Below are 55,132 nucleotides of genomic sequence, written 5' to 3'. Positions count from 1 at the left end.
CCATGCCACCGGGCCGGGCCGCCCAGATCCAGGAGGTCATGACACTGCTGCAGCGCGATGTTCTGATCGGGGAAACCGTTGCCTGATCTCACCCCGGCCGTCGGCGACGCCTCAGCAGCCCCGTTCTGCAACCTGCTGCTGCCCACCGGCGCCCAGGCGCGGGGGCGCACCCTGCCCGGCCGCAAGGTGGTGATCGTGGGCTGCGGCGCCGTGGGGATGGCCTGCGCCGTGGCGATCCTGCATCGGGGCTGCCAGGAGGACCTGGTGCTGGTGGATGTGGCCCATGACCGGCTGGAGGGGGAGGTGATGGACCTCTGCCATGGCCTGCCTTTCCTGCCCCGCACCGATCTGCGGGCCGGGACCGTGGAGGAGGAGGGCCGGGACGCCGATCTGGTGGTGATCACCGCCGGTGTGGCCCAGCAGCCCGGACAGTCAAGGCGGGAGCTGATCGAGCGCAATGCGGCCCTGTTCCGCAGGCTCGTGCCACCGATCGCCAGCCACTGCCCCCGGGCGGTGCTGCTGGTGGTGAGCAACCCGGTGGATGTGCTCACCCACATCGCCGGCCAGCTGAGCGGCTTCCCTGCGCACCGGGTGATCGGCTCGGGCACCGTGCTCGATTCCGCCCGCTTCCGCATGGCCATCAGTCGCCGTCTTGGGATCGATCCCCACGACGTCCAGGCCTGCGTGATCGGCGAACACGGAGATTCGGAGGTGCCGGTCTGGAGCCGGGTGATGGTGGCCGGCTCGGGGCTGATCGATGGCGGCTGGGAGGGCAGCCGCACCCTGGCGGATCCTGAGCTTCAGGAGCTGTTCCACGGCGAGGTGCGCCAGGCGGCCTACGAGATCATCCGGCTCAAGGGCAGCACCTCCTGGGCGATCGGGCTAGCCACCGCCGAGATCGTCGAGGCGGTGCTGCGCAGCAAGGACCAGATGCTCACCGTGAGCAGCCGCAGCCACGGCCACTACGGCCTGCCCGATGTCTGCCTCAGCCTGCCCACGATCGTCAACGACAGCGGCGCTGCCGCCCTGGTGCAGATGGCCCTCACCGAGAAGGAAATGGGGCAACTGCGTCACAGCGCTGAAGTACTGCGGGGGATGCTCGACGAGGCGGGTTTCTGAGGCGTGGACGCTGGGGAACGACTGGCGTGTCGAGCCCGCGCCCTCAGGCCGTTTCCACCCGCAGCATCGGCTGGAAGAACTGGCGCCACAGCAACCCACCGAAGCGCAGCTTCAGGCCGAGCTGGTGCAGCGGAGAGTCCCCCTGGCGGCGGGCGGTGCCCATCTCCTGGAAGCAGGCGACGAGGCGATCGCGCAGGGCGATGAACTGGCCGTTGTCCAGGTCGAAGACCCAGGGGAAGGCACGGCGGGCCGTGCGGTTGGTCTGGCGCATCACCTCCGCATCAAACCGCTGCGGATCCATGCCCAGAATTTGGTAGAAGTCACCGCGCTCGCACACCGTGAGGCTGTGGGTGAGAAACACCGACCAGAGAAAGAAACGACTCAGCAACTTGCCGCGAAACCCCTGGCGCAGGCCAGGCCAGCAGCGGATCAGCATGTTGAAGATGTCGCCATGGCGGTTCTCGTCCTGGCACCAGGGTTCGAAGAAATCGAACAGGGGCGCGACGTTGCTGTCGGGATGGTCCTTGAGATGGCGGTCGATCAGGATGTAGCGCCAGTAGCCGATCTTTTCCGACAGGAAGACGCTGTAGAGCACCCAGCTCAGGGGGAACCAGGTGATCGGTCGCTTGGTGCTCAGGCTGGGCAGGTCGATCTCGATGCCTTCGGCCACCAGCGCCCGGTTGAGGAAGCCGGCATGGCGGGCCTCATCGCGGGCCATCAGCTGGAACAGCCGCCCCAGTTCGGGGCGCTGCGCCTGGAACAGCCGGCGCGAGAGCTCCTTGAACAGCAGGAATCCGGAGAACTCCGACACGCAGGAACGCACCAGGTAGCTCTCGTAGGCCTGCTTCTCCTCGGGGCTGAGATCCCGGAGCCGATCCAGCGGTGCCTTGCGATCGAAATGCTCCCGGTTGTAGTCCGCCTCCATCTCGGCCAGCATCGCGTCGAAGGCCGGCCGTTGCTGCTCCAGGTCGGTGCGGGCCGCCTTGGCGATCTGGGTCGTGTAGAAGCGCGGCGTCAGCAGGTCCTCGTGCAGGTGCGGGGCCGCGGCGCCGGAGGAGAGGGTGGCTGTCATCAGGGTGGCGACGTAGTATCACGTCATAACGACAACGTGATACTACGTGTTCCAGTTGATGCAGAAGGCTGTTTTCACGATTCTGCATGACTGGTCTGAGACGACAGCGTGGTATCATTTGCTCCATCCCAGGCACTGGAGCGGTCGATGGAATCCCTGGCCGACTACTTCAAGGTGTTCTCCGAACCCAACCGCCTCACCGTGCTGGAGACCCTGCGTCCGGGACCGCTGAATGTGACCGCCGTCGTCGAGAAGACCGGCCTCAGCCAGGCGTTGGTGTCCAAGCATCTCAAGCTGCTCACGATCGCCGGTGTGGTGCGCCGCCGTCCCGAAGGCAGCCTGGTGTTCTATGAAGTCATCGACAAGGGCGTCTTCCAGCTCCTGGTTCAGGCCAGAAAGCTGATGCTCGCCTCCCGCCGTCAGCAACTCGATGCCCTTGCGGCCATCCTCTGACCTCCCCGCCGACCTGGACGCCCTCAAACGCGCCCTGGCCGAGGGCCGACGCGATTTTGCCGGCCTGCGGCTGGGTGATCTCGATGGGGTCGCCCTCGATCTCGGCGATTGCAACCTGAGCGGTGCCTGCTTCAAAGAAGGGCGGTTCGGCCATGCCCGCCTGGCGGGAGCCAACCTGGAGGGCGCCTGCCTCCAGCAGGCGCTGCTCTGGGGGGCCGACCTCTCGGCCGTGGCGGCCAGCGGCTCCTTCTGGCACGACGCCGACCTGTCGGCGGCCCGGCTGCAGGGGGCCGATTTCGGCGGCGCCCTGATGCACCGCTGTTGCCTGCGGGGCGTCCTGGGGGCCCACAGCCGCTGGCGGACCGCCCGGCTTGTGGAGGCCGACTTCCGGGGGGGGCTCGACCAGCGCACCGACCTGGGCGGGGCCGATTTCCAGGCGGCCGATCTCAGCTTCGCCCTGCTGCAGGGGGCCCTGCTGCAGGGCAGTGACCTTCGCGGCGCCTGCCTCTACGGCGCCAACATGGAGAGGGCCGATCTGCGCGACGCCGACCTGAGCGGCTGCGACCTGCGGGACACCGATCTACGGGACGCCATGCTGGATGGCACCCTGCTCCACGACGCCCTGCTGCCATGACCGACTGCTTCGATCTGATCGTCCTGGGGGCGGGCTCTGGTGGCCTCGCCGCCGCCAAACGGGCGGCCTCCTACGGGGCCTCGGTGGCGATCGTGGAGGGCGATCGGGTGGGCGGCACCTGCGTGATCCGCGGTTGTGTGCCCAAGAAGTTGTTGGTCTATGGCTCGGCCTACCGGCACCTGCTGGCCGATGCGGCCAGCTACGGCTGGCAGCTGGATGGCTTCCGGCCTGATGCCGCGGTGCTGCTCGCCAACGTGCGCCGCGAGGTGGACCGGCTCAATGAGCTCCATATCGGCCTGCTGGAAAAGGCCGGCGTCGAGCTGGTGCGGGGCTGGGGCCGCTTCGCCGATCCCCACCACATCGATGTCGTCCAAGGATCCACCGTCAGCCGACGGCTCAAGGGGGAACGGATCCTGATCGCCGCCGGCGGCCGCCCACACCGGCCCGTGTTCCCCGGGGCCGAACTGGGCTGGGTGAGCGACGACATGTTCCTGCAGGAGAGCCTCCCGGAGCGCGTGGTGGTGGTGGGAGCGGGCTTCATCGCCTGCGAGTTCGCCTGCATCCTGCATGGCCTGGGCGTGGCGGTGACCCTGCTGGTGCGGGGCGATCACCTGCTGCGGGGCTTCGATCGGGAGGCCTCCTCGGCCGTGCAGGAGGCCATGGAGGCCGAAGGCATCGAGATCCGCTTCGCCCACAGCCCCGCCGCCATCACCGGCGTGCCCGGAGCCCTGGAGCTCGTCACCCAGAGCGGCGAGGTGCTCCCCTGCGGCGGCGTGCTGCTGGCCACCGGCCGCCGGCCTTTCCTCGACGGGCTGCAGCTGGAGTCCGCGGGGGTGGCAGTGGAAGGCCATCGCATCCCGGTGGATGCCGACCAGACCACCAACGTGCCCCACATCCATGCGGTGGGTGACGTGACCGACCGGATCAACCTGACGCCGGTGGCGGTGGATGAAGGTCGCGCCTTCGCCGACACGGTGTATGGGAACAAACCCCGCCAGGTGAACCACGACCTGGTGGCCAGTGCCGTGTTCAGCCAGCCGGAACTGGCCGGGGTGGGACTGAGCGAGGAAGCGGCGATCGAACGCTTCAGCACCGACGGCATCCGCGTCCACCGGGCCCGCTTCCGGCCCATGGCCCAGGCCCTGCCGGCCCGCGGCCCCCGGGTGCTGCTGAAACTGATCGTGGAAACCGCCACCAACAAGGTGGTGGGCTGCCACATGGTGGGCGAGCACAGCGCCGAGATCATTCAGATGGCGGCGATCGCCATCGGCATGGGGGCCACCAAGGCCGACTTCGACCGCACCATGGCCCTGCACCCCTCGGTGGCCGAGGAGTTCGTCACCATGCCCGGCTGATCGGGCTCAAGCCGATCAGAGATCCTCTTCGACGCCCGGCTTGATGGTGCAGTCGGAGAGCGGGTAGCTGACGCAGAGAAGGGCAAAGCCTTCGCCGATCTGTTCATCGTCGAGGAAGCTCTGGTCGGACTGGTCGACGCTTCCGGAGAGGATCTTGCCGGCACAGGTGCTGCAGGCCCCGGCGCGGCAGGAATAGGGCAGATCGATGCCCTGCTCCTCAGCCGCATCAAGGATGTAGGTGTCGTCAGGACAAGTGAAGGACTTGCCTCCTTCCAGGCTGATCGTGAAGCTGGCCATGGCGCCGCTGAAGAGATCGCAAGGAATCCTTGGGGAGCCCTGGCCCGGGGGGTGTATCGAGGCGTACAGCGTGCGCGACCGTGCACACGCTCGCCTCAGGCGGCAAGGCCCGTGGGCGGGTCGGTGGGGAAGCCCCAGGCCCGCCGCAGGGCGGGATCGGAGAGCTCCCAGGCATGCTCACTGGCCACGACGGCGGCCCGCACGCCATCTCCCTCCAACCCCCGCTGCCCCCGGCAGAGCTCAAGCCGCTCACGGAAGCGGAGGCTTTCCTGCAGCAGCGCTTGGACCCGTTCGGCACCACCGGCACTGGCCAGCATGGTGGGCTGGCTCCCACAGAGTTCTAGGGTTTCGATGTGCTGCTCCAGCCAGGCGGCCTCGTACTGGAGCATGGCGTCGCTGCAGGACTCGAGGCGTGCGCCGTAGAGGGCCAGATGCTCATCAAGGCGGCCCTGGGCCTCACCCCGCTCAGCCATCGGCAACGGGGTGGAGCGGTCGTGGAGCCGCTGCATGATCTGGCGCAGATAACTCATCGTCGGTGGCCTCGAAAGGGATCAGACGGCGGCCAGGCCCCGTTCGTTGAACATGCCCTCGAACAGCACCGAACTGAGGTAGCGCTCGCCGGAATCGGGCAGCACCACCACGATCGTGCGGCCCGCGAAAGCCTCTTCCCTGGCCAGTCGCAGGGCGGCCACGGTGGCGGCGCCGCAGGAGATGCCGGCCAGGATCCCCTCCTCCTTCATCAGGCGGCGGGCCATGGTCACCGCCTCCTCGTCGCTGACGGCCTCGACCCGATCGACCAGGCTGAGATCCAGGTTGGCGGGCACGAATCCGGCGCCGATGCCCTGGATCTTGTGGGGGCCAGGCTTGAGGTCCTCGCCGGCGATGGTCTGACGGATGACGGGGCTGTTGAGCGGCTCCACCGCCACCGACACCAGGGGCTTACCCAGGGTGGTCTTGATGTAGCGGCTGACGCCGGTGATGGTGCCGCCCGTGCCGACGCCCGCCACCAACGCATCCACAACACCGTCGGTGTCCTTCCAGATTTCTGGCCCTGTGGTGTCGTGGTGGATGCGGGGATTGGCCGGATTCATGAACTGCTGCAGCATCACCCAGCGGTCCGGATCGGATTCGGCCAGCTCCCGGGCCGCGCCGATCGCCCCGCCCATGCCGAGCCGACCTTCGGTGAGAACCAAGTTGGCGCCGTAGGCCGTGAGCAGTTTGCGCCGCTCCAGGCTCATCGTCTCCGGCATCGTGAGCGTGAGGGGGATGCCCCGGGAGGCGGCCACGAAGGCCAGGGCGATGCCGGTGTTGCCGCTGGTGGGCTCGATCAGTTCCTTGCCGGGCCCCAGCAGACCGTCCTTTTCCGCCTGCCAGATCATCGCGGCGCCGATGCGGCACTTCACCGAATAGGCCGGGTTGCGGCCCTCGATCTTGGCGAGCACCCGAGCTCCGCAACCCTCCGTGACGCGATGCAACTCCACCAGCGGGGTCTGCCCGATGCTGAGGCTGTTATCGGCGTGGATGGGGCTCATGGCGCTCCCTCAAGATCCGGTCCATGGGCACCTTAGACAGCGTTCGCGCGCAGAAGACTGTCAAGCAGCTGCGGCACGTCGTGCCGGCGACACCGGCCCATACGATCAGCCTTAGCCATGGAACGTCGCCAGGGGTGAAGACAACGATCCCCGGGATCAATGGGCCCGTCGCCCTGCTCCTTCTGCTGCTCTCCATCGCCGTGGTGACGGTGGCCCTCGACCGGGGCCGCTACTGGTGGAACTGGTGGCGAACTCGAGTCTCCCGCCGGCAGCAGTGGGAGCGGCTGCTGGCGGAGCAGGGGGGCCCTGCCGCCGGACGGAGGCTGGAGGACTGGGACCTGGAGATGCGCTTCGGTGAACCGCTGCTTCAGGCCGCCGTGGTGCTGGCACCCCTGCTGGGGCTGGTGGGCACCGTGCTCGGTCTGATGCAGGTGCTTTCCAGCCTTGGCCCCCAGTTGCTGCTGCCGGCGGGCGCCAACCTGGCCGGTTTCGGCCAGGTGCTGCTGAGCACAGCCCTGGGGCTGATCATCAGCCTGATCGCCAGCACGAGCCTGGTCGCCAACCAATGGCTGCGGCGCAGCCAGTGCCTGCGGCTGCAGCGCCTCGGGCGGCCCTGGGCCCCCCAGACATGACCTACGCCCTTGCCTCTCTCGTTGGGCTGACCCTGCTGCTGTGCGGATCGGTCGCGGCCCTGGCCGACCTGGCCCGGGAACGCCAGCCGCGGCTGCGCCCCCAGGGCGGGCAGGCCCTCACCGGCGCCCTGTGGATCGTGCAGGCGGCTGAGGATCGCTGGTTCGTCAACGGGGAGCCGGTGTCCCGCGGCCGGCTGCCGGGCCTGCTGGCCTCCCAGCCGGCCAGCACCGAAATCCGTTTCCTACCAACCGCCACGCTGCCGCTGGGGCAGGTGAGCGGCTCCCTGGCCCATCTGCGTTCAATCAGCCCCCGGCCGGTGGTGCTGGCCCTGCCGGGCAAGGGGCCATGAACGCCGAAACCGACCCCAACGGGCCCTGGTTGCCATCGCTGGACGCCCTCGCCCTGGGGGCGATGGCAACGGGACTGGCACTGCTGACCCTGGCACTGGTCCTGGTTCCCCAGCGGCTGGCCCAACGGCCGGCGAGCCAGGGCATCGTCAGACTGCACCTGGCCGCTGATGGGCAGCTGCGGCTGTGGAACCAGCCAATCCCCAGCGTGCAGCTGATCGGCGTGCTCCAGAGACTCGAAGCCGGCAAGGGACAGCCCACCGTGCGGCTGGTCCCTGATCGCGACGTGCCCTGGGGGGTGGTGCAGCGGCTGATGGGGCAGCTGGGCCGCTCGGACCTGCCCCTGGAACTGCAGCTGCCATGAAAGCCATCCTGTCCTTTCCCGGTTGGCGGCGTCTCCAACTGCCCCTGCTGGTGGCCCTGGCCTTGAACGGGCTGCTGCTGCTGCCGACCCTGCGGACCTCCCAGCGCCCGGCACCCAACAGGGCGGCAGCGACGGCGGACGACACCCCAGAGCTGCTGCGCTTCAGCCGCCAGCAGGCCCGGGAGCCGTCCTTACCCCTGCTGGCCCTGCCTTCCCTGAGCTCCCTGCCACCGCCACCGCCGACCGATCTGCCGGCCGAACCGCGCGCCGGGACCGCCGGCCGCCGGCGTGGCAACGACGCCCGCGCCACCAGGTCCCAGGACCGGTTGGCGACGACCGCCACGGCGGCGGAGCGGGGGGCCGCCCAGGACCGTTCACTCTCCAGGGCCGGCGCGGAACCAACCGCGGCCAGCAAGTTGCTCGCCCTCGCCCTGCAGGCCCGGCCCGTCGAGCCGTCCGAAGCCACGGCCCTGGCGGGTCTGTGGGAGCAGGCAACGGCCACAGGGGAGTCTCCCGACGGGATGGTCGTGCCGGCGGACGGCCTGGAATGGCGGCGGTTGCCCCTGGCCAAGGCACGCGCCGCCGGGCTGCCCTTCAGTGATCCCCTCGCCGTCCTCTCCGGAGGCAAGCTGCTGCTGCTGTGGCCGGAGGGGACAGGGCTCTGGATGCTGGCCGCCGCGGGCCACAGCAAAACGGTCAGCGCCAACCCCTGAGGGGCGACAGGAATCAGCGGCCGGGACCATCCAGGGCCGCCAGGGCCGCCCTCTGGCTCACCTGGGGCGGGCAGATCAGCACCGTGTCCTGGACCTTGGCGAGGGCGCCCATCAGCTGGCGGGGGACCGCCGCATAGCCCACCCGCCAGCCGGCCATGCCGTAGGCCTTGGACAGGGAGAACAGGGACACCGTGTGGCCACCGCTGCCGGGCAGCCGGCCAGGACCCCGATGGGGCACCGTGCCATGGACAAAGTCGGCATAGGCCTCATCGCTGACATGCACCAACCCATGGCGGTGGCAGAGGCCGTTGATGGCCGCCAGCACCTCCGGCGGCGTCACCAGGCCGCTGGGATTGTTGGGGGAGATGGTGACGATGGCGCGACTGCGGGAGGTGATGGCCGCCTCCAGTCGGTCAGGATCGGGCACCAGCCCCGCCGCCACCGGCACGGGCACGCCGCCGGCCAGGCGTATCGCCATGGCGTGGTTGAAATAGAACGGCAGCGGCAGCAGCACCTCGTCGCCGGGGTCGCAGAGCACCTGGGCGATGGCGTTGAAGGCCATGTTGCTGCCGGCGGTCACCAGCAGGTCGCTGCCCTCCAGATCCAGGCCCCGCTCCTCGCTGAGCTCGCGCCGCACGGCCTCCAGCAAGGCCGGCTCCCCCTGCACCGGCCCATAGCGATCGAGTCGCCGATCCGGCTCCGCCAGCGCCAGGGCCACGGCCCGGCGCACCCCTGGCGGTGGCGCCCAGGCCACCATGCCCTGGGCCAGGGAGAGGGCCTCGGGGCCCTGGCGCAGCAGGCCACCCACCTGGGCGATCACCGGATCGGCCACCGCCGCCATCCGCCCCGCCGCCCTCGGGAAAACCGGCCCCATCTCAGGCCACCAACGGCAAGAGAAGCTCCATCACGGCCCCACCGTCGGGATGGTTGGAGGCCTGGATGCGACCGCCGTGGGTGACGGCGATCTGCTGGACGATGGCCAGCCCCAGACCGCTGCCACCCCGGTCGCTGCGCACCCTGGAGGGATCACCGCGGTAGAAACGCTCAAACATGTGCTCCAGGTCGTCCACGCTCAAGCCAGGGCCTTCGTCGCGGATGGTCAGCGTGCACCACCCCGACGTCGCGTCGATCTCCACCTGCACCGTGCCCCCGTCCGGGCTGTAGCGCAGGGCATTGTCGAGCAGGTTGAGCACGGCCCTGTGCAACCGCGAGCCATCGCCCAACACCGTGAGGGGGGCCTCGGCCGTCAGCTGCAGACGGATCGAACGGCGCTCGGCCAAGGGGCGCAGACCCTGCCAGACCTGTTGCACCAGTTGGGGTAGATCGACGCGGCTGCGCTGGCGCATCCCCTCGGGCAGGGTGTTCTCCAGCCGGGAGAGTTCCATCAGATCGCCGACGAGCCGCTGCAGCCGCAGCAACTCCCGCTGCAGCCGTTCCACCAGCACCGCATTGGCGTCATTGACGTGGGCAGACAGGCTGTCGCCCACCAGCAGCAGGGCCGTGAGGGGCGTCTTGAGTTCGTGGGCCACATCGCTCACCCAGCGCTCTTGCTGCTCCAGCTGCGCTTCGAGCGAACGACGGTTCTGGAGCAGCACCGCCACCCAGCCGCCCTCGCCAGGCAGGACGAACACGGCCAGTTGCTGGTTGCCGGGCTCCCAATCCAAGCGCTGGGGACGCTCCCGACGGCGGGCGTTGCGGATCCCTTCGAGCAGCTGAGGAGAAGGGCAGACTCGCTTGAGCGGTTCCTGACGGCGCAGCCCCGCCCCGGGAACGTCCAGCAGCCGTTCGGCCCGCAGGTTGATCAGCTGGATCCGATCGGCCCCATCGAGAATCAACCAGCCATCGGGAGCCTCGGCGATCCAGCGCATCAGCTGACGAGGTGAAAGTCCGGTCAGGCTCTGCCCGGGCCGGCTGCGGCGGCGGGCCAGCAGCCAACCGAGGGCAAGCCCGACCAGCCCCGCCAGCCACAACCCCATTCAGCCGAAGCGGTAGCCGAAGCCCCGGAAGGTGATCAGATGCTCGGGGGCGGAGGGATTGGCCTCCAGCTTTTCGCGCAGCCAGCGGATGTGGACGTCGACGGTCTTGCTGTCACCGAAGTAGTCGTAGCCCCAGACCCGCTCCAGCAACTTGTCGCGGCTCCAGACGCGGCGGGGGTTCTGCATGAACAGCTCCAGCAGCCGGTATTCCTTGGGCGAAAGATTGATCTCGAGGCCATCGCGGGTGACCCGGCATTCCTCGGGGAAGAGGCTGAGGTTGGCGTGGTGGAACACCTTGGCGCTGACCTCCACGGAGCGGCTGCGGCGCAGCAGGGCCCGGCAGCGGGCCACCAGCTCGCGCAGGCCGAAGGGCTTGATCAGGTAGTCGTCGGCACCCACCTCCAGCCCCAAGACCCGGTCGGTCTCGCTGTCGCGGGCACTGACCACCAGGATCGGGGTCTGGTTGCCGGCGGAGCGCAGCTGGCGGCAGAGATCCAGCCCGCCCAGGCCCGGCAGCATCAGATCCAGCACCACCAGGGAGAACTCCTCGCCCGGCGGGCACTCCTGCAGGGTGCGCAGGGCTTCACGGCCATTGCCACAGGCCGTGACGGAGAACCCCTCCAGAACGAGGACGTCACGGATTGTTTCGCGGATCGTGTCGTCGTCCTCGACAACCAGGAGGGGGGGATGCATCCCGGCATTATCAGGGTCTACGGGGGGCAGATCCCAGAATTGTCTCAACGGCGTGGGAGATAGCTGACCACCAGGCGGCGCTGGCCGTCCAGCTGCAACCAGCCCTCATCACGCAGGGCGCCGATCACGCGGGTGACGGTGACGCGGGTGGTGGCCAGGGCGCTGGCCACCTCCTGGTGGGTGAGGCGCAGGTTGAGGCGCAGACCTGATTCGCAGGGCTGGCCATACTCGCTTGCCAGAAGTTCAAGGAACCCGCGCACCCGTTCATCGACGCGCTTGAGACCCATCAAGGCCAGCAGGGCCTGGCTCTGCTGGATGCGCAGGCCGAGGGCTTCGAGCATGGCCACGGCCAGGGCGCCGTCCTGGCGGATCTCGCTGCAGCTCAGGCAGAGCAGGTCGGTATCGACCAGGGTGGTGGCGGCATAGGCCTCGACGCCGTTGAGGGGATCGCCGAAGGGTTCGTTGGGTCCGGCCAGCCCCAGCAGCATGTCGTCGCCGTTAATCGTGATGGCACTGAGTTTCACCATGCCCCGAACCACAAGCCAGACGTTGTTCTTCAGCAACGGCACATTGCTGCCAGCGCTGACATGGACCAGACTTCGTTTCTGGTAATTGGCTTCGAGAAGTTCGCGGAATCCATCCTTGCTGCCGGATTCACGGGAGGGCGTGAATACCATCGGGAAAAGCGCGTCGGATGCAGCGAACTGTATGCAGCAACACCCGTCAATCGAGCAAAGAGCTGGTAGTGCTTTGGTTAAGAGCTTGGTAAGGGTTGGGCCAACAGGGCAGGTTCGGTGGGGCTGTCGAAGCGTCGTTCGAGCCAGAGGTCCATCCACAGGCTGCGGCGCCGCTCGGGCAGGATCAGCCCATCAGCCCGCTGCCGCCACTGGTCCCAGCAGCCCTGGGCCTTGCGGCGCAACAGGGCGTCAAGCGCAGGCACGCTCTTCGCCAACCCGGACGGCAACTGATCATCGATCGCCTTCTCCAGGACATGGAGATCGTTGAGTTCCCCCAACAGCTCCTGGAGATCCCTCAGTTCGGCCACCCACTGACGGCTGCGGGAGCCGGTGACGGCCCCGAGATTCTCGAGTCCGTAGCGGGCGGTCTTGAGTCGCTTGCGCAGGTCGTGGACGCGTTCCATGTCCCCCTCCCACTCCAGGACGAACCAGCCTGGGTGCTGGAACAGCTCGGCGATCATCGGGGCCTGCCACTCCAGGGTCCACCCCAGCAGCGGCAGCTCCCCCAGGGGTGTGAGCTCGGGATGGCGCAGCCAGGCCTGCAGCTGGGACAGCAGCTTCAGGTACCCGCCGCTCTGCAGGGTGCTCACCACCTGCTCGTAGGCCAGGGCCCGCTCACGCCGCAGCTGCTTCAACACAGGCTTGAGAGCCTTCTGCTCCGCCTCCGGCAACTCCGGCATCAGATCCCTCTCGAGCCGTTCCCTGAGTACATCCAGGTCCCGCGCCATGCCGAGCCGCCGCACTGTCTTGGCCAGTCGGGGGTCAGCGACGGCCTTGGGCAACTGCAGGGCGGGGGCGAACTGGTACAGGCAGGTGCGCAGCCGCCGCAACGCCACCCGCATCTGATGCAGGGGTTCGGGGTCGCTGTCGGCCAGCACGGGCCCCTGCAGCGATGCCAGCTTGTGGGTGAAGCGACCGATCAGATCGACGGCGAACGCTCCGTTACTGAACGGGGGGTCATCGTGCGGGCTGGCCATGGGAGGGGCCCGAAGGCCTCAGCGGGGTGATTTCGAACGGATCTGCTCGAAGCTGCGCCGGATCGCTTCATTGATCGAGAGCCCGATGGGCAGATCGCCCCCGAAGGAGGTGCCGATCAGGTGGCGGTAAAGCTTGGACTCAACCACACGATAGGTGTCCGGAGGCAGGGGGATCACCCCAGCCTTCTCGCTGAACCGCAACCCGCCTTGGACCGTAAAGGTGATGAAGCGACGCACCTCGGGCCGGTCCCTGAGATCCTTGTCGTTGATGTAGACGAACAAAGGGCGCGACAGGGGCACGTAGCGCTCCTGCTGCACGTTGTCGATGGTCGGTGGCCAGGTTCCCTTGGGACCTGTGATGGCGAGCGCCTTCAGCTTGCCGGCCTGGGCGCGATAGTAGGAAAAGCCGAAATAGCCCAGCGCCAGAGGGTTTTTCTCAACACAACGTACAAGAACGTTATCGTCTTCACTGGCGGTGTAATCGGTGCGGGAATTTCGGGAATCCCCATTGATCGCCTTATTGAAGTAATCAAACGTTCCTGAATCGGCCCCCGGGCCGCACAGATTGATCGGCCGATCCGGCCAGGAGGCATTCACCTGCTTCCATCGCTTGATGCGTCCCTGCGCCTTGCGGTTCCACAGGGTGGAGAGCTCGGCCGTGCTGATGCGGCTGGCCCAGCTGTTGCTGGGATGGACCACCACCGAAATGGCATCGAAGGCCAGCGGCAGTTCAATGAAGGTGACCCCCTTGGCAGCGCACGCCTTGAGTTCCTTGGAGCTGATCGGTCGGGAGGAGTTGCTGATCGGAATCTCGCCGCGGCAGAAGCTGCGCATCCCGGCCGAGCTGCCCGTCTCCTTCAGGGCGATGCTGACCGGCCGATCACCCTGGCGCTTCATGAAGGCCTTGGCGGCCTCTTCCATGATCGGGAACACCGTGCTGGAACCTTCGATCCGCACTACCGGAGCCGTCCCCGTCTGGGCCTGGACCGGCAGGGGAGCCAGGGACGGCGCCAGCCAGCCCCCAAGCAGGACGCCGAGGCCGCTGCAGGCCATCACGCCCCTCGACAGAACTGTCGCAGGCAGCTTCAGGACCATGGTTCAAGACCAGCGAAGGACGGACGCTGCGCCGATCCTGCACCAGCAAGCCGAGGGGTTGGGTTAAGGAAAGATTGTGGCTGTATCAGGGAGGGCGCTTTCCACCAGGTGCCACCTCAGCCCTGCCCAGTCCAGTCCTGGAACCAGCCCCGCCGCCAGAGCCACCAGGCCTGGAGCATGGCGATCAGGAGCATCAACAACATGACGAAAGCGTAACCGTAATGCCACTTCAGCTCGGGCATGTTTTCGAAGTTCATGCCGTAGACGCCAACGATGAACGTGAGCGGCGCGAAGATGCTGGTGAGGATGGTGAGGGTCTTCATCACCTGGTTCATCCTGTTGCCCACGCTGGCCGCATAGGACTGGGTGATGGCATCGCACTGATTCCGCAGCGATCCACAGGCCTCGAACAGCTGGTCGACGAGCTCGGCCATGTCCCTGAAGCCTTCCAGCGCCTCGGTGCCCAGCAGTCGTTGCCGCTGGCGAAGCAGCAGACCGATCTGGTGGCGCAGGGGCCAGATCAAGGTGCGAATGATGCGCAGGTTGCTCCTGAATTCGTAGGAGCGGCGCAGGATCAAGGGACGCGGATTGCGCAGGGAGGATTCCTCCAGCGCATCGAGCCTCTGGGACATCGCCTCCAGCATCGGGAACAGATCATCGAGAAGGTCATCGATGACGAAATGCAGGATGTCGTCCAGGTCCCTGTCGGCCACGGACCCCGACTTGGACAGCAGCCAGTCGGTGAGATCCGGGAAGGGATCACCGCCGCAGCCTTCCTCCATGGTGATCAGCAAGCCGGGCAACAGCACCAGGCCCACCTGCTCGCTGACCAGATGGGCCGGGTCCTTGGCGAAGCTGAGCCGGTGCAGCACCACCAGCAGCACATCCTCCAGGCCATTCACCTGGGGCCGCTGGGGCACCTCGAGCAGGGGCGCCAGCAGAACTGCCGGCACCTCCAGGCGATCCAGGAGTTGTTCGATGTAGCGGCGATCTCCGAGCCCCTGGAGACGCAGCCACAGGGGGGTGCCCGCCTGGCGCAGGCTGGCCAGCTGCTCGATGGCGGGTGCGGGGGTCCGCACCGGTCCGGAATCAAGGAACAACACCGCATCGGCCCGGGTGGGCCCGAGTCCGCCATGGACGTAAAGATGGGTGGGAAAGCCCGCCGGACGCTGCTCCAGGCGCTGGGAGTTCAGCGCCCCAGGGGTGAGTCGCACCACGGGGATCCCGGTTGTTGCCATGATTCAACCGCAGCTGCCAGGCGGTGGGAATGGCGCCAGGCGTGGGGCCGAGGCGGTGCCCCCAGGCCTTTACAAGGTCTTAAAACAGTCTGGCTACGCTCAACGACTGCCAGCGACCGTGCGTTGACCAACCAGCCCTCCACGGGACCATCCAACCCCGAACTCGGCCGGCATGAGAGCGATGTGATCTCCCCCATGGAGGCCCATGGCAGCTACCGCGGCAGCGACTGGAGCCCGGAGCGGCTGATGTTTCACCAGAATCTGGAGTCCTTCGCCGACCAGGTGGGGTTGATCGTCGGCCTGCAGGCCAACGGCAAGATGAGCCAGGACGAGGCCTACGCGAAAATCAAGAAGATCTGGAAAGGGCTCAAATTCACCCGGGATTCCCTCTTCGACACCTCCAACGGCTGATCCGTGCCGCCGATCCCGTTCCGCCGATCACCCTGGTGCGGTGATCAAGGCATCGGGTCGTCAGGTTCACAGTTGCTCCGGAACTCCAGGCAGGTGATCAGGGGCTTGCTGCGATCACTCCGGTCGCTGGCGCTGCGGGCCACGATCGCCTCCAGCACCTTCACGGTGGCCGTGATGTTGGGTCCCTTGTTGAGCATCACCGCATCGGCCCGGCCCCCCATGGCCGCATCGGTGATCTCGGCGCGGGTGGGATGGCCGTGCTGGGCCAGCGTGTCGAGCACCTCGGTGGCCCAGATGCAGGGCACATGCGCCGCGGCGCAGATCCGCAGGATCTCCTCCTGAATCGGCGCCAGGGCCTCCCAGCCGCACTCGATCGCCAGATCGCCCCGGGCGATCATCACGCCCACCGGGGCGCCATGGCCCATGGCCGCGAGCAGCAGCCGGGGCAGGTTGAGAAAGGCCTGGCGGGTTTCGATCTTGAGCACCACCGCCAGTTCGCCCCGGCCCCGGTCCTCCAGGCACTGGCGCAGGGTCTGGATATCGGAATCCCTGTGCACGAAGGAATAGCTGATCATGTCGGCGTGCTGCGTCACGAACGCCAGGTCCTCGATGTCCTTGGCGGTGAGGGCCGGCGTGCGCAGGTCGCTGTCGGGGAAATTGATCCCCTTGTCGGAGCGGAGCCGGCTGCCCCTGGCCTGCGCCACGGTGATCGCGAGTCGCACCTCCCGGTCTGACAACCCCCGGATCACGCCGCCAATGCGGCCATCGTCAAAGAGCACCCGCTCACCGAGGCGCAGATCGCCGAACACCTCCGGCAGGGTGCAGGGGAGCGTGCCGCCGCCCTGGTCCGGCTCCGGTGTGAGGCGGATGGCGTCGCCCGGGCGCAGCAGCCGTTCGCCGCTCACGGGCGCCAGCGGCCCCACGACCAGCCGGGCCTTGCCGTGCCGCTGGCGGAACACCAGGCCGGAAGTGAAGTGGCAGGTCTTGTCGGCCTGCAGCAGCAGAACCCCATCGGGGCCGCGTCGAACCACGCTGAGGGTCCGGCGGCGGCCGGAGGCATCCCGCCCCTGCAGGCGATCCCCCTGCTTCAGCCGCTTCACCTTCGACAGACGCGCCGGCAACAGCACGGCTTCCGAGTCCTGCGGCCGGGGCGCGGCTCCAGGCTGCACCGCCAGGATCCTCACCGGTTGGGTGGGTCGCCCCATCCGGTCCCGGGGGGGACGGGCGCGGATCACCGCGGGCTGGAGGGCCAGCTGGCCGGTGCGCAGCTTCGGGCCCGCCAGGTCCATGGCGATCGCGCAGGGGCGGCCCGTGGTCAGCCGGGCCTGGCTGAGGGCCTCCACCATCCGGCCCCAGACCACGGGGTCGTCATGGGCGCAGTTGATGCGGGCGATGGTCATCCCCGCCTCCAGCAGATCGGCGACCAGGGCGGGGCGCTCGGCCGCCTCCGCCGGCAGGGTGACCATGATTCCGGCGACCCCCGCGGCGGCCAGGGCTCCGAATAACCGGTCGCAGTGCTGCTGAAGGACGTCCGGGCCGCCAAGGCCAGAAGGGCCGCCAAGGCCAGAAGGGCCGCGGGGATGGTCCTGCTGCCCAGATGCCGGCGATGGCCCCAGACCCTCGAGCGCTTTGAGGGCGGTGATCACAGCCTCCAGGTTGGAGAGCAGGTGGGCGTCACAATCCGTGAGAGCACAGAGTCCCCGTTGGCGCAGCGCCTTCGGCAGGTCCGGATGGGCATGGCGATGGAAGGCGATGAAATGCAGCAGGTTGCGGGCACTGGCCCGGTAGTCGGGGTGAATGGCCTCCAGGCAGGCGGCCTCCTCCACCTCGATGCGCTCCAGGGTGCTCCTCAGGGACTGCAGCGTGTCAAGCAGCCAATGGGACGGTGCGGGCGTGGGGGCGTTCATGGCAGGAGGACCTCGGTGGCGCTGGCGTCACGCACGGCCACGGCTTCCACACCACAGTGCACGCCCTGCCGACGCAACTCCTCTGCCAGCTGTTCGGCAAGATCGCGGTCGAGGGCCGGGGTGACATGCTCCGCCCCATCAAGCAGAGGGGCCATCGTCCCCGGCGCGCCCCCCAGATGCCTGGCCAGGGACTGCAAGGCCTCGAAGCGACCTTCTTCCCTGGGGGCACCCTGCAGACGCAGGCGCCATCCAGGCGGATCCGGACGGCCCAGCTCGACCCGCCGCAGCTGAGCCAGGGTGGCCAGCACCACCAGCTGGTCGCCCGCCGCCAGCACCAGATCGAGGGAGGGCAACACCAGGGGGGAACCGCGGCCGGGACGCAGCAGATGGATGGTGGTGATTCCGTAGCCCTGCTCGACCCTGGAGAGGTTCAGACCCCACAGAGCATCGCCCTGCTGAATCCGGTAGCGCACCAGCAGATGGTTGGCCCCATCGATCCGGCAGATCTCCTCCACCCGTTCGCCGAACGCCGTGGCCACGACCGCATCGGCCACCAGATCCATGCTGGAGATCACCGCCATGCCGCCGAGCAGGTCGCCGAGCCGTTCGGCCGCCTCGACCGCATGGGAGAGGATCACGTAACGGGCCTCAGGCCAGGACTTCTGCAGCTGGAATGTCTCCTGAAGATTGGCGAGCAGATCGACGGAGAGCAGGCCGATCCCCTCCAGCCGGCAGTGCTGCAGCGCGGCGAGGGCCGCTTCCCAGCGATGGAAGACCACCATCCCCGACCGGTGCAGTGGCGTCACGGGTCGCGTATCGATCCGCAGCACCTGCAGGCCATCCCTGACCAGGTTGTCGGCCACCCGCGCGGCGAGTTCCTCCCCTTCGGCCAGCAGGATCCAGCGGCTGCCACGACGGAAACGGCCGGGATGGCCCAAGCCGAAACGCTCCCGCAGCAACCGTTCCAGGATCACCGCCACCAAGGCGGAGGTGAGCAGGGTGCCCACCAGGGAATACAGCAGGGTGACGCCGATCAGCCAAGGGGCCGCGGCGGCGATGCCGTCCTCCGGGTGCAGCATCACGTTCACCGGATCGACGTACTCCCCCTTCAGCAGGGACAACGTGACGAACATCCCCTGGCGCCAGCCTCCGCCGGCGGAAAACAGGGCCAGGCCGAGGGCCATGATCGCCACGAGTCCCAGCAATCCGCCCTGCTGGAGCCGGCTGCACTGCCGCCACAGCCGCAGCGGTGCCCCCAGGCCGCGGCCAAGGGCCATCCACCGGCCCCTGGCCGTCGTGGCGGGGACGGCATCCGACGAACGGTGGTGGTGTGACCCCATCGGAATCACCTGCAGGGGTCGGGCCTGGTCCGCCGAGGCCTGGCGCAGGCAGCGCTGCTGCCGTCGATCCAGGTCTTTTCCCTCCACCACCAGGTACGACTGACCATCGACGCGGAAGCAGGCTTCCTGGTGGCCAGGCCGCAGGGCCTCGGTGACGGCCCCGGCCGTGAGCAGCAGGGGATCCACCACGGCCACCCCGGGCAAGCGCTCCTCGAGCAGGGCCCCGAGGCTGGCCAGCTGGCCGGAGGAGCGCACCACCAGGTCCGCTGAGGGATTGAGCAACCTCACCTGCAGGGCCGCCTCCATGTTCACCGTGCTCTCGGTGCTCAGCAGCAGCACGGCCCGGGCGGTCTCGACCCCGGCCTGGGAGAGCACATGGGGCAGACGCATATCCCCCAGCACCAGCGTGGAACCGAAGCGTTCCTCCAGGCGGGGATCGCGCCAATCCGGTCGCGCACGATCCAGGCAGCGCAGCGGCACATCAAAGGGAAGCAGGCGCAGCAGGCAGGCCTGGCCGAGGGATCCGAGGCCACAGATCAGCACCGACCCTTCCCTTGGGCAGGACGCCCCGGGAACGGAGGACGGAGTGCTTGCCACCCCGGGATGGGCTGAAGGGTCGGGAATGGAACACTGGCATGCACACCCATCTTCCCAAGCCATCGTTGATGCCGCTTCCCCCGGGTCTTAACCATCCCTGGTGAGGGTGAGGCTGTGCCCATGACCGTGCAGCCATGACCAGCACCCTCGCCCCCGTGATGGGTCTCCCCGAGCCCGGCACCTACGCCGATCCCCAGCGCAACGGCCTGGCGGCGCAGGATCTGCTCGACGGCCTCATCGAGCACCTCTTCTATTCCCTCGGCCGGCGTGTGCAGGAAGCCGACCGCCACGACCTCTACATGGCCCTCAGCTACGCCGTGCGCGACCGGCTGATGACCCGCTACCTGGCGGGTCTCGACGCCATCCTGGCCAGCCCGACCCGGGTGGTGGCCTACCTCTCGGCCGAGTTCCTGATCGGACCCCAGCTCGGCAACAACCTGCTGATGCTCGGCATCCAGAAGGAGGCTGCCGAGGCCCTGCGGCCGTTCGGCATCAACGACATCGAGGAGATCCTCGATGTGGAAGAGGAGCCGGGCCTGGGCAATGGCGGACTGGGTCGTCTGGCCGCCTGTTTCCTCGAATCCCTCGCCTCCCTCGAGATCCCTGCCACCGGCTACGGCATCCGCTACGAGTTCGGCATCTTCGACCAGCTCATCCGCGACGGCTGGCAGGTGGAGATCACCGACAAATGGCTCAAGGGCGGCTGGCCCTGGGAAATCGTCCAGCCCGAGAAGGCGTGCGTCGTGGGCTTCGGCGGCCACACCGAGAGCCACCGCGACGACCACGGCACCTACCGGGTGCGCTGGATCCCGGCCGAGCACGCTCTCGGCATTCCCCACGACGTGCCGGTGCTGGGCTACCGGGTGAACACCTGTAACCGGCTGCGCCTCTGGCGAGCGGAAGCCTGCGAATCCTTCGACTTCCAGACCTTCAACAGCGGCGATTTCTATGGCGCCGTCGAAAGGAAGGTGGGCTCGGAGACCCTCTCCAAGGTGCTCTATCCCAACGACGGCACCGATGCCGGACGGCGCCTGCGCCTGATGCAGCAGCACTTCTTCGTCAGCTGCTCCCTTCAGGACATGATCCGCAGCCTCGATGCCCGTGGCATTCCCATCGAGGACTTCCCCGCCCACTGGGCCGTCCAGCTCAACGACACCCACCCCTCCATCGCCGTCGCCGAGCTGATGCGGCTGCTGCTCGATGACAAGCACCTCGACTGGGAGGCCGCCTGGGCCATCACCACCGCCTGCCTCTCCTATACCAACCACACCCTGCTGCCCGAGGCGCTCGAGAAGTGGGGCCTCGATCTGTTCGGGTCCCTGTTGCCCCGCCACCTCGAGCTGATCTTCGAGATCAACCACCGCTTCCTCCAGCAGGTGCGCCTCAAACACCCCGCCAACGACGCCGTGCTGGGGCGCCTGTCGATCATCGATGAATCGGGCCACAAGGCCATCCGCATGGCCCACCTGGCCACCGTCGGCTCCCACCACGTCAACGGCGTCGCCGCCCTTCACAGCGCCCTGGTCAAACAGGAGCTGTTCCCCGAATTCGCCGCCCTGTGGCCCGGGAAGTTCACCAACGTCACCAACGGCGTGACGCCGCGCCGCTGGCTGGCCCTGGCCAATCCGGCCCTGCATGCCCTGCTCTGCGACAGCATCGGTGACGACTGGCCCGCCCGGCCCCAGGCGCTCCGGCGCCTGGAGGACTTCCAGCGGGATGGGTCCTTCATGGAACGCTGGGCCCAGTGCAAGCTGGCCGCCAAGCAACGCCTGGCTGGCTACATCCACCGGCAGCTGGCCTTGAGCGTCGACCCCGAAAGTCTTTTCGACGTGCAGGTGAAGCGCATCCACGAGTACAAGCGCCAGCACCTCAATGCCCTCCAGGTGATCGCCCAGTACCTGCGCATCAAGAACGGCCTCGCCGATGGCATGGCCCCCCGCACCGTGATCTTCGGCGGCAAGGCCGCACCGGGCTATGCCATGGCCAAGTTGATCATCCGCTTCATCAACGGCATCGCCGATGTCGTCAACGCCGACCCCGACATGGACGGCCGCCTGCGCGTCATCTTCCTGGCCGATTACAACGTCAAGCTCGGCGAGCGTGTCTACCCCGCCGCTGACCTCTCCGAGCAGATCTCCACCGCCGGCCTGGAAGCCTCCGGCACCGGCAACATGAAATTCATGATGAACGGCGCCCTCACCATCGGCACCCTCGATGGCGCCAACGTCGAGATCCGCGAGCAGGTGGGTGATGACAACTTCTTCCTCTTCGGGCGCACCACCGAGGAGATCGCCCAACTGCGTGGCCACTACAGGCCCTGGGAATGGATCGCCGCCGATCCCCTGCTGGCGGAAGTGTTCGACCTGATCGGGCGGGGGCACTTCAGCCAGGGGGACACCGAGCGGTTCCGGCCCCTGACGGACCAGCTGCAGGGGAGCGATCCGTTCTTCGTTCTGGCCGACTTCGCCTCCTACCTGCAGGCCCAGGCCAGCGTCAGCGCCACCTGGGCCGACCGCAGCCGCTGGAATCTGATGGCCCTGCTGAACACGGCCCGCAGCGGCTTCTTCTCCTCCGATCGGGCCATCGGGGAGTACGCCGAGAGGATCTGGGATGTGAAGCCCTCTCCGGTGGCCATGGCGGGCAGACCCTTTCCCAACTGATCCTTAACCGTGCGTCAGCATGGTGGTCCCATCCAGGAGTCCCCCATGACCTCCCCAACCCCAGGCGCCCTGACCACCATGCGGCTCCTGGCCCAGGACCGGGGCCTGCGGACCCTCGCGGCGGGTGAGGTGATCTTCCGGGCCGGCGATATGGGTGCATCGGTGTTCGGCATCGTCGATGGCGAGGTCAGGATCGACTGGGCCGAAGCACGCAACAGTGAGATCCTCGGTCCCGGCAGCAGCTTCGGGGTGGGAGCGCTGCTGGACTACCAGCATCGACGCGTCGGCACCGCCACGGCGTTGCGGGACACGCAGCTGCTGGAAATGGACCGGGAACAGTTCCTGTTCGCCCTTCAGGAACTGCCGATGTTCGCCCTGGAGATGCTCCACAACCTAGAGAGGCGCCTGGGCCACCTTCCGCCTACCGCTGGGGACACCCTCAGCCAGCCACCCCAGGCATGAAGCGCCGCTCGTGGGGGGCTCCCTTGAGCATGCGGTTCCAGTAGATCCAGGGCAGCACGTCCTTCTTCACCACCCACATGCTCCAGCGCTCCTGGGTGGGGTCGAGGGGGAAGGAGGGAACGGGCTGCCCCTCGTAGTTGAACTCGGCCATGATCACGCGCCCGTAGCCGGTGATCAGCGGACAGCAGGCGTAGCCGTCGTAGCGGGCGGCCAAGGGCTGGCCATCGAGGTGGGCCAGCAGGTTGGCCACCAGCACCGGGGCCTGGCCCCGAACCGCGGCGGCGGTCTTGGAGTTGGGCAGCGAGGAGACGTCGCCCAGGGAGAAGACGTTGGGATGGCGCACGTGCTGGGTGGTGAACTTGTCCACCTCCACCCAGCCGCCCGGTCCGGCCACCGCCAGGGGGCTGGAGGCCACCACCTCCGGGGCCGCCATCGGCGGGGTGACATGCAGCATCCCGAAGGGGAGCACCTCTTCGCGCACCGTGTCCCCGTCCTTGACGGCGAAGACCGCCTCCTTGCTGGCGGCGCGGACCTCCTTGAGGGTGTGCTGGTAGCGGGGCTCGATGCCGCGGCGGGCCACCACCTGGCGCAGGGGCTCGGCGAAGGTGGGAATGGCGAAGATCCCCGGTGTGGCCGTGGCGTAGATCACCTTGGTCGCCGCGGCCACCGCTGGCGAACGCTTGAAGACGTCGTCGGCCAGGTACATGATCTTCTGGGGCGCCCCGGCGCACTTGATCGGCGTGTCAGGGAAGGTGAAGATCGCGTTGCCGCCTGAAAAGGACTGGATCGTCTTCCAGGTGTAATCGACCAGATCCTTGGAATAGTTGCTGGTGATGCCATGGCTGCCGAGGGCCTCCGGCAGACCCTTGATCCGGTCCCAGCAGAGTTGGATGCCGGTGGCCACCACGAGCACGTCGTAGTGGAGCGTTTCGCCATCGGAGCAGGCCACGGTGCCGGCCACCGGATCGAAACCGGCGGCGGCGGCGCGGATCCAGCGCACCCCCTCGGGAATCAGATCAGCCTCAGAGCGGCGCGTCTGCTCCAGGGTGAAGACACCAGCGCCCACCAGGGTCCAGCCCGGTTGGTAGTAGTGGTCGGGCGAGGGCTCGAGGATGGCGATCTCCAGGCCCGGCCGCGCCCGCTTGAGCTGGCTGGCCACGGTGAGGCCCGCTGCCCCTCCGCCGACGATCAGGATCTGGTGATGAGCCATGGAACGGAGATCAGACGCGAAGGGCCCGGCAGCGGCGAGGGGAATCGTTTCGGTCCTGTTCCTTCGAGGCACCGAAGCACCAACAGACTGAAGGGAACCACAACCGGTGCTGGGAGATGTTTCTGAAGGTACGCCACGACCATGACGCCAGCCTTGTGGAGGTCCTGAACATCAAGCAATTGTTCAATCCTTTCGAGGAGCGGGTGCAGGCCCGGCTGCACGGCGGCGAAGAGCTCCAGGACCCCGGGAACTTCACCAAGGCCGATCTGATCTTCCCCTCTGGCGAGGCCCTGCCCCGCTGCTGGGTTGATTCCCACTACAAAAGCTGAGGGCCCCCGGGCGCCGGCGTTGCTAAGACGCCTGCATGGCGACCCATTCCCACTCCCCGCACGATCACCAGCGGGGCGCACCCAGGGCCTTCTTCTGGGGGGTGTTGCTCAACAGCGGCCTCTCGGGTCTGCAGCTGGCGATCGGCATCGGCTTCGGCTCCCTGGCCCTGATCGGCGATGCCATTCACAACCTTGGTGACGTGGCCGGGCTGCTGTTCGGCTGGGGGGCCGAACGGCTCAGCGCCCGGCCGGCCACGGCCCGCTTCACCTACGGCTTCGGACGCAGCACCCAGCTGGCCTCGTTGATGAACGCGGCCCTGATCCTGATGGCGGCCGGAGTAGTGATCGTGGAGGGGGTGCAGCGTCTGTTCGATCCGGTGCCGGTGGTGAGCGGCCCGGTGGCCTGGGCGGCGGCGGCCGGGATCGTGGTGAACCTGCTGTCGGCCCGCCTGTTCGGCAGCGGTCACCACCACGATCTGAACCGGCGGGCGGCGGTGGTGCACCTGCTCACCGATGCCGCCGTCTCGGCCGCGGTCCTGGTCAGCGCCGTGCTGGTGGGGCTGGTGGGCTGGATGTGGCTGGATGCCGCCACCGCCATCGGCGTGGGGCTGGCCGTGGCCTGGAGCGGCTGGGAGCTGCTGGGTGAGGCCCTCAGTGCCTCCCTCGACGCCGTGCCACGGGACATCAACCTGGCCGAGGTGGAGGCGGCCCTGCGCAGCCTGCCCGGCGTGGAGAACGTGCACCATCTGCATGTCTGGGGCATGAGCACCTCCCGGACCGCCCTGACGGCCCACCTGGGCCGCGCTCCCGCTGGCGGAGAGGATGGGGAACTGCTGCAGCTGGCCCAGCAACGGCTGGCCGACCTGGGCATCACCCACAGCACGATCCAGATCGAACCGCCCGGGGGCTGCTCGGAGAGCCGGACAACCCGAGAACCGGAGAACCGAACCTCGATAAACTGAACAACCTGTGGTTTGAGCAGAAGCCTTGAGCCAATCGCCTCCACTGCTGCCGACGCACCTGCTGCCCAAGCTGAAAGGGCAGGTCAGGCGGGGCCTTGAGAAGGGCCTCTCCGTTGTCGGTCTTGGGCTGACGAAGCTCGATGCCCCCGGATCACCCGAGCACCGTGCAGCACAGGAGCAACGGGCCCTTCAGCGGCAGATCCTGGAGTCCCACGACCAGCAGTCGATTGCCGATGTGGAGGCGTTGAACGACAGATACCAGACGCCCGTTTTCGGCAGCGTCCGCCCGATGGATCTGTTTCAGATGCTGGGGGAATGCCTCGATCCCACAGACAATCTGCTGGGCTGTGCCAGCCAGTTGACCCACAGCCTGCAGGTCATCGAGGCCATGCGCCGCGATGGCGTTCTGGACGATGATCTGCTGCTGCTGGCCCTGCTGCATGACCTCGGCAAGCTGCTGCTGCTCACCGACGAGGATCCCGCCAATGTGGTCGGAACGAATCGAATCCTGACGCCAAAAGGCAGAACCGGCCTCGACAAGCACATCACCCAGTGGAATCATTGCGAGTTCGGCTACATGCGATTCCAGTCCTTCCTGCCGAGTCATCTCTGCTGGACAATCCGTTATCACGGCCTCAAGGATGAAAATCCCATCGACTACATGGATTCCACCGACAACCAGTATTTCCATGGCACTTTGAAGCGCTTCCGCCATTACGACAAGGCCTCCAAGTCGCTTGAGATCCGACCTGTCACCACGCTGTCGGAGTACAGAAATTTCGTGGAAACCAGATTGCCGGAGTGGATCGTTTTCTGATGGAATTAGATTCGCTCACCCATCAAACGGGAATCAAAGCAACCATTCAGCCTGAACATCGTCACTCACCGCTTTCCTTCTGATCCTGATCATGCGCTTTCTTGTGGTTGGATCCGGTTTTGCAGGCGCTGTGCTGGCAAGGGAAATCGCTGATCACAGCGAGCACCATGTTGACGTGGTCGAAGCAAGAGACCACATCGGCGGCAACTGCTACACGGAAAAAGAATCAGAAACGGGTGTCACTGTTCATCGGTACGGAGCCCATATCTTTCACACCAGCAATCTTGATGTCTGGAAGTACATACATCGGTTCACTGAAATGATGCCTTTCATCAACAGGCCCAAGGCCAGCATCGAAAAGGGAATCTTCAGTCTGCCCGTGAACCTGCACACCATCAACCAATTCTATGCCAAGAAGTTTTCGCCGTTAGAAGCCAGACAATTCATCGACGCGATCCGCCGTCAGGACATCACTGAGCCTCAGAACTTCGAAGAGCAGGCCCTGCACTTCATGGGGGAAGACCTCTACCGTGCCTTTTTCCATGGCTACACCAAAAAGCACTGGGGGTGCGAACCAAGGGAGATTCCAGCCTCCGTGTTAAAACGACTGCCACTGCGCTTCAACTACAACGACAACTACTATTCATCCCTCTATCAAGGCATTCCCAAAGGCGGCTACACAGCCATCTTCGAACGCCTCCTCGATCACCCACGCCTCTCACTGACCCTCAACCATCGCTGGCAACCGGACGATGGCCGCTCCTATGACCACGTCTTCTATTCAGGCCCCCTCGATGGCTTCCATGGTCACCGTAGGGGCCGGCTTGGCTATCGCACAGTGTTCTGGGAAGAACACATCGAAACCGGAGATGTCCTGGGCCATCCAGGCATCAATTTTCCTTCGATGGATGTCAGCTTCACCCGCCGAAGAGAGCACAAGCATTACGAGTACTGGAAGCAATTCGACAAGAGCATCGTGTTCACCGAATACAGCAAGGAAACGGGGCTTGAGGATGAGCCCTACTACCCAAAACGACTCACTGCAGACAAGGCCTTGATGAACGATTATCTGAGCGATTGCATGCAGACTGAACGCACCAGTTTCATGGGCCGGCTGGGTCTGTACACCTACATGGACATGCACCAGGTGATCGCCGAATCCCTTTCCCTGGCTCGAGACTTCATCACCGCGATCGCCGCAGGCCAGCCCAGACCCATCTTCCCCGAGGGCTTTCGCCGCCAACTTGTCGCCTCCGGCAGCCGCCTGAGGCCCTAGAGCTTGTCTCCCCCCCAGAGGGGCCCATCCTCCTCCAACTGAAAGACCAGGCCCCGGTTGCGCTGGGTGATGGCTGGATCCACACCTCTGGAGGGTTCATCGGGGAACAACCTCAGGCTGTTCCAGGCGTACCACTTCAGCGGCAAAGGGCTGACACGGGAGGAGTTCCTCATGCCATCGCAGATCATGTAGTCATACCCGTAGACCACAGGTTGGCTGGTGAGCCAGCCATACAACAGGCGGCAGCCTGCCTGGGTCAGGGTGTAAGCATGGGTGCAGAACAGGGGGCAGCGCACGATGTCCTGAAGCAGCTGCGTTGGCCGAGAAATCACTCGGCTGGAGGCTGACTTCAGGCGAGGATGTCGCTGGAGAAAGCGAAAAAGACTTGGGGTGGGCAGATGCTTGTAAAGGAGCTGGGAGCCGAGAAAGAGGACATCCCAATCCATTGGGGTGGCGCGATAAAACGCCTCTGCATGGCTTGTCCAGATGGGAGGAAAGACAACATCATCCTCAAAGATATGGACCAATGGCAGCTCGTGCTGGATGGCATGGGCCAGCAGACCAAGATGGGAGAGCAACGCCCCCTGGGAACCACGGCGGGCCGGAAATCGATCCACATCGATCAGTGTTCCCAGCCCGTGGGTCTCGAAGAGCGCTTCGAGATTCTCCGATTGGGCATCCACCGCAGGCCAGATCGAAACTTGCTCAAAGCCGGCGCCCCGGAGCCGATCGAGCAACCCCTCACGGCGATCGTCACGGCGCTCCAGATTGATGCAGAAGGCGGGAGCTCGCTGAAGCTCTTCCCATTCCAAGATGGAAACCTCTTCCCTTTTCAAAGCTTAAGGGATTGTGATCGTATTGGCAACGACTCTTGGACCTGGACGAGACTTCGGAGATGAATGCCTGCCAAAGAGCCCGCTTCTATTCATCCGAAGGGCAAATCGAAATATTGTTTGGAGAATCGGCCCATGCCAAGGCTAAGCAGGTCATCCAAGCGTTGATTATCGGCGACGACATCCCGATCACGCAATTGCCTGGCAACATACTCGCGGCCCATTGCACTTCGATCAGGCATGAACCCTGTCAGAAACTGCATCAGTCGGTCCAATCTCCTTCCCTGGCGCAAGGGCAGACCCAACTGGACCAGACGATGGTAGAGAAGAAGCGCGTTGAGTCGCCGAGATGATACTCCTTCATTGACAAGCTCTCGATACATGACGGGAGCAAGAAGCGATTCCGGGAGAGGAGCCGAAAGGATGGATGCAAGCTTGCCCATGAAGATCATCGGGGCTGCCTGGAGCTCCTCGAAAAGAAGGACATGCACCTTCGGGAAGAGACTTGCATAGAAAGAATAGATGGCCGAGTATCGGAAATGATCAGGTATCATGAAAGACTGATGATTGATAAACCTACCGCTGATGTGTGGATTTTTACCATCAAACCATTCAGCCAAGGTCATCCCTTCGTGGGAAGAATGGAGGAAATTCCGATCCAGATGTCCTGTGAAACGCCCCACTTTCACGAACTGATTGTACAAAGAGCAGATCATATCCAGCTGGCCACGTAGGACGAGTAGAATTTCTGCGTTTGGAAAAATCTCGGCCAGTCTTCGTGCCACCGTACCCCGGTTCATATAATTGTACTCGGGATGCCCGGAGAACTCCTCCTCAGAAAGGATCAAACCCGATGCGCCAGTAGACACCATGCGATCGCAAATCAACCTCAACTCTTGGCGAATCTCTGAACTCTGATACAGGGTGTCGTCCCCATAGATTAGGCGATTGAACGCGGAGTTGTAGCCCAGGTACGACTTGCCAAGAAATTCATACTGAGTGAATGAGGGAAATACTTTCTGCTGCAGAAATGTTGAAGCCGTTTTATGGAGGCCCACATGGATCAGAATTCTCCTTCCCTTCATCAGGTCAATGATGTCATCCTTGGCCACACCAGCCTCATATCAAGAGGATGACCAGCCTATCATTATGGCGACCGTTCTTCGAGATGACGGAGAAAGCAAATTGGTGACTGGTTGAAAGTAAAGGAGTGGCAGGCAGGATCTATTTCATGCCATGTTCATCGCATACCATCCGTCGACCGGTCGCGATTGGAATTTCGTGCTGCCAGGCGAAAGGAACACGCCTCAGCCCTCCTGCTCCATCCGGCTCGCCTTCTTGTCCTGCTCCAGGACCTGCTCCACCAGGATCTTGAGCAGCAACGACACGATCGCCACACCCCCCAGCACCATCGCCGCGCCGAAGGCCAGTTCGGTCTGGTAGTTCTTGTAGGCGTCCTCCACGAACAGTGGCAGGGTCTGGGTCTGGCCCTCGATGTTGCCGCTGACTACCGCCACGGCCCCGAATTCCCCCAGGGCCCTGGCGGTGGTGAGGATCAGGCCATAGAGGGCGGCCCAGCGCACCGAGGGGAGCGTCACCTTCCAGAACACCTGCCAGTCCGTGGCGCCGAGGGTGCGGGCGGCCTCCTCCTGGTCCCAGCCCTCCTCCTCCAGCAACGGGATCACCTCCCGGGCCATGAACGGGAAAGTGACGATGATCGTGGCCAGCACGATTCCCGGCCAGGAGAAGATGATGCGCCAGCCCAGACTGTCCACCACACCCCCCAGCAACCCGTGGTTGGGGCTGTAGAGCAGCACCAGCATCAGGCCCACCACCACCGGCGAGATCGAGAAGGGCAGGTCGATGACGCTGAGCAGCAACGCCTTGCCGCGAAACTCACGGCGGGCGATGGCGGTGGCTGCAGCCAGCCCGAAGATGACGTTGCAGGGCACGGCCACGGCGGTGGCGAACAGGGTGAGCCTCAGGGCCGAGAGCAGTTCTGGGGAACGGAAGTTCTCCAGGAAGGGGCCCACCCCCTTGGCGAAGGCCGAGACCACCACACTCAGGGCCGGCAGCAGGATCACCACCCCCACATAGAGGCAGGCGATCAGCGGTATCAGGATCCCCGGCAGGTCGAGGCCTCGGCGGCGTGACCTTTTCCCTGGTTCGGGAGTGGGCCTGGGGGTCTCCAGGGTGGGGACGACGATGGTCATGGCGGTCGAAACAGCAGAAAAGGAGCTGGAGGGAAATCAGGCCTGATTGCCCTGGTAGCGCTGGCCCCAGACCTGCAGCAGATTGATCACCAGCAGGCTGAACAGGGAGAAGATCAACATCACCGAACCGATCACGGTGGCGGCCTCAAAGTCGTACTCCTCGAGTTTCTGGATGATCAGGGTGGGGGTGATCAGGTCCTTGAAGGGCACGTTGCTGGAGATCATCACCACCGAGCCGTATTCCCCCACGGCCCGGCTGTAGCCCTGGGCCACCCCGCCGAGGATCGCCGGCAGCAGCTGGGGCAGCACCACCCGCACGGTGGTCTGCAATGGCGAGGCCCCCAGGCACCAGGAGGCTTCCTCCTGCTCCTTCTCCAGGGAACGCAGCACAGGCTCCACCGTCCGCACCACGAAGGGCAGCGAGATGAACACCATCGCCACCGTCACCCCGGGGGCGGCAAAGGCCACCTTGAGGCCGAAGGCCTCATTCAGCGGTTGCCCCAGCCAGCCGTTGGTGCTGTACACGGCCGTGAGCGCCAACCCGGCCACGGCGGTGGGCAGGGCGAAGGGCAGATCGATCAGGGCATCCAGCAGCCGCTGGCCGGGAAAGCGGCTGCGCACCAGGGCCGAGGCCACCACCAGACCGAACACACCATTGATCAGGCTGGCCACCAGGGCGAGGCCGAAGCTGACCCGGTAGGTGGCGAGGGCCTCCGGGGTTGTGGCCATCTCCCAGAACCCGACGGGCCCCACGCGGGCGGCCTTGAGCAGCATGGCCCCCAGGGGCAGGAAGAGGATCAGGCCCAGGTAGGTCCAGGTGATGCGCCAGGGCCAGCTGGGCAGGCTCAGGGCAGGCGGGCGCCAGCGGCGCAGCGGGGCGGGGGTCATCGGGGCGCCGGATCGGCGGGGTGGCGCTGACCGTATCACCGTAGCCGGCTTAAAGCGCGGTTCAGCGGTGTGTTTACCGGTATAGTCGGCACTCCACCGCCACCCAGGCCGCTCCGATGGGCATTCGCGTCGCCAACGTCAGCAAGAGCTTCGGCGATTTCCGCGCCGTGGACGACGTCAGCGTCGACGTGGAAAGCGGCTCCCTGGTGGCCCTGCTGGGGCCGTCCGGATCGGGCAAGAGCACCCTGCTGCGCCTGATCGCTGGCCTGGAGGAGGCCGATGTCGGTCGCATCTGGATCACCGGCGAGGAGGCCACCGAGCGCTCGGTGCAGGAGCGCCAGGTGGGCTTCGTGTTCCAGCACTTCGCCCTGTTCAAGCACCGCAATGTGCGCCGCAACGTGGCCTTCGGCCTCGAGCTGCGCCGCTGGAAGCCCGAGGCGATCCGCCGCCGGGTGGACGAGCTGCTCGACCTGGTGCACCTGCGGGGCTATGGCAGCCGCTTCCCCTCCCAGCTCTCCGGCGGCCAGCGCCAGCGGGTGGCCCTGGCCCGGGCCCTGGCGGTGCAGCCCCAGGTGCTGCTGCTCGATGAACCCTTCAGCGCCCTCGATGCCAAGGTGCGCAAGGAGCTGCGCGCCTGGTTGCGCAATCTCCACGACGAGATGCACGTCACCACCGTGATCGTGACCCACGACCAGGAGGAAGCCATGGAGGTGGCCGATCGGATCGTGGTGATGAACGAAGGGCGGGTGGAGCAGATCGGCTCTCCTGCAGAGATCTACGACCATCCAGCCTCCCCCTTCGTGATGAGCTTCGTGGGCGCCGTCAACGAGCTACCCAGCGGCGCCCTGCCCGTGCGGCGCGATGCCGTGCCGCCGCTGCCGTCGGACGGGCGGATCTTCGTTCGCCCCCACCACGTGCAGGTGCATGCCACTCCCCAGCCGGGCACCGTTCCGGCACGCCTGCGGCGCCTCACCCACATGGGCCGCGACCTGCAGGCGGAACTGGTGCTTGACACGGAAGAAGTGGTGGTGGCCCAGTTCCCCCGTGAGGAGGTCGACTACGACAACCTGAAGCCCGGCGACCGACTGCATGTGATCAGCCGCCAGGCCCACGCCTTCCAGCCGGATTATTCGATCTGAGCCGCAAGCCGGGCATCGGCGAGGTACTGGGCGACGGCCAGGGGGTCCTGGTGGCGCAGCAGCTCACCGTTGCGGAAGACGAGGGTGAAGCGCTGGGGCTGGGGCTCGCTGAGCCTGGAGCGGAAGTACTGGGCGGCCATGGGTATCGGGGTGCTGGGATGGATGGGTGTTGGAAAGGATGGGTGGGGGTTGAGAAGGGGTGCGAAATCTCTCTGGCGCCTCAGGGGATGCTGACCATCAGGTCGGTGTCACTCACCTGATGCAGCAGGCCGAGGCGCTTGAAATGGTTGAGGGTCTTGGTGACCGTCACCCGGGTGAGGCCGCAGATCTCCGCCAGGGCCTGATGGGTGAGGTTCATGTCCCGCAGGGACAGCCGGTAGCCGCGGCTGCTCACCTGCCCGAAGCGGATGCCGATCCAGCGCAGCAGCCTCAGCAGCCGCGAGTCGGCGCCCCGGACCCGGTTGATCTCGAACAGTTCTTCGGTGTTGCGGATCTGGTGGTGCAGAAAAGCGAGGATCTCGGCCTCGCTGGGATGGCCCTGCTCCACCACGACGGTGGACAGGCACTGGATCTCCACCGGCCGCAGGGCTGAGTAGGCATTGGTCACCCAGTCGCCCGGGCCCCAGAGACCCAGGGTGAAGGACTCGCCTTCCTCGTCGTGGGACGCGGTGCGGATGTAGCCGTCCTGGATTCTCCAGTGCAGCCCATCGGGCAGGACGTCATGGGGCAGGAGCGTGAGGCGGAGAGCCTGGGGTGGGCGTGAGGTGGTCATGGCCGCAGGAAAGAAGGGATGGGGTCGGGGTCATCTGGGCAGGGCAAACGGCCAGCGATCCGCTGGCAACAGGCATTCGCCGACAACAGCACATGGGGAGCCTGCGGGGACCCCAACACCATACCTCACATTCCCCATCGACAATGTGGTCTATTTAACGATCCGAGCTTGGTCCTCAGATGAAATACATGGCCTGGGCCTGGGCCAGGTGATCCCGCTGGTCGAGCAGATCCTGCAGGGTGGTGCCCGAGAGAATCCCCAGTCGGGCCTCCTCCAGCCGCTGCTCCAATCGGCCCAGCACCTCGAATTCGGGAGTGGCGCTTTCGCCACTGGCGCGGGGGGCCACGTCCCCCTCCAGGCAGCTCACCACGTCATCGACACGGATCTCCGCCGGCGGCCGGGCCAACTGGTAGCCCCCCTTCGGGCCCCGGATGCTGCGCAGGATCTGGCCCCGGCGCAGGCTGGCGAGCATCTGCTCCAGATAACGGTCGGGAATGTCCTGGCGCTGGGCGATCTCCGCCACCTGCAGCACGCCGCCGCGGGAATGGATGGCGGCCAGCTCGATGAGCGAGACGAGGCCGTAACCGGTTTTCGCGCTGAAGGGCAAGGGAATCCACGGTTGTCTTACGGGGATTGTGGCAGCCCCTGTCCGTGCCCAAGCCGCCTGCCACGCCCATGCCGTTGTAATCCGCCCTACATCGACCTGTCGGAACGCCGGATAGTTTTCAACAGTTTACCCATCGGATAACCGTGCTTCGTTCGTTCTCCTCGCCGACCACCCCAGCCGCTCGCCGCCGGTGGCTTCCCGGCCTGGTGGCCGCCCCCCTGGCCGTCGCCGTCGCCCTGGGGGGTTCCGGCACCCTGCTGCCCCTGCAGGCCCAGGCCCAGCAACCGGCGAAAAATCAGGAACTGCTGCTGGTCTCCTACGCCGTCACCAAGGCGGCCTACGACAAGATCATTCCCCGATTCACGGCCGACTGGAAGAAGCGGACCGGTCAGAGCGTCGTCATCCGCACCAGCTACGGCGGCTCCGGCTCCCAGACCCGGGCGGTGATCGACGGCCTGGCGGCGGATGTGGTGGGCCTGGCCCTGACGGCCGACACCCTCAAGCTCCAGGAGGCGGGCCTGATCCGTCCCGGCTGGGAGAAGGAGAACCCCAACAACAGCATCATCACCAACTCGGTGGTGGCGTTCTTCGTGCGGCCGGGCAACCCTAAGAAGATCCGCACCTGGAACGATCTCGACAACAAGAATGTGGAGGTGATCACCGCCAATCCCAAGACCTCCGGCGGCGCCCGCTGGAACTTCCTGGGCCTCTGGGGCTCGGTGAACGAGACCGGCGGCAATGAAGCCAAGGCACGGGCTTTCGTGACGAACGTCTATCGCAATGTGGAAACCCTGCCCAAGGATGCCCGGGAGGCGACCGACGTCTTCGTGAAACGCAACCAGGGTGATGTGCTGCTCAACTATGAGAACGAAGCGATCCTGGCCAGGAAGAGCGGCACCTGGAAAACCCCCTACATCGTGCCCACCACGAACATCCTGATCGAGGGACCGATTGCCGTGGTCGACAAGAACGTGGACCGCAAGGGAACCCGCAAGGTGGCGGAAGCCTTCGCCAGTTACCTTTACAGCGAACCAGCCCAGCGGACCTTTGCCGAGGAAGGATTCCGCCCCATCAACGCCAAGGTGAGGGCCGAGACCAAGGGGAGGTTTGCTCCGGTCTCGAAGCTGTTCACCGCCAAGGACTTCGGCGGCTGGGACACCATCAACAAGCGGTTCTTCGGCAAAGGAGGGCTCTGGGATTCGATCTTCTCCAAATCCCGCTGAGGCCGGCCTGCTCACCCCGAGCCCGCACGCGACGGGGTGAGTGATGAAGCCGATCAGGCGACCGATGTAGGCTCTGGCGGATTGTCGATCAGAGAACCGTGGTTCATCCCTTCGGCCGCGCAACTCCCCCCCCTCGCCCTGACCGCTGTCCTGGTGGGGGGACTGGCCCTGACGGGCTGCAGCCCCCGGCCCGAGGGCGCTGCCGGTGCAGGCGGTGCTCCCCAGGAGCTGCTGCTGGTGAGCTACGCCGTGACCAAGGGGGCCTACGCTCGGATCCTGCCCACGTTCGAAGCCGACTGGAAGGCCCGAACCGGCCAGGCGATCTCGGTGAAGACCAGCTACGGCGGCTCCGGTTCCCAGACCCGGGCGATCATTGACGGCCTCGATGCCGATGTGGCCACCCTGGCCCTGGCCGGTGATGTTCTCAAGCTCCAGGAGGCGGGCCTGGTGCAGCCAGGCTGGGAGAAGGACGTGCCCGGCGGCTCGATCATCACCCACTCGGTGGTGGCCTTCGTCACCCGCGATGGCAATCCCCGCAGGGTTCGCTCCTGGGCGGATCTGGCCAAGCCCGGCATCACCGTGGTGACGGCCAATCCCAAGACCTCCGGCGGCGCCCGCTGGAACTTCCTGGGCCTCTGGGGCTCGATCAGCCAGACCGGGGGCAGTGAAACCCAGGCCAAGGCCTACGTGGGCTCCGTCTACCGCAACGTGGACAACCTGCCCAAGGACGCCCGCGAGGCCAGCGATGTGTTCCTCAAGCGCGGCCAGGGCGACGTGCTGCTCAACTACGAGAACGAGGCGATCCTGGCGAAACGGACCGGTGATCTCAAAGCGCCCTTCATCGTGCCTGAGGTGAACATCCGCATCGAGGGCCCGGTGACCGTCGTCGACCGCAACGTGGACCGCAAAGGCACCCGCAAGGCCGCCGAAGCCCTGGCCGCCTATCTGCAGAGCGAACCGGCCCAGGAGATCTTCGCTGAGGAGGGCTTCCGCCCGGTCAGTCCCGGCGTCTGGAGCCGGGTGAAGGGCCGCTTCGCCCCCGTGAAGCAACTGTTCTCGGCCAGCGACTTCGGCGGCTGGGACAAGATCAACGCCACCTTCTTCGGCAAGAACGGGGTCTGGGACCAGCTGTTCAGCAGCTCGCGCTGATCCGGGCGCCCCTGCGAAGACAATGGTGGCGACGGTGGCTGCCAGACGATGTGCGAACTGCTGGCCCTCAGCGCCAACACCCCCACCGACATGCGCTTCTCCTTCCATGGCCTCACCCGCCGGGGCGGAGCCACCGGTTGCCATGGGGATGGTTGGGGGGTGGCCAGCTTCGACCCCGACGGCCGCGGCGTGTATCTGTACCGGGAGGACGCCCCGGCGGCCTTCTCAAAGATCGCCGCCCAGGTGGCGGCCCTCGACCTCAAGGCCCACTGTTCGATCGCCCACATCCGCAAGGCTACCCAGGGTGTGGTGGCCCTTCAGAACTGCCACCCCTTCCATCGCCGCTGGCACGGCCAGGAGTGGGTGTTCGCCCATAACGGCCACCTCGAAGGGCCACTGCCGGAAACGCCCGTGTTCCGTCCGGAAGGTTCCACCGACAGCGAGGCCGCCTTCTGCTGGATCCTCGGGGAGCTTGAGCGGGCTGGCCTTGATGCGGAGGATGAAGCCGGACTGTTCGAGGCCCTGGCGGTCGCCTCCAGCCGACTGGCCGCCACCGGCATCTTCAACGGCCTGATCAGCAACGGCCGCTGGCTCTTTGCCTACGCCAGCACCAAGCTGCACCGCATCACCCGCAGGGCTCCCTTCGCCAGGGCCACCCTCGCCGACGACGACCTCAGCGTCGACTTCGCCAAGCTTGCCGGCCCCAACGACGTGGTGACGATCGTGAGCACCGAACCCCTGACCACCGATGAGCGCTGGATCCCCCTGGATCCCGGGGAGGCCTTGTTGCTGCGAGGCGGTGAGGTGGTCCGCCACACCGATCCGATGGGTCGAGCAACGGAGATCGAATGACCCCGGCCACCTCCCTACCGGCGTCATCGCCAGCGGTCCCCCTCGCCACCGCCGCCCGCTTCTGGCTGCAGCTGGGACTGGTCAGCTTCGGCGGGCCGGCCGGCCAGATCGCCCTGCTACATACCGAGCTGGTGGAGCGGAGGCGCTGGCTGTCGGAGCGGCGCTTCCTGCACGCGCTCAACTACTGCATGCTGCTGCCGGGGCCGGAGGCCACCCAGCTGGCCACCTATCTCGGCTGGCTGATGCACGGCCTGGGCGGCGCCCTGATCGCCGGGGGCCTGTTCCTGCTGCCCTCGGTGCTGGTGCTGCTGGGCCTCTCGGCGATCTATGCCCTCTGGGGCCAGCTGCCGGTTCTGGTGGCGGTGTTCTGGGCACTAAAACCGGCAGTGCTCGGAATCGTGCTCCAGGCCGCCTGGCGGCTGGGGCGGCGCACGCTCCACAACCCGGCGCTATTGCTGATCGCGGCGGCGGCCTGCCTGGCCCTGGCGGTGGGGCGGGTGCCCTACCCGGCTCTGATCATCGCCACGGCCCTGGTGGGCTGGATTGGTGGCCGGCTGCGACCGGCCCTGTTCCAGGCCCCGTCGCGACACGTCGCCAGCGCCACTGCCGATGCGACGGCCGACGCCACACCCTGCATCGCCCTGCACGGCGACGACACGCCGACCCCCGCCCACGCCCGCTTCCACTGGCGCCGCCTCGCCCTCACCCTGCTGGGGGGCGGTGTGGCCCTCGGCCTGCCCCTGACCCTGCTGAGCCTGGCGGGCGGCTGGAATGGCCAGCTGGCCACCATGGCCCGCTTCTTCACCAAGGTGGCCCTGGTCAGTTTCGGGGGCGCCTATGCCGTGCTGCCCTACGTGGCCCAGGGGGCGGTGGAGACCTACGGCTGGCTGGAGGCCGGCCAGATGGTGGACGGCCTGGCCCTGGGGGAGACCACGCCGGGGCCGCTGATCATGGTGGTGGCCTTCGTGGGCTTCATGGGGGGCTGGAACGCCAGCGGCACCCTTTCGGCCGGGGTGGTGGCAGGCCTGGTGGTGGTCTGGTTCACCTTCCTGCCCTCCTTCCTGTTCATCCTGGCCGGAGGTCCCCTGGTGGAAGCGAGCCGCGAGGACCTGCGCGTCGGCGCCCCCCTCACCTCCATCACCGCCGCGGTGGTGGGGGTGATCCTGAGCCTGGCGCTCTACCTGGCCGGACCGGCCCTGGCTCCTGCAGGCCGCCTCGATGGCGGCGCAGTGCTGATGCTGCTGGCGGCTGTGGTGCTGCTGGGCCGGGGCCTCGGCGCGTTGCCCGTGATCGGCGCCGCCACCGTGGTGGGCCTGGGACGCTGGTGGCTCACCGCGGGTGGCTGAGTGGGTGGCTCAGGGGATCATCCCGCAGACGAACAGCTTGTTCATCACCGGACCGGAGATCTGATCGAGAAAGGCCTGGCGCATCTGGGGCTCGTCATTGAGCATGTCGAGCACCCGCTGTTCCTGCGACCCACGCCGCTCGCTGCGGGCCGCCCACAGCTGCTCGCAGCTGGACTTCTGAAAACGCTCGACCACCCTTTTGGCCACCAGGTTGACGACCGGTGCCTGCGCCTGGGCCCGGGCGGGGGTCGAGGCAACCAGCACAGCCGCCACACCCAGGATGGCCACCAGACGGATGTTCATGGAGCGCGGAGCGTGGAAGGCCCTTCAACGTAGATCCGACGCCTCAGCCAGGATCAGAAGACGTCCAGGGGCTCCAGGCTCGGCGTCAGAACGCCATCGCTGACTGGCCCGTCAAGCCGCACACTGAGCGACGAGGCCTGGCGCCGCGCCGATTCGCCGCAGCTGCGCGGGGTGGGGAAGATCTTGCCGGGGTTGGCCAGGCCAGCCGGGTCGAAGGCTTCTCGCACCAGCCGCATCGTGGCCAGGTCGTCGGGGGCGAACATCCAGTCGAGGTAGCAGCGCTTGTCGCTACCCACCCCATGCTCACCGGTGATGCTGCCGCCGGCCTCGATGCAGAGACGCAGGATGTCGGCCCCCAGCGCCTGCACCCGCTCGATCACGCCGGGCTCGTCGGCCCGATACAGGATCAGGGGGTGGAGATTGCCGTCACCGGCATGGAACACGTTCGCCACCGGCAGCTCGTAGCGGCGGCTCAGCGCCTCGATCGCCGCCAGCACGGCGGGCAGGGCACTGCGGGGCACCACGCCGTCCTGCACGTAATAGGTGGGGGTGATACGGCCGACGGCGGCAAAGGCGGACTTGCGGCCCTTCCACAACAGGGCCCGGTCGACCTCACTCGAGGCCCGCCGGATCGTGCGGGCGCCGGCCCGGCGGCAGAGCTCACCGGCGATCTCCACGGCGGCCGTCACCTCCCGCTCCTGCCCGTCGAGTTCGATCAGCAGCACCGCCGCCGCATCGCGGGGGTACTCGTCATGGCCGAACAGATCGTCGACGGCGTTGATCGTGAAGTTGTCCATGATCTCCATCCCCGCCGGCAGCACGCCGGCCGCCGTCACCAGACGCACCGCCTCGCCGGCGGCCTCCATGGCGGTGAAATCGGCCAGCAGCACCGCCACGCTCTGGGGCGCCCGCAGCAGCCGCAGGGTGATGGCGGTGGCGATGCCAAGGGTGCCTTCGCTGCCGATGAACACCCCGCGCAGATCGAGCTCGGGGGACTCGGCCAGGCCGCTGCCCAGGGTGGTGATGGTGCCGTCGGGGAGCACCACCTCCATCTCCAGCACGTGGTTGCTGGTGACGCCGTACTTGAGGCAGTGCACCCCACCGGAGTTTTCGGCCACATTGCCGCCGATCGAGCACACCACCTGGCTGGAGGGATCCGGGGCGTAGTAGAAGCCGTCGCCGCTCACCGCCCGGGTGACCCAGCCGTTGATCACCCCCGGCTGCACGGTGATGCGCCGGTTGGCCAGATCCACCTTCAGGATCGAGCGCATCCGCGTGGTGGCGATCACCAGGGCGCCGTTCTCCGCCAGGGCGCCACCGGAGAGGCCGGTGCCGCTGCCTCTAGCCACGAAGGGCACGCCTTTGGCGTGGCAGAGGCGCAGCACGGCGGCCACCTGCGCGGTGGTTTCCGGCAGCACCACCAGCGAGGGCTGTTCCCGATGCAGGGTGAGGCCGTCGCAGTCGTAGGCCAGCAGCTCCTGGGGCGCCGCCACCACCGCCCGCGCCGGCAGCAGGGCGCGGCAGTGGCGCTCCATCGCGGCCCAGTCGATCGTCACGCAGGGGCTCCTGTGGGCCGGGGGAGGAGGGGCATTGCTTCCGAACTTACTGAGGCCAGGCACCCCGGCACCCTTCTGGGTCAGGATGGGAAACGAATGCCTCCACCTTCTGCGGATCCCGCCTTGAGTTCGGCCACCCCATCAGCGCCCACCTCGGCCCCTGCTCTCCTCACCACCCGATCCGAGGAGATCTTCGCCGCCGCCCAGACACTCATGCCCGGCGGCGTCAGCTCGCCGGTGCGGGCGTTCAAATCGGTGGGCGGCCAGCCGATCGTCTTCGACCGGGTCAAGGGCGCCTACGCCTGGGACGTGGACGGCAACCGTTACATCGATTACGTGGGCAGCTGGGGCCCCGCCATCTGCGGCCACAGCCACCCGGAGGTGATCGCCGCCCTGCACCAGGCCCTGGAGAAGGGCACCAGCTTCGGGGCGCCCTGCGTGCTGGAGAACGAGCTGGCCGAGTTGGTCATCGCCGCCGTGCCGTCGGTGGAGATGGTGCGCTTCGTCAATTCCGGCACCGAGGCCTGCATGGCGGTGCTGCGGCTGATGCGCGCCTTCACCGGCCGGGAGAAGGTGATCAAGTTTGAGGGCTGCTACCACGGCCACGCCGACATGTTCCTGGTCAAGGCGGGCTCCGGCGTGGCCACCCTCGGCCTGCCCGATTCCCCCGGGGTGCCGCGGGCGGTCACGGCCAGCACCCTCACCGCTCCCTACAACTGTCTCGAGTCCGTCAAGGAGCTGTTCGCCAACAACCCCGGTGAGATCGCCGGGGTGATCCTCGAGCCGGTGGTGGGCAATGCGGGCTTCATCACCCCCGAGCCCGGCTTCCTTGAGGGTCTGCGCGAGCTCACCAAGGAGAACGGCGCCCTGCTGGTGTTCGACGAAGTCATGACCGGCTTCCGCATCGCCTACGGCGGCGCCCAGGCCCGCTTCGGCGTCACCCCGGACCTCACCACCATGGGCAAGGTGATCGGCGGCGGTCTGCCGGTGGGGGCCTACGGCGGCCGGGCCGACATCATGGCGATGGTGGCGCCCGCCGGGCCGATGTATCAGGCCGGCACCCTGAGCGGCAATCCCCTGGCCATGACCGCCGGCATCAAGACCCTGCAGCTGCTGAAACAACCCGGCAGTTACGAGCGGCTGGAGACGATCACCCGCCGGCTCAGCGACGGCATCCGCGCCGCCGCCGCCGAGGCGGGGGTTCCCTGCTGCGGCGGCAACATCAGCGCCATGTTCGGTTTCTTCCTCTGCGAGGGGCCGGTGCACAACTTCGAGCAGGCCAAGGCCGCCGACACGGCCCGCTTCGGCCGGCTGCATCGCGGCATGCTTGAGCGCGGCGTTTACCTGGCACCAAGCGCCTTCGAGGCCGGCTTCACCTCCCTGGCCCACAGCGACGCCGACATCGACGCGACCATCGCCGCCTTCCGCGACGTCTTCCGCTCGCTGGCGTGAGCGTCGGTCGTCTCCTGCGGGTCGGCACGGGGCTGCTGACCCTGACCCTGCTGCTCGCAGGCTGTGCCTCCGATCCCGGCAACCAGCCCCTCGACGTGGCCGGCGGCGTGCCGGTGGGTGCGGTGCTGGCCCTCACCGGCAACGCCAACGTCTACGGCCAGGACCAGAAGATCGGCCTGGAGCTGGCCCTGCAGCAGCGCAACGGCGGCGGCGGCATCAACGGCAAGCCCCTGAAGCTGGCCCTGGAGGACAGCGGCAGCGACGAACCGGGGGCCAACGCGGCCTTCACCCTGCAGATCAACCGGGGGGTGCTGGCCCTGATCGGCCCCACCCTCTCCCAGCAGGCCTTCTCCGCCGACCCCATCGCCCAGCGCCGCGGTGTTCCAGTGGTGGCCCCCTCCAACACGGCCACCGGCATCCCGGAGATCGGCTTTTTCATCAGCCGGGTGTCGGCCCAGAGCTCGGTGATCGCGCCCCTGGCCATCGAACAGGCCCTGAAGATCCAGCCGGGGCTGAAGCGGGCGGCGGTGTTCTACGCCCAGGACGACGCCTACAGCACCGCCGAAACCACCATCTTCCAGAAGGCCCTCAAGGAGCGGGGGCTCGATCCGGTGACGGTGCAGCGCACCCAGCTCAACGACCAGGACTTCCAGAACCAGATCAGCGCGGCCCTGCGGGAGAAGCCTGATCTGATCGTGCTATCGCTGCAGGCGGTGGATGGGGGCAACCTGATCCGCCAGCTGCGGGAACTGGGCTACCGGGGCCTGATCGTGGCCGGCAACGGCATGAACACCCCCAACATCTACCCGATCTGCCAGAAATACTGCGACGGGCTGCTGATCGCCCAGGCCTACAGCCCCGAACTTGACACCCCCGCCAATGCGGCCTTCCTGAAGGCCTTCCAGGCGGCCAAGGGGGGCGCCATCCCGCCCCAGCTCACCGCCCAGGCCTACACGGCCCTGCAGGTGATCGGCGAGGCCCTGGTGCGCCTCGACAAACGCCAGCCCCTGGCCGGCGCCACCCTGGCGGCGGCCCGCAAGCAGCTGATGCAGGAGATCCTGGCCGGCACCTATGCCACCCCCCTGGGCGAGATCCGTTTCACCCCGGAGGGTGAGGTGATCCAGAGCCAGTTCTTCGTGGCCCAGGTGCGCATGGATCCTGGCGGGCGCAGCGGACGCTTCGCCTTGCTGAAGTGATCACCGGGTGGACCTGATCCAGATCCTGGTCAACGGTCTTTCGGTGGGGGCGGTCTATGGGTTGTTCGCCCTGGGCTACACCCTGGTGTTCTCGGTGCTGGGGGTGATCAACTTCGCCCATGGGGCCGTGTTCACCCTCGGGGCCTACTTCACCTACCTGCTGATCGGCGGCGCCGTGGGGGCCAACGGTCTGCTGGCCGGCTTCCAGCTTCCCGTCGCCCTGCCCTTCTGGGGCGCCCTGCCCCTGGCGGGTCTGGGGGCGGCCCTGGTGGCCCTGCTGGTGGAGCGGGTGGCGTTCCGCCCCCTGCGCCGCCGCCGGGCCGACCCGCTGCTGGCCCTGATCACCAGCCTCGGGGCCGGCGTGATCCTGGTGAACCTGATCCAGCTGCTGGTGGGAGCCGAAAGCTATGCCATCCCCACGGGTGCCCTCGGCGGCCTACCGGCCTCGTTCCCCCTGCTGGGCGCGAGGGTACGCACGGTGCAGGCGCTGTTGCTGGGGATCGCGGTGCTGCTGCTGGCCCTGCTCACCCTCTGGCTGGAGGGCAGCCGCAACGGCAAGGGTCTGCAGGCGGTGGCCGAAGACCCTGAAACCGCCCAGCTGCTGGGCATCGACAGCACGGCGATGGTGCGTCTGGCCTTCGGGCTCAGCGGCTTCCTGGCCGGGGTGGCCGGCGGGCTGGTGGGGCTGAGCGTCAGCATCGCCGGGCCCTACTTCGGCATCGGCTACGGCCTCAAGGGCCTGGCGGTGCTGGTGCTGGGCGGGCTGGGCAGCGTGCCGGGGGCGGTGCTGGGGGGGCTGATCGTCGGCCTGGCGGAAGCCTTCGTGCCGGCCGACTGGTCGGGTTACAAAGATGCGGTGAGCTACGGCTTTCTGTTCCTGGTGCTGCTGCTGCGGCCCCGGGGGCTGCTGGGCCGGCCCCTGCCCACCAAGGTGTGAGGACCATGGACGCCGCCCTGCTCGAACAGATGCTGCTCGGCGCCCTCCTGGCGCTCTCGGTCTACCTGCCCCTGCGCTGCGGCCAGCTGTCGCTGGCCACCCCGGGCTTCTATGCGGTGGGGGGCTACGTGGCCGCCCTGCTCTCCACCGGCGTTCCCGCCTTCGCCGGCAGCGGCGCCACCTCGCCGTTGCCGGCCCTGCTGGCGGAGATGGCACTCGGCGGGGCCCTGGCGGGCCTGATCGCCCTGGCGATCGGCCGGCCGGTGCTGCGGCTGCGGGGCATCTACCTGGCCATCGCCACGATCGCCCTGGTGGAGATCCTGCGGGTGCTCAACCTCAACCTGCCCTTCACCGGCGGGGCCATGGGCATCTTCGGCATCCCCCAGCCCTTCGAGCACGCCGGCGGCTACGTGCTGTTCACCCTGGCTCTGCTGGCCGTGGCCAGCTGGCTGTGCCAGCGGCTGGAGGCCCTGCGGCTGGGGCGGGCGATGGCCGCCATCCGCGACGACGAACTGGCGGCCGCCAGCGTGGGCATCGACACGCCGCGCACCAAGCTGATCGCCTTCGTGGCCAGCGCCGTGCTCGCCGGCATCACCGGGGCGCTGGCGGCCCATTTCTTCAATTCCTGGAACGCCCGGGCCGGCAGCTTCGATGCCAGCATCACCACCCTGGCCTTCGTGGTGTTCGGCGGTTCCCGGTTCTGGCTGGGGCCGGTGCTGGGGGGCCTGGCGCTCACCGCCCTGCCGGAGCTGCTGCGACCGGTGGGGGACCTGCGCCTGATCCTGTTCGGCGCGGTGATCCTGCTCGGACCACTGTTCTTTCCCCAGGGACTGGTCACGGCGGAGCGGCTGCGGGGACTGGCCGCCGTGCTGGGCCGTAGCCGCGGCCGGGGCCACCAGGCGCCGCAGACCCCATGAGCGCCAGCCCCGATGGCTCCACCGCGGCCACCACACCCCTGCTGCAGGTGGAGGCCATCAGCTGCCGCTTCGGCGGCCTGCTGGCCCTCGATCAGGTGAGTCTGGAGCTGGCGGAAGGCGAGATCTTCGGCCTGATCGGACCCAACGGCGCCGGCAAAACAACCCTGTTCAACGTGATCTCCGGCCTCACCACCCCCAGCGGCGGCCGTTGCCTGTGGCGGGGTGTGCCCACCGCAGGACTGGGGCCGTGCGGCCTCAACCGGCTCGGCATCGCCCGCACCTTCCAGAACCTGCGCCTGTTCGAGAGCCTGTCGGTGCGGGAGAACGTGCTGGTGGGCCTGCACCACGCCGCCCGCGCCCCCCTGCTGGGGGCCCTGCTGGGCAATGGCGCCTTTCGCCGCCACCAGGAGCGGCTGGAGGCCCGGGCCATGGAGCTGCTGACGCTGCTGGAGCTGGCAGCCCTGGCCGAGCAGCGGGCCGGGGATCTGCCCTACGGCGACCGCCGCCGGCTGGAGATCGCCCGGGCCCTGGCGACGGCGCCACGGCTGCTGCTGCTGGATGAACCCGCCGCCGGCATGAACCCGGCCGAGAAGGACGACCTGCGGCAGCTGATCAGCCGGATCCGCGACCACTTCGCCCTGACGGTGCTGATCATCGAGCACCACGTGCCGCTGATGATGCGCCTCTGCGACCGGCTGGCGGTGCTCAACTTCGGCGAACGGATCGCCCTGGGCAGCCCCGCCGAGGTGCGCACGGATCCGCGAGTGATTGAGGCCTACCTGGGGGGTTCGGGTGGGGGTTCGGGCGGCGGCCAGGGAAGCGCCGCTGGAGAGGGGCGATGACGCCGCTGCTGGAGCTGCGCAAGCTCACGGTGCGCTACGGCGCCCTCACTGCCCTGCGGGGCCTCGATCTGCAGGTGCACCAGGGCGAGCTGGTGACCCTGCTGGGGGCCAACGGCGCCGGCAAGAGCACCACCCTGCGGGCCATCTCCGCTCTGGTCGGCGCCGCCGCCGGCCAGGTGCTGTGGCGCGGCGCCGACCTGGCGGGGATGCGCACCCACCGCACGGTGCGGCTCGGCATCGGCCACTGCCCGGAGGGGCGGCGGGTGCTGGCGCGGCAGACCGTGGCCACCAACCTGGAGCTGGGCGCCTGGCTGCGGCGCGATCGGGCCGGCATCTCCGCCGACCTGGAGCGCTGCTACGGCCTCTTCCCCCGCCTGGCGGAACGGCGCCGCCAGCTGGCCGGCAACCTGTCCGGGGGCGAGCAGCAGATGCTGGCGATTGCCCGGGCCCTGATGGGCCGGCCCAGCCTGCTGCTGCTGGATGAGCCCAGCCTGGGTCTGGCGCCGAAGCTGGTGGCCGAGGTGATGGCCGCCCTGGCCGCGCTGCACAGGGAGGGGCTGTCGATGCTGCTGGTGGAGCAGAACGCCACCGCCGCCCTGGAGATCGCCGACCGCGGCGTGGTGCTTGAGGGCGGCAGCATCAGCCTGGAGGGCAGCGCCGACGCCCTGCTCGCCGACGAGGCTCTGCGGGCAACTTACCTGGGGAGCGGATAAGGGGAGTGGATCAAGGGATGCTGCTGCTGCCTCTGCTGCTGGCCGGCCTGGTCGTCCTGGCCCTGGGGCTGGTGCGACTCGTCGGCCGTCCGTGGCTGGGCCGCACAATCCTCGAAACGGAAACAACCTCCGGCAAGGTCTTCGACGCCCTGCTGATGCTGGCGATTGCCCTGAGTGTGCTGGCGGTGGTGCTGGAGAGCGATCCGCTGTTGCGGCAGCGCTGGTCCGCCACCTTCCTGCGGCTGGAATGGGGCTTCACCTTGCTGTTCAGCCTCGAATACCTGCTGCGGCTTCTGGTCGTCGCCGAGCCGCGGCGCTACGCGACCAGCTTCTTCGGGGTGGTGGATCTGCTGGCAATTCTGCCCACCTACCTGGGGCTGCTGATCGGCGGGGGGCAACTGTTCCTGGTGGTGCGGGTGTTGCGGCTGCTGCGGGTATTCCGGGTGCTGAAGCTGGGGGCCTACCTGCAGGAGGCGGAGCTGCTCTGGAGCGCCCTGATCGCCGCCCGGCGCAAGATCACGGTGTTCCTGCTGGCGATGGTGACGCTGGTGATCGTGATCGGCGCCCTGATGTACGTGATCGAGGCCGGCAATGACGGCTTCCGCAGCATCCCGGTGGGCATCTACTGGGCCTGCGTCACCATCACCACGGTGGGCTACGGCGACGTGGCCCCGGTGACGCCGCTGGGGCGCTTCATGGCCTCAGTTGTGATGCTGATCGGCTACAGCATCATCGCTGTGCCCACCGGTATCCTAAGCGCCGAGATCGGCCTCTCGGTACTGCGGCCGCCCGAACCCACAGCAAGCGCATCGGCTGATTCTCCCTCCCCCCAGGAACAGGAGCCGCCCAGGCCGGTGGTGTGTGGGGACTGCAGGAAGAACGGCCATGACACCGATGCACTTCACTGCAAGTACTGCGGTGCTGGGCTCTAGGCGAAGTTCCCGGATTTCCCCTTCCTGAGCAGAGGCCTGCGGGCGGATGGTCCTGCTCGATCATCGATCCGAGCAACGGCAAGCGGGCCCCTGAAGGAACCATCTTCGGGCTTGACAATGGGGTCGGCACAAGGACAATGTCCCATCTGAGCCGATCTCTCCACGGCCCCATACGACCCCCTGTGATGGGGGAGGAAAGCTTGAGTTGATGAGGCCTGCCAATGTCCCGAACCTTGCTGGAAGGTAATCATTGATGATCCACAGATTCATTCCTATGGAATGGCCTCCCCTCCGCCACTCAGCAGACCACCGCAATGGTTGATCTGAGCAATCCATTGACGTCGTGGCTGAAGCGACGCAGGCGGCTGCGTAAGCCACGCAAACCGAATCTGACCCGAAAAACCCAGAGCCGAAGATCTGGCCAGCTGCCCAGGCTGCTGCACTTCCGACGAGCACAAGGAGCTGGACAACCTCGGTGGGTCATGGCCCTGTTCTTTTCCACGGGAGTGATCCTGATGGCCAGTGTGGGGCTGCTGGGCAAGTTTGCCTTTTCAACCCCACCATCACCTGCCACCCTGATCAAAGACCGACGACCGGAGCAACAGGCGGCTTGCGAGAAACTTGTGAAGAACAAACTCCTTTATCCAGCCAGCTACAAACTGGTCAGCGGCTTTACTGAGACAAGCGCTGATGGGGCCCAACGCAGCTTCGAGTGGACATTCTCCAGCCGGGACACGAATGGAGGCACTGGCAAGGGTTCTGCCACCTGCAAGGCCAGCAACCAACTGGACATGGCGAGCATCGAAGTCAGACAAGTGCAGTAGCCGGCTTCTACCGATGGCCTGCCGCTGCCGCACCGCTGGAAGTGACGTTGACGGCACGATCTATACCGTCGATCTCTCTCAGTGTTTCGCTCCTGGCACGATCCTGTGCGGCTGCAATGGAGCCACGGACTTCCGGCAGAGTTCCTGGTTCGGAAGTTCACAGCTGGTCCAGAGTCTTTCAGCAGCCTTAACCGCATCGCCTCGGCCAACTGGATTGGCAACGGCTTCACACTGGAAACACCCCTGCAACTGGCCAGCCATACACGCCTGATCCCCCGGCTGGCGGTGGGCTACGACCATGACTTTTCTGCCGGCACCCATCCCAGTGAGGAGCACCGACTGACGGCGTCCTTCGCCGAAATGCCGGCCCTTGGTGCCATCAATGTGCTGGGGCAGAACCGTGGGGCCATCGGCCTAAACGTTGCCCTGAACGTGGAACTGGAAACCTTCGATCAGTTCTCCCTCTACGCCGGAGTGGGGGGCTCTTTCCCGAGAGATATCAATGAACTCAGCTACGGTGGTGGTCTGCGCTGGATCTTTGGCGGTGCTCCCCGCGCTGTCGTCTCCAAGGACGGGGCCGCGGCCAGGCTGGACGTCGGAGCACCCGTATCCACTCCATCCGAACACGCCCCCCCGACAAACCGACGCCTCCGGTGAACAGCAACGAGAGAACGCCGCCCGTCATGCCCCAGTTCCAGCGATCGCCTGCCGCATCGAATCGCACGAGCTTGAGGGATGTTCAGCAGGATTGTTTCGTGGCCCTGGATTTCGAGACCGCGGATCAGGGCCGGGACAGCGCCTGCTCGATCGCCCTGGTACGCGTTGAGGAGGGAAGCATCGTGCACCGCGAGCACCGGTTGATTCGCCCGCCGCGGCGCACGTTCCTCTTCACTTCCATCCACGGCATCAGTTGGTCGCAGGTGGCCCAGGCACCCACATTCGCTGAACTCTGGCCGGAGCTGGCGTCTTGCCTGGATGGGGCGCGATTCATCGCCGCCCACAACGCCAGTTTTGATGCCGGTGTGATGCGGGCCTGCTGCGATCAGGCCGGGCTGCGCCCTCCAAGCCAACCCTTTGTTTGCACGGTGCAGGTGGCCAGGAAGGCCTGGAACCTTCGTCCAACCAAGTTGCCGGATGTGTGCCGCCATCTGGGTCTAGCGCTCCAGCATCACGACGCCCTCTCCGATGCCGAGGCCTGCGCCAACATCGTGCTGGCGGCGGTCAGCGAAACGCCCTCACCAGGTCGGTGACATTGCGGCGCATCACCGCGCCATAGGTGGCCGGGATCTTGGAGGCCTCCTCGGTGCCGGCCTCCATCGGATCGAAGACGCTGATGCGGATCCCCAGATCCCCGGCCAGGGCGTTGAAGGAACGGTTGCCCTGCTGGGGTTCGCTGAGCAGCGCCCTGAGCTGGGTGTTTTTCACCGTGTCCGCCACCCGTGCCAGATCCGCCGGGGAGGGGTTCTGCTCGGGCACATCCACGAGGTGCTCAGCCATGAGCCCGTAGCGCTCGGCGACATAGGGGGCGAAGTCATGCACCACCACGAAGGTCTTGCCCCGGAACGGGGCCAGCTGCTTGGCGAACTCCGTATTGAGCTGGCGCAGCTCGCCGCTGAAGGCGGCGGCATTGCGTCGGTAGCCCTCGGCGCAGGCCGGATCGGCCGCGATCAGACCATCGCGGATGTTGTCCACCTGCTGGGCGGCGCGGACAGGATCAAGCCAGATGTGGGGATTGATCGGGCCGTGGTCGTGATCGTCATCGAGGCCATCGGCGTGCTCCCCACCGGGCTCGTCGGTGCTCTCCAGGGTGGCGATGCCCCGGCTGGAATCGATCACCTTGAGAGTGGGGTTCTCGGCGCCTTGCACCAGTTTGTCGAGGAACGATTCCATGCCCAGGCCGTTCTTCACCAGCACCCTGGCGTTCCTGATGGCCGCCACATCCCCCGGCTTGGCCTGAAAATCGTGGGGGCCGCTGGCGGCGGGGATCAGGGCTGTCACCTCGGCACAGTCACCGGCCACGGCGCGGGTGAACAGGGTGATCGGCAGGAAGGTGGTCACCACCTTGGGGCGATCGGCGCGGCCGGCCTGGGGTGCTGCTGACTCCACCGCCGGACGGCACGCCAGCAGGAAGGAGGACAGACCCACGGCCAGGGCCAGCAGGGGACGAGGGGATGGGAACGGGCTCATGGGGCAAAACCTCCGGAACGGGTTCACGGATCCCCTCCGGAGGCCATGGGGCAGGGACCTGGCGTGTCAGAGCCGGGTTTGGGAATCATTATCAAGTTAGCAGCCACCGGATCTGCGTCTGCGCTTCAACGCAAACCGCGTCCTTCACTACCCCCCCGTCATGGCGGGCTGCCTACGGTTGCCTTGTGAGGATGGCGTGAGATGGCCCCGGAACGCTTTTTCCTCCAGCTGGATCCGCCCCTGGACGCCATGCGCGCCTGGCCCCACGTGGTGATCGTGGGCGGTGGCTTCGCCGGGCTCAAGGCCTGCAATGCCCTGGCCGGCAAGCCGGTGCGCGTCACCCTGATCGATAAGCGCAACTTCAACCTGTTTCAGCCCCTGCTGTACCAGGTGGCCTCCGGTCTGGTGTCGGAGGCCGACGTGGCCTCGCCCCTGCGCCAGATGGTGGGGGAGGCCGCCAACATCCAGATCCTGCTGGGCGAGGTGGTCGACATCGACACCGAGGCCAGGGAGGTGGTGTTCAACGACCACCGCTATGCCTACGACCACCTGATCCTGGCCAGCGGCTCGGGAAGCACCTATTTCGGTCACGAGGAATGGCGCCCCCTGGCCCCGCCGATGAAGATCCTTGAGCACGCCGATGAGATCCGCCGCCGGCTGCTGATGGCCCTGGAGGAGGCCGAGCAGACCCGGGACCCCGAGCGGCGCCGCTTCCTTCAGTCGGTGGTGGTGGTGGGGGCGGGGCCGGCGGGCTGCGAGCTGGCCGGCTCACTGATCGAGCTGATGCACCGCGCTGTGGCCCGGGACTTCAAACAGCTGGATCGTGACCAGTGCCGGGTGATCCTGCTGGATGCGGTCGACCGGGTGCTGCCGGCGATGGCCGCCAATCTTTCCAAGGATGCGGCGGCCTACCTGGAGCGGGCCGGCGTCGAGCTGCGCCTCAACACGATGGTGGCGGCGATCGAGCCCGGCCGGGTGATTCTCAAACGCCCCTCGGACGTCTCCGCTGGCGAGGCGAACGCCGGCGGCGATGGAATCGGCGACCTGGAGGCCGCCACGATCTGCTGGACCGCCGGGGTGCGAGCCTCTCGCCTTGGCCGGCTGCTGGAGGAACGCACCGGCGCCCCGGTCGATCGGGGTGGCAGGCTGCAAGTGGAGGCCGACTTCTCGCTGCCGGGTCATCCGGAGATCCGGGCGGTGGGCGACCTCTGCCACTACGCCCACACCGGCGACGGCAAGGTGCTGCCGGGCATGGCGGGCCCGGCCGTGCAGATGGGCGCCTGGGTGGCGCGCGACATCCTGGCGGGCCTCGAGGGGCGCCGCAGCGAGCCCTTCCGCTGGTTCGATCTCGGCAGCATGGCCGTGATCGGCCCCTGGTATGCGGTGGCCGATCTGCGCGGCCTGCACGTGAGTGGGCTGGCGGGCTGGGTGCTCTGGGCCCTGGCCCACCTTGCCTTCATCCCCGACACCGAGAACCGCATCGCCCTGTTCAGCAAATGGATGTGGCAGATCGCCACCCGCCAGCGCACGGCGCTGCTGATCACCGGCAGGCCCGACCAGCACCTCGGCGTCGATGTGGGCCTGGAGCGGGCCGTGCCGCCGGGGGGCCTGTCTCAGTCGCCGGAGGCTCCCCCCTCCGGGCCCTTGAATCGGCTGATCAGCACCCCCAGGATCACGGCGATATAGAGCGGCCCGGTGATCCCCAGCACCACGCTGGCCATGCGCGCCGGTGGCCGTGCCGGGGTGATGTCGCCGTAACCGGTTGTGGTGAGGCTGACGAAGGCGAAGTAGTTGATGCGGGCGAAGTCCAGCTCCCAGACGCTGCGAGTGGCCACCCCCGCATCGGGGCGAACGATGGCGGCCTGGCCATCGGCGGTGTTGGCCAGGAAGCTGCCGGGCTGGATCGTCTCCAGCACGCTCAGCACCAGGCCACCACTGAGGCCGAGCAGCAGGTAGCCGGCCACCGCACCGCTCACCACCGCCTGGGTGGCCCGGGGCTCACGGCCAAGGACCCGCACCAGCCGCACCAGGCTCCAGCCGATGAACAGTGTGGTGATCAGCAGCAGGGGAACCCCGGACAGGCGCCGTCCCTCAGGCGTCAGCAACCACAACAACTGGGAGAGGAGGTTGGCGCATCCCAGCGCCAGGAACATCCGATCACTCCAGGTACGCCCAACCCGGCCGGCCAGGAAACCGCTCAGCTCCACGGTGGTGAGGACCGTGATCAGGAAGTAGCCGCTGGAACCTGCCAGACGCAGCGTCCCGGGAAACGCCAGGCTCAGCATCACCAGCAGACACAGCACCAGGAGCCGGCGGTAGAAACGGTGTCGCCGTCGCGTCAGACCTTCCGGCGTCGCCAGCGCTGCCAGAGGTCGGATCACGGCGGCCATGAACTCAGAAACGACAAGGTAGAACGCGTCTCTGCGGTGCCCAGCGGCTTTCTGGCGCCCAGCGGCCCTGAGACGCGAATCCCGTGGGCGCCCTGAGACTGGAGACATCCGCAAGGACTCCGATGACGTTCCGCTTCCGGCCCGCGACCCGCCTGCTCCCTGCCGCCGCTGGGCTCCTGCTGGCGATGGCCCCCCTGGCCCCGGCCCTGGCCCAGGGGCTCCCCTTCAACGAGATCCGGGCCCTCAACCTGGCCCGTAACGCGGCCGTGCTCAGCAACGGCGGTCTGACGGTTTACACCCCGGCCAACTGCATGTTCACGACTTCAGCGGCCACCAACCCCTGCCTGGTGCGCAGCGATGCCGATGGCTTCGTCTATCGCTTCCTGGGAGGCCCCCCCGGCTGGGAGGCCAAGGGGCTGCCGGCCACCACGGAAACCGAGATCAAGATCGCCCCGGACGGTCGCCGGGTGGTGGCCATCCTCTTCAACGGCCCGCCCCGATGAGCGCGGCGGTTTCCGCCGGCAATGCGGCCTAACGTCCCACCAGCTTCCCCAACCCCTTGTCCGTCCCCGCTTCCCCCACCCTGCGCTGGCTCACCGCCGGCCTGCTGCTTGTGGCGGCCGTCCTCTCTCTGGCGCTGCCTTTCGTCTCGGCCACCCTGCTCACCATCGCCCTCGGTGGGGTGTCGGTGGCGGCGGGCGCTTCCCAGCTGCTGCGGCTCACCTCCGCCGATGACACCCGCAGCAAGGTGTTTCGCGCCATCTCCGGGGTGCTGTACGTGGTGGGCGGCATCGGCCTGGTGGCCTTCCCGGTGGCCAGCACCGTGAGCCTGACGCTCTTCATCGGCGTCCTGCTGGCTGTCGAGGGGGTGATGGAGCTGGCGGGCGCCGCCGCCGGCGCAGGACCGGCCCGGGGCCTGGTGCTGCTCGATGGGATCGTCACTGTTGTCCTGGGGGGGATGCTGATTGCCGAGTGGCCCTCCGACAGCATCTGGGCCATCGGCACCCTGTTCGGCTTCGGCCTGGCCTTCTCCGCCTTCAACCTGCTCACCGCCACCCCTCCTGAGGCACCCGCCGCGCCCCAGGCCTGAGGCTCATTCGGGCACAGCCGGGCCCTCCGCACGGCGGGGATCCACCGCCCCCAGGCTGCCGCCACCCTCCAGCACCTCAACGCTGTTGGCGGCACCCATGGATGGGGCCAGGCGCACCGTGTGGCCCATGGCCTCCAGCAGTCGGCGGGTGTCGGGGCTCACGCCCTGCTCCAGATCGATCCGGTCGGGCCACAGCTGGCTGTGGATCCGGGGCGCCGCCACGGCGCTGGCCAGGTTGAGGCCATGCACCACCCGGTTGAGCAGCACTTGCAGCACGGTGGTGATGATGCGGCTTCCGCCGGGGCTGCCGGTGGCCATCCAGGGGCGGCCATCGGGACGGAACAGCAGGGTGGGGGCCATTGAACTGAGGGGCCTGCGGCCGGGGGCAATGGCGTTGGCCGCCCCCTGGCGCAGGCCGAAGGCGTTGGCGCTGCCCGCTCTGGCAGTGAAATCGTCCATTTCATTGTTGAGCAGGAACCCCAGCCCCGGCACGCTGATGCCGTTGCCATAGGGGAAGTTCAAGGTGGTGGTGAGGGCCACCAGCCCGCCCTGGCGGTCGGCCACCGACAGGTGGGTGGTGTTGGTGCCCTCCCGGCCGGAGGCCGCCTCCAGCTGCGGGGCCGGGGTATGGCGATGGGGGTCGAGGCGGCGGCGCAGGCCCTCGATGTGGGCCGGCGACAGCAGTCGCTCCACCGGGACCGGCACCTGCTCTGGATCCCCCAGCAGGGCATTGCGGTCGCGGTAGGCCAGGTTCATCGCCTCCGCCATCACGTGCACGGTGGCAGCGGCGTTGAGGCCACTGCCGGCCAGGTCGAAGGGCTCGAGGATCGCCAGGATCTGCAGCAGGGTGAGCCCACCGCCAGGCGGCGGCATGGTGAGCAGCTGATGGCCGCGGAAGCGGCCCTGCAGGGGCGCCACCAGCCGGGCCCGGTAGGCGCGCAGATCGGCGCGGGTGATCAGGCCGCCGCCCCGCTCCATGGCAGCCACCAGGGCGTCGGCCACCGGCCCCCGGTAGAAGCCGCGCTCCCCCTCGGCGGCGATGCGCCGCAGGGTGGCCGCCAGGGCCGGCTGGCGCAGCCGCGTCCCCGGGGGCGGCGGCGGCAGGAAGAGGCGGCGGGAGGTGGGGTCCGCCTGCAGCAGGGGAGCTGAGACAGTCAACGAATCGCTCAGCTCCTTGCTCACCGGGAAGCCCCGCTCCGCAAGGGTGATCGCCGGCGCCATCACCTGGGCCAGGGGCAGGCGGCCGTAGCAGCGCTGGGCCAGGGTGAGGCCGGCGACCGTGCCGGGCACGGCGGTGCTGAGCAGGCTGCGGGTGGCCCGGGCCCGGTCCACCTGGCCATCGGCGCCCAGGAACAGCTCGGCTCGGGCGGCCTGGGGGGCGGTTTCGCGGAAATTGACGGCCACCGCCGTGCCGCCGCCAAGGCGCCGTTCCGGGCCCTCACCGGTGGCAACACCGGGAACCCCGGCGGCCAGGCAGCCCCGCGCCGCCGCCGGCGAGGGCCCCGGCAGCCACAGCAGCAGGAAGCCCCCGCCGCCCAGGTTGCCGGCCTGGGGCAGGGTGACGG

General features: G+C 67.3%; 60 protein-coding genes (1 of these 60 cut by a window edge). 34 read left to right on the top strand and 26 right to left on the bottom strand.

What is annotated here, in order from left to right; translation table 11 throughout:
- Positions 1-86 carry the 3' portion of a hypothetical protein gene (locus KQ305_RS02620; protein ID WP_259723893.1) on the top strand. The gene continues 211 nt to the left of window position 1, outside the view, so the window shows 86 of its 297 coding nt (coding positions 212-297); its start codon lies off the left edge, out of view; the stop codon is at positions 84-86.
- A 100-nt stretch (positions 87-186) separates the two neighbouring features.
- Positions 187-1,119 (top strand): L-lactate dehydrogenase, encoded by a 933-nt coding sequence (locus KQ305_RS02615; protein ID WP_259723956.1) that lies wholly within the window; start codon positions 187-189, stop codon positions 1,117-1,119.
- Positions 1,120-1,162: 43 nt separating this feature from the next.
- Here the strand turns inward: KQ305_RS02615 and acsF are convergent, their stop codons facing one another.
- The gene (gene acsF / locus KQ305_RS02610) at positions 1,163-2,191 is read right to left on the bottom strand and encodes a magnesium-protoporphyrin IX monomethyl ester (oxidative) cyclase (protein ID WP_259723892.1); all 1,029 of its coding nucleotides are present in this window, start codon (positions 2,189-2,191) and stop codon (positions 1,163-1,165) included.
- 147 nt (positions 2,192-2,338) lie between these two features.
- Here acsF and KQ305_RS02605 point away from each other — a divergent pair, with 147 nt between their 5' ends.
- From KQ305_RS02605 to gorA, 3 genes are read left to right on the top strand one after another with little or no spacing between them, the layout of a single operon-like run.
- Positions 2,339-2,644: a metalloregulator ArsR/SmtB family transcription factor gene (locus KQ305_RS02605; RefSeq protein WP_216905208.1), complete on the top strand. Its 306-nt coding sequence runs from the start codon at positions 2,339-2,341 to the stop codon at positions 2,642-2,644.
- The gene (locus KQ305_RS02600; protein WP_259723891.1) at positions 2,622-3,278 is read left to right on the top strand and encodes a pentapeptide repeat-containing protein; all 657 of its coding nucleotides are present in this window, start codon (positions 2,622-2,624) and stop codon (positions 3,276-3,278) included. Before KQ305_RS02605 ends, KQ305_RS02600 begins: the two co-directional genes overlap by 23 nt.
- A complete protein-coding gene (gene gorA, locus KQ305_RS02595) occupies positions 3,275-4,633 on the top strand; it encodes a glutathione-disulfide reductase (protein ID WP_259723890.1) in 1,359 nt (452 codons plus the stop codon). Before KQ305_RS02600 ends, gorA begins: the two co-directional genes overlap by 4 nt.
- 15 nt (positions 4,634-4,648) lie before the next feature.
- On the opposite strand, the gene KQ305_RS02590 is transcribed toward gorA, so the two are convergent.
- The 3 genes from KQ305_RS02590 to cysK form a co-directional block, all read right to left on the bottom strand.
- Entirely contained in the window at positions 4,649-4,930 is a 282-nt protein-coding gene (locus tag KQ305_RS02590; RefSeq protein WP_254949548.1) for a 2Fe-2S iron-sulfur cluster-binding protein, read from the bottom strand.
- Between the two features lie 95 nt (positions 4,931-5,025).
- Positions 5,026-5,460 carry a hypothetical protein gene (locus tag KQ305_RS02585; RefSeq protein WP_259723889.1) on the bottom strand — a complete coding sequence of 145 codons (435 nt, stop codon included), beginning with the start codon at positions 5,458-5,460 and terminating at the stop codon, positions 5,026-5,028.
- Between the two features lie 21 nt (positions 5,461-5,481).
- Positions 5,482-6,462, bottom strand: coding sequence for a cysteine synthase A (gene cysK / locus KQ305_RS02580; RefSeq protein WP_259723888.1), 981 nt, complete (start codon positions 6,460-6,462; stop codon positions 5,482-5,484).
- 134 nt (positions 6,463-6,596) lie between these two features.
- Between cysK and KQ305_RS02575 the strand changes: the two genes are divergently transcribed.
- From KQ305_RS02575 to KQ305_RS02560, 4 genes are read left to right on the top strand one after another with little or no spacing between them, the layout of a single operon-like run.
- Positions 6,597-7,094, top strand: coding sequence for a MotA/TolQ/ExbB proton channel family protein (locus tag KQ305_RS02575; RefSeq protein ID WP_259723887.1), 498 nt, complete (start codon positions 6,597-6,599; stop codon positions 7,092-7,094).
- Entirely contained in the window at positions 7,091-7,444 is a 354-nt protein-coding gene (locus KQ305_RS02570) for a hypothetical protein (protein WP_259723886.1), read from the top strand. Before KQ305_RS02575 ends, KQ305_RS02570 begins: the two co-directional genes overlap by 4 nt.
- Complete coding sequence (locus tag KQ305_RS02565) at positions 7,441-7,806, top strand: biopolymer transporter ExbD (protein WP_259723885.1); 366 nt, start codon at positions 7,441-7,443, stop codon at positions 7,804-7,806. The genes KQ305_RS02570 and KQ305_RS02565 overlap by 4 nt, the downstream gene beginning before the upstream one ends.
- On the top strand, positions 7,803-8,519 hold the full coding sequence (locus tag KQ305_RS02560; protein WP_259723884.1) for a hypothetical protein: 717 nt from the start codon (positions 7,803-7,805) through the stop codon (positions 8,517-8,519). The genes KQ305_RS02565 and KQ305_RS02560 overlap by 4 nt, the downstream gene beginning before the upstream one ends.
- Before the next feature lie 13 nt (positions 8,520-8,532).
- Here the strand turns inward: KQ305_RS02560 and KQ305_RS02555 are convergent, their stop codons facing one another.
- The 7 genes from KQ305_RS02555 to corA form a co-directional block, all read right to left on the bottom strand.
- On the bottom strand, positions 8,533-9,393 hold the full coding sequence (locus KQ305_RS02555; protein ID WP_311134309.1) for an aminotransferase class I/II-fold pyridoxal phosphate-dependent enzyme: 861 nt from the start codon (positions 9,391-9,393) through the stop codon (positions 8,533-8,535).
- Between the two features lies 1 nt (position 9,394).
- Positions 9,395-10,495 (bottom strand): cell wall metabolism sensor histidine kinase WalK, encoded by a 1,101-nt coding sequence (locus KQ305_RS02550; RefSeq protein WP_259723883.1) that lies wholly within the window; start codon positions 10,493-10,495, stop codon positions 9,395-9,397.
- Positions 10,496-11,188: a response regulator transcription factor gene (locus KQ305_RS02545; protein WP_259723882.1), complete on the bottom strand. Its 693-nt coding sequence runs from the start codon at positions 11,186-11,188 to the stop codon at positions 10,496-10,498.
- A gap of 44 nt (positions 11,189-11,232) precedes the next feature.
- Positions 11,233-11,865: a Crp/Fnr family transcriptional regulator gene (locus tag KQ305_RS02540; RefSeq protein ID WP_259723881.1), complete on the bottom strand. Its 633-nt coding sequence runs from the start codon at positions 11,863-11,865 to the stop codon at positions 11,233-11,235.
- A 77-nt stretch (positions 11,866-11,942) separates the two neighbouring features.
- A complete protein-coding gene (locus tag KQ305_RS02535) occupies positions 11,943-12,902 on the bottom strand; it encodes a CHAD domain-containing protein (RefSeq protein ID WP_259723880.1) in 960 nt (319 codons plus the stop codon).
- Positions 12,903-12,920: 18 nt separating this feature from the next.
- Positions 12,921-13,997 (bottom strand): PstS family phosphate ABC transporter substrate-binding protein, encoded by a 1,077-nt coding sequence (locus KQ305_RS02530; protein WP_259723879.1) that lies wholly within the window; start codon positions 13,995-13,997, stop codon positions 12,921-12,923.
- A gap of 116 nt (positions 13,998-14,113) precedes the next feature.
- Positions 14,114-15,235, bottom strand: a complete 1,122-nt coding sequence (corA, locus tag KQ305_RS02525) for a magnesium/cobalt transporter CorA (RefSeq protein ID WP_259723878.1) — start codon at positions 15,233-15,235, stop codon at positions 14,114-14,116.
- A gap of 123 nt (positions 15,236-15,358) precedes the next feature.
- Here corA and KQ305_RS02520 point away from each other — a divergent pair, with 123 nt between their 5' ends.
- A complete protein-coding gene (locus tag KQ305_RS02520) occupies positions 15,359-15,646 on the top strand; it encodes a hypothetical protein (protein WP_259723877.1) in 288 nt (95 codons plus the stop codon).
- 44 nt (positions 15,647-15,690) lie between these two features.
- Here the strand turns inward: KQ305_RS02520 and KQ305_RS02515 are convergent, their stop codons facing one another.
- Both KQ305_RS02515 and KQ305_RS02510 read right to left on the bottom strand, forming a co-directional pair.
- Complete coding sequence (locus tag KQ305_RS02515; RefSeq protein WP_259723876.1) at positions 15,691-17,553, bottom strand: pyruvate kinase; 1,863 nt, start codon at positions 17,551-17,553, stop codon at positions 15,691-15,693.
- On the bottom strand, positions 17,550-19,490 hold the full coding sequence (locus KQ305_RS02510; protein WP_259723875.1) for an NAD-binding protein: 1,941 nt from the start codon (positions 19,488-19,490) through the stop codon (positions 17,550-17,552). The genes KQ305_RS02515 and KQ305_RS02510 overlap by 4 nt, the downstream gene beginning before the upstream one ends.
- A gap of 134 nt (positions 19,491-19,624) precedes the next feature.
- On the opposite strand from KQ305_RS02510, the gene KQ305_RS02505 reads away from it, so the two are divergent.
- Together KQ305_RS02505 and KQ305_RS02500 are read left to right on the top strand one after the other, a co-directional pair.
- Entirely contained in the window at positions 19,625-22,150 is a 2,526-nt protein-coding gene (locus KQ305_RS02505) for a glycogen/starch/alpha-glucan phosphorylase (protein ID WP_259723874.1), read from the top strand.
- 45 nt (positions 22,151-22,195) lie between these two features.
- On the top strand, positions 22,196-22,612 hold the full coding sequence (locus KQ305_RS02500) for a cyclic nucleotide-binding domain-containing protein (protein ID WP_259723873.1): 417 nt from the start codon (positions 22,196-22,198) through the stop codon (positions 22,610-22,612).
- Here the strand turns inward: KQ305_RS02500 and KQ305_RS02495 are convergent.
- Positions 22,590-23,822 (bottom strand): FAD/NAD(P)-binding oxidoreductase, encoded by a 1,233-nt coding sequence (locus tag KQ305_RS02495; protein ID WP_259723872.1) that lies wholly within the window; start codon positions 23,820-23,822, stop codon positions 22,590-22,592. The genes KQ305_RS02500 and KQ305_RS02495 overlap by 23 nt on opposite strands.
- A 116-nt stretch (positions 23,823-23,938) precedes the next feature.
- Between KQ305_RS02495 and KQ305_RS02490 the strand changes: the two genes are divergently transcribed.
- From KQ305_RS02490 to KQ305_RS02475, 4 genes are all read left to right on the top strand, one after another.
- A complete protein-coding gene (locus tag KQ305_RS02490; RefSeq protein ID WP_259723871.1) occupies positions 23,939-24,151 on the top strand; it encodes an acetyltransferase in 213 nt (70 codons plus the stop codon).
- A 35-nt stretch (positions 24,152-24,186) separates the two neighbouring features.
- Positions 24,187-25,113, top strand: coding sequence for a cation diffusion facilitator family transporter (locus KQ305_RS02485; RefSeq protein ID WP_259723870.1), 927 nt, complete (start codon positions 24,187-24,189; stop codon positions 25,111-25,113).
- Between the two features lie 25 nt (positions 25,114-25,138).
- Positions 25,139-25,930: an inositol oxygenase family protein gene (locus KQ305_RS02480; protein WP_259723869.1), complete on the top strand. Its 792-nt coding sequence runs from the start codon at positions 25,139-25,141 to the stop codon at positions 25,928-25,930.
- A gap of 91 nt (positions 25,931-26,021) precedes the next feature.
- On the top strand, positions 26,022-27,206 hold the full coding sequence (locus KQ305_RS02475; protein ID WP_259723868.1) for a UDP-galactopyranose mutase: 1,185 nt from the start codon (positions 26,022-26,024) through the stop codon (positions 27,204-27,206).
- On the opposite strand, the gene KQ305_RS02470 is transcribed toward KQ305_RS02475, so the two are convergent.
- From KQ305_RS02470 to cysT, 4 genes are all read right to left on the bottom strand, one after another.
- A complete protein-coding gene (locus tag KQ305_RS02470; RefSeq protein WP_259723954.1) occupies positions 27,203-27,943 on the bottom strand; it encodes a glycosyltransferase family 25 protein in 741 nt (246 codons plus the stop codon). The two genes, KQ305_RS02475 and KQ305_RS02470, sit on opposite strands and share 4 nt — an antisense overlap.
- A 188-nt stretch (positions 27,944-28,131) precedes the next feature.
- Entirely contained in the window at positions 28,132-29,151 is a 1,020-nt protein-coding gene (locus KQ305_RS02465; protein WP_259723867.1) for a hypothetical protein, read from the bottom strand.
- A 195-nt stretch (positions 29,152-29,346) separates the two neighbouring features.
- Entirely contained in the window at positions 29,347-30,252 is a 906-nt protein-coding gene (gene cysW, locus KQ305_RS02460) for a sulfate ABC transporter permease subunit CysW (protein ID WP_259723866.1), read from the bottom strand.
- Positions 30,253-30,288: 36 nt separating this feature from the next.
- Positions 30,289-31,140 carry a sulfate ABC transporter permease subunit CysT gene (gene cysT, locus KQ305_RS02455; RefSeq protein WP_259723865.1) on the bottom strand — a complete coding sequence of 284 codons (852 nt, stop codon included), beginning with the start codon at positions 31,138-31,140 and terminating at the stop codon, positions 30,289-30,291.
- Positions 31,141-31,256: 116 nt separating this feature from the next.
- On the opposite strand from cysT, the gene KQ305_RS02450 reads away from it, so the two are divergent.
- Positions 31,257-32,279 carry a sulfate/molybdate ABC transporter ATP-binding protein gene (locus KQ305_RS02450; protein WP_259723864.1) on the top strand — a complete coding sequence of 341 codons (1,023 nt, stop codon included), beginning with the start codon at positions 31,257-31,259 and terminating at the stop codon, positions 32,277-32,279.
- On the opposite strand, the gene KQ305_RS02445 is transcribed toward KQ305_RS02450, so the two are convergent.
- From KQ305_RS02445 to KQ305_RS02435, 3 genes are all read right to left on the bottom strand, one after another.
- Positions 32,267-32,419 (bottom strand): hypothetical protein, encoded by a 153-nt coding sequence (locus KQ305_RS02445; protein WP_259723863.1) that lies wholly within the window; start codon positions 32,417-32,419, stop codon positions 32,267-32,269. The two genes, KQ305_RS02450 and KQ305_RS02445, sit on opposite strands and share 13 nt — an antisense overlap.
- Before the next feature lie 80 nt (positions 32,420-32,499).
- A complete protein-coding gene (locus KQ305_RS02440) occupies positions 32,500-33,051 on the bottom strand; it encodes a Crp/Fnr family transcriptional regulator (protein ID WP_259723862.1) in 552 nt (183 codons plus the stop codon).
- Between the two features lie 175 nt (positions 33,052-33,226).
- Complete coding sequence (locus KQ305_RS02435) at positions 33,227-33,658, bottom strand: Rrf2 family transcriptional regulator (protein ID WP_259723861.1); 432 nt, start codon at positions 33,656-33,658, stop codon at positions 33,227-33,229.
- 206 nt (positions 33,659-33,864) lie between these two features.
- On the opposite strand from KQ305_RS02435, the gene KQ305_RS02430 reads away from it, so the two are divergent.
- The 4 genes from KQ305_RS02430 (at position 33,865) to chrA (ending at position 38,228) form a co-directional block, all read left to right on the top strand.
- Positions 33,865-34,881 (top strand): sulfate ABC transporter substrate-binding protein, encoded by a 1,017-nt coding sequence (locus KQ305_RS02430; RefSeq protein ID WP_259723860.1) that lies wholly within the window; start codon positions 33,865-33,867, stop codon positions 34,879-34,881.
- An 81-nt stretch (positions 34,882-34,962) separates the two neighbouring features.
- Positions 34,963-36,030 (top strand): sulfate ABC transporter substrate-binding protein, encoded by a 1,068-nt coding sequence (locus tag KQ305_RS02425; protein WP_259723859.1) that lies wholly within the window; start codon positions 34,963-34,965, stop codon positions 36,028-36,030.
- A 48-nt stretch (positions 36,031-36,078) separates the two neighbouring features.
- Positions 36,079-36,882, top strand: a complete 804-nt coding sequence (locus tag KQ305_RS02420; protein WP_259723858.1) for a class II glutamine amidotransferase — start codon at positions 36,079-36,081, stop codon at positions 36,880-36,882.
- Positions 36,879-38,228: a chromate efflux transporter gene (gene chrA, locus KQ305_RS02415; protein ID WP_259723857.1), complete on the top strand. Its 1,350-nt coding sequence runs from the start codon at positions 36,879-36,881 to the stop codon at positions 38,226-38,228. The genes KQ305_RS02420 and chrA overlap by 4 nt, the downstream gene beginning before the upstream one ends.
- A 9-nt stretch (positions 38,229-38,237) precedes the next feature.
- Here the strand turns inward: chrA and KQ305_RS02410 are convergent, their stop codons facing one another.
- Together KQ305_RS02410 and KQ305_RS02405 are read right to left on the bottom strand one after the other, a co-directional pair.
- The gene (locus KQ305_RS02410) at positions 38,238-38,531 is read right to left on the bottom strand and encodes a hypothetical protein (RefSeq protein ID WP_259723856.1); all 294 of its coding nucleotides are present in this window, start codon (positions 38,529-38,531) and stop codon (positions 38,238-38,240) included.
- Between the two features lie 53 nt (positions 38,532-38,584).
- On the bottom strand, positions 38,585-40,066 hold the full coding sequence (locus KQ305_RS02405; protein ID WP_399230406.1) for an FAD-linked oxidase C-terminal domain-containing protein: 1,482 nt from the start codon (positions 40,064-40,066) through the stop codon (positions 38,585-38,587).
- 144 nt (positions 40,067-40,210) lie between these two features.
- On the opposite strand from KQ305_RS02405, the gene hemL reads away from it, so the two are divergent.
- From hemL to KQ305_RS02355, 10 genes are all read left to right on the top strand, one after another.
- Positions 40,211-41,539, top strand: coding sequence for a glutamate-1-semialdehyde 2,1-aminomutase (gene hemL, locus KQ305_RS02400; RefSeq protein WP_259723854.1), 1,329 nt, complete (start codon positions 40,211-40,213; stop codon positions 41,537-41,539).
- Positions 41,536-42,735 (top strand): ABC transporter substrate-binding protein, encoded by a 1,200-nt coding sequence (locus KQ305_RS02395; protein ID WP_259723853.1) that lies wholly within the window; start codon positions 41,536-41,538, stop codon positions 42,733-42,735. Before hemL ends, KQ305_RS02395 begins: the two co-directional genes overlap by 4 nt.
- A 7-nt stretch (positions 42,736-42,742) precedes the next feature.
- The gene (locus tag KQ305_RS02390) at positions 42,743-43,672 is read left to right on the top strand and encodes a branched-chain amino acid ABC transporter permease (protein ID WP_259723852.1); all 930 of its coding nucleotides are present in this window, start codon (positions 42,743-42,745) and stop codon (positions 43,670-43,672) included.
- A 5-nt stretch (positions 43,673-43,677) separates the two neighbouring features.
- Entirely contained in the window at positions 43,678-44,589 is a 912-nt protein-coding gene (locus tag KQ305_RS02385) for a branched-chain amino acid ABC transporter permease (RefSeq protein ID WP_259723851.1), read from the top strand.
- Positions 44,586-45,431, top strand: coding sequence for an ABC transporter ATP-binding protein (locus tag KQ305_RS02380; RefSeq protein ID WP_259723850.1), 846 nt, complete (start codon positions 44,586-44,588; stop codon positions 45,429-45,431). Before KQ305_RS02385 ends, KQ305_RS02380 begins: the two co-directional genes overlap by 4 nt.
- Positions 45,428-46,144 (top strand): ABC transporter ATP-binding protein, encoded by a 717-nt coding sequence (locus tag KQ305_RS02375; RefSeq protein ID WP_259723849.1) that lies wholly within the window; start codon positions 45,428-45,430, stop codon positions 46,142-46,144. The genes KQ305_RS02380 and KQ305_RS02375 overlap by 4 nt, the downstream gene beginning before the upstream one ends.
- A gap of 17 nt (positions 46,145-46,161) precedes the next feature.
- The gene (locus KQ305_RS02370; protein ID WP_259723848.1) at positions 46,162-47,076 is read left to right on the top strand and encodes an ion transporter; all 915 of its coding nucleotides are present in this window, start codon (positions 46,162-46,164) and stop codon (positions 47,074-47,076) included.
- Between the two features lie 482 nt (positions 47,077-47,558).
- Entirely contained in the window at positions 47,559-47,900 is a 342-nt protein-coding gene (locus tag KQ305_RS02365) for a hypothetical protein (protein WP_259723847.1), read from the top strand.
- Positions 47,901-47,981: 81 nt separating this feature from the next.
- Positions 47,982-48,557, top strand: a complete 576-nt coding sequence (locus KQ305_RS02360; protein WP_259723846.1) for a hypothetical protein — start codon at positions 47,982-47,984, stop codon at positions 48,555-48,557.
- A 71-nt stretch (positions 48,558-48,628) separates the two neighbouring features.
- Positions 48,629-49,150, top strand: coding sequence for a 3'-5' exonuclease (locus KQ305_RS02355; RefSeq protein WP_259723845.1), 522 nt, complete (start codon positions 48,629-48,631; stop codon positions 49,148-49,150).
- Here the strand turns inward: KQ305_RS02355 and KQ305_RS02350 are convergent.
- Positions 49,122-50,087 carry a metal ABC transporter solute-binding protein, Zn/Mn family gene (locus tag KQ305_RS02350; RefSeq protein ID WP_259723844.1) on the bottom strand — a complete coding sequence of 322 codons (966 nt, stop codon included), beginning with the start codon at positions 50,085-50,087 and terminating at the stop codon, positions 49,122-49,124. The genes KQ305_RS02355 and KQ305_RS02350 overlap by 29 nt on opposite strands.
- Before the next feature lie 201 nt (positions 50,088-50,288).
- On the opposite strand from KQ305_RS02350, the gene KQ305_RS02345 reads away from it, so the two are divergent.
- The gene (locus tag KQ305_RS02345) at positions 50,289-51,773 is read left to right on the top strand and encodes an NAD(P)/FAD-dependent oxidoreductase (protein WP_259723843.1); all 1,485 of its coding nucleotides are present in this window, start codon (positions 50,289-50,291) and stop codon (positions 51,771-51,773) included.
- Here the strand turns inward: KQ305_RS02345 and KQ305_RS02340 are convergent.
- Positions 51,701-52,468, bottom strand: a complete 768-nt coding sequence (locus KQ305_RS02340; protein WP_259723842.1) for a potassium channel family protein — start codon at positions 52,466-52,468, stop codon at positions 51,701-51,703. The genes KQ305_RS02345 and KQ305_RS02340 overlap by 73 nt on opposite strands.
- A gap of 131 nt (positions 52,469-52,599) precedes the next feature.
- On the opposite strand from KQ305_RS02340, the gene KQ305_RS02335 reads away from it, so the two are divergent.
- Both KQ305_RS02335 and KQ305_RS02330 read left to right on the top strand, forming a co-directional pair.
- The gene (locus tag KQ305_RS02335) at positions 52,600-52,980 is read left to right on the top strand and encodes a hypothetical protein (protein WP_259723841.1); all 381 of its coding nucleotides are present in this window, start codon (positions 52,600-52,602) and stop codon (positions 52,978-52,980) included.
- Positions 52,981-53,036: 56 nt separating this feature from the next.
- Positions 53,037-53,567, top strand: a complete 531-nt coding sequence (locus KQ305_RS02330; protein WP_259723840.1) for an HdeD family acid-resistance protein — start codon at positions 53,037-53,039, stop codon at positions 53,565-53,567.
- A gap of 3 nt (positions 53,568-53,570) precedes the next feature.
- Here the strand turns inward: KQ305_RS02330 and ggt are convergent.
- Positions 53,571-55,132: gamma-glutamyltransferase (gene ggt, locus KQ305_RS02325; RefSeq protein ID WP_259723839.1), on the bottom strand; the 1,562-nt coding region annotated here is incomplete at its 5' end.

Origin of the sequence: Synechococcus sp. CS-1332 (assembly GCF_025127995.1) — a bacterium.
GTDB lineage: Bacteria > Cyanobacteriota > Cyanobacteriia > PCC-6307 > Cyanobiaceae > Cyanobium.
The sequence above is the reverse complement of the archived record's forward strand: the minus strand, read 5'-3'. Positions and strand labels throughout refer to the sequence as shown.

Bases quoted from the DNA above. Each gene is read 5' to 3' on its own strand.
- KQ305_RS02570 (WP_259723886.1), top strand. From the start codon at position 7,091: ATGACCTACGCCCTTGCCTCTCTCGTTGGGCTGACCCTGCTGCTGTGC.
- cysT (WP_259723865.1), bottom strand. From the start codon at position 31,140: ATGACCCCCGCCCCGCTGCGCCGCTGGCGCCCGCCTGCCCTGAGCCTG.
- KQ305_RS02605 (WP_216905208.1), top strand. From the start codon at position 2,339: ATGGAATCCCTGGCCGACTACTTCAAGGTGTTCTCCGAACCCAACCGC.
- KQ305_RS02365 (WP_259723847.1), top strand. From the start codon at position 47,559: ATGGCCCTGTTCTTTTCCACGGGAGTGATCCTGATGGCCAGTGTGGGG.
- KQ305_RS02550 (WP_259723883.1), bottom strand. From the start codon at position 10,495: ATGGGGTTGTGGCTGGCGGGGCTGGTCGGGCTTGCCCTCGGTTGGCTG.
- KQ305_RS02540 (WP_259723881.1), bottom strand. From the start codon at position 11,865: ATGGTATTCACGCCCTCCCGTGAATCCGGCAGCAAGGATGGATTCCGC.
- KQ305_RS02515 (WP_259723876.1), bottom strand. From the start codon at position 17,553: ATGAACGCCCCCACGCCCGCACCGTCCCATTGGCTGCTTGACACGCTG.
- KQ305_RS02555 (WP_311134309.1), bottom strand. From the start codon at position 9,393: ATGGGGCCGGTTTTCCCGAGGGCGGCGGGGCGGATGGCGGCGGTGGCC.
- KQ305_RS02420 (WP_259723858.1), top strand. From the start codon at position 36,079: ATGTGCGAACTGCTGGCCCTCAGCGCCAACACCCCCACCGACATGCGC.
- KQ305_RS02600 (WP_259723891.1), top strand. From the start codon at position 2,622: ATGCCCTTGCGGCCATCCTCTGACCTCCCCGCCGACCTGGACGCCCTC.
- KQ305_RS02440 (WP_259723862.1), bottom strand. From the start codon at position 33,051: ATGACCACCTCACGCCCACCCCAGGCTCTCCGCCTCACGCTCCTGCCC.
- KQ305_RS02490 (WP_259723871.1), top strand. From the start codon at position 23,939: ATGTTTCTGAAGGTACGCCACGACCATGACGCCAGCCTTGTGGAGGTC.
- KQ305_RS02485 (WP_259723870.1), top strand. From the start codon at position 24,187: ATGGCGACCCATTCCCACTCCCCGCACGATCACCAGCGGGGCGCACCC.
- corA (WP_259723878.1), bottom strand. From the start codon at position 15,235: ATGGCAACAACCGGGATCCCCGTGGTGCGACTCACCCCTGGGGCGCTG.
- KQ305_RS02335 (WP_259723841.1), top strand. From the start codon at position 52,600: ATGACGTTCCGCTTCCGGCCCGCGACCCGCCTGCTCCCTGCCGCCGCT.
- KQ305_RS02380 (WP_259723850.1), top strand. From the start codon at position 44,586: ATGAGCGCCAGCCCCGATGGCTCCACCGCGGCCACCACACCCCTGCTG.
- KQ305_RS02500 (WP_259723873.1), top strand. From the start codon at position 22,196: ATGACCTCCCCAACCCCAGGCGCCCTGACCACCATGCGGCTCCTGGCC.
- KQ305_RS02410 (WP_259723856.1), bottom strand. From the start codon at position 38,531: ATGAACATCCGTCTGGTGGCCATCCTGGGTGTGGCGGCTGTGCTGGTT.
- KQ305_RS02560 (WP_259723884.1), top strand. From the start codon at position 7,803: ATGAAAGCCATCCTGTCCTTTCCCGGTTGGCGGCGTCTCCAACTGCCC.
- KQ305_RS02375 (WP_259723849.1), top strand. From the start codon at position 45,428: ATGACGCCGCTGCTGGAGCTGCGCAAGCTCACGGTGCGCTACGGCGCC.
- cysW (WP_259723866.1), bottom strand. From the start codon at position 30,252: ATGACCATCGTCGTCCCCACCCTGGAGACCCCCAGGCCCACTCCCGAA.
- KQ305_RS02565 (WP_259723885.1), top strand. From the start codon at position 7,441: ATGAACGCCGAAACCGACCCCAACGGGCCCTGGTTGCCATCGCTGGAC.
- KQ305_RS02350 (WP_259723844.1), bottom strand. From the start codon at position 50,087: ATGAGCCCGTTCCCATCCCCTCGTCCCCTGCTGGCCCTGGCCGTGGGT.
- KQ305_RS02475 (WP_259723868.1), top strand. From the start codon at position 26,022: ATGCGCTTTCTTGTGGTTGGATCCGGTTTTGCAGGCGCTGTGCTGGCA.
- chrA (WP_259723857.1), top strand. From the start codon at position 36,879: ATGACCCCGGCCACCTCCCTACCGGCGTCATCGCCAGCGGTCCCCCTC.
- KQ305_RS02405 (WP_399230406.1), bottom strand. From the start codon at position 40,066: ATGGAGCGCCACTGCCGCGCCCTGCTGCCGGCGCGGGCGGTGGTGGCG.
- KQ305_RS02370 (WP_259723848.1), top strand. From the start codon at position 46,162: ATGCTGCTGCTGCCTCTGCTGCTGGCCGGCCTGGTCGTCCTGGCCCTG.
- KQ305_RS02590 (WP_254949548.1), bottom strand. From the start codon at position 4,930: ATGGCCAGCTTCACGATCAGCCTGGAAGGAGGCAAGTCCTTCACTTGT.
- KQ305_RS02495 (WP_259723872.1), bottom strand. From the start codon at position 23,822: ATGGCTCATCACCAGATCCTGATCGTCGGCGGAGGGGCAGCGGGCCTC.
- gorA (WP_259723890.1), top strand. From the start codon at position 3,275: ATGACCGACTGCTTCGATCTGATCGTCCTGGGGGCGGGCTCTGGTGGC.
- cysK (WP_259723888.1), bottom strand. From the start codon at position 6,462: ATGAGCCCCATCCACGCCGATAACAGCCTCAGCATCGGGCAGACCCCG.
- KQ305_RS02585 (WP_259723889.1), bottom strand. From the start codon at position 5,460: ATGAGTTATCTGCGCCAGATCATGCAGCGGCTCCACGACCGCTCCACC.
- KQ305_RS02345 (WP_259723843.1), top strand. From the start codon at position 50,289: ATGGCCCCGGAACGCTTTTTCCTCCAGCTGGATCCGCCCCTGGACGCC.
- acsF (WP_259723892.1), bottom strand. From the start codon at position 2,191: ATGACAGCCACCCTCTCCTCCGGCGCCGCGGCCCCGCACCTGCACGAG.
- KQ305_RS02445 (WP_259723863.1), bottom strand. From the start codon at position 32,419: ATGGCCGCCCAGTACTTCCGCTCCAGGCTCAGCGAGCCCCAGCCCCAG.
- KQ305_RS02385 (WP_259723851.1), top strand. From the start codon at position 43,678: ATGGACGCCGCCCTGCTCGAACAGATGCTGCTCGGCGCCCTCCTGGCG.
- KQ305_RS02545 (WP_259723882.1), bottom strand. From the start codon at position 11,188: ATGCATCCCCCCCTCCTGGTTGTCGAGGACGACGACACGATCCGCGAA.
- KQ305_RS02535 (WP_259723880.1), bottom strand. From the start codon at position 12,902: ATGGCCAGCCCGCACGATGACCCCCCGTTCAGTAACGGAGCGTTCGCC.
- KQ305_RS02530 (WP_259723879.1), bottom strand. From the start codon at position 13,997: ATGGTCCTGAAGCTGCCTGCGACAGTTCTGTCGAGGGGCGTGATGGCC.
- KQ305_RS02505 (WP_259723874.1), top strand. From the start codon at position 19,625: ATGACCAGCACCCTCGCCCCCGTGATGGGTCTCCCCGAGCCCGGCACC.
- KQ305_RS02450 (WP_259723864.1), top strand. From the start codon at position 31,257: ATGGGCATTCGCGTCGCCAACGTCAGCAAGAGCTTCGGCGATTTCCGC.